Raw genomic sequence first — 57,671 nt, 5'->3', positions numbered from 1 at the left:
CAGAACAACAAACGCCATTACAAGTTCTTGATGAGTTATTTCCTAATAACCCTGTATTAATTATGGAAAGAACTTCTCATTCTATATGGGTTAATTCAAAAGCATTGGAGCTTGCTGGAATAAATAAAGAGACGAAAGATCCGCAAGGTGGAAGAATTATTCGGGATCCAGAATCAGGAGAACCTTTTGGTATTCTTTATGATACAGCTGGGGATATTGTGATGGAGAAAGCATGGAATTCCCAGTCCAATCTCTTTGAAAAAAATTATGACGGTTTGCTAGACGGTTTAGATGAGGTGGCGAAGAATGGTATTACTACAGTCGGTGATGGACGTCTTTATTGGAAACGAGGCTGGTTAGACGTTTGGAATAAAGTTAATGATGAGAAAAAGTTAACGTCACGAGTAGTACTTCGCCCGTGGGTATATCCAAATTTAAATGAAGCAGAACAAATGGAGTATTTCAAAAAAATTAAGCGTGATGATGTATCATCTCGAATGCTTATCAATCAAGTGAAAATGTATAGTGATGGAATTAGTATTAACAGCACAGCTAAAATACTAGAAAAATATAAATTTGAATGGTTTAAAGGAACACCGTATGGCTTGAACTATATTCCAGAAGAAAAGATGAAGTGGTGGTTGACGGAACTGAATAAAATTGGTTACGGTGCACTCATTCACGCAATTGGAGATGGCGGGGTAAGAGAGAGTTTAAATGCAATTGAAGCAGCGAAAAAAGAAGGGGCAAATCAGCCGTATACACTTACCCATGTGGAAATGGTAGAAGATAGTGATATAAAACGATTTGCTAAGTTAGGAATTAGCGCTGATTTCCAAGTAGGTCATGATTTTGCAGAGGATCCTAAGCAAAGCTGGGCAAGTACGTATTTTTCAAATCAACAGATGAAGCGAATTATGCCGTTAGGGGAAATTTGGAAAACAGGTGCGAATGTATCGCTTAGTAGTGATTGGGATGTAAATGAACTAAATCCACTTGTGACAATTTCAAATGCACTAAGTATTGATGAAAAGGGCTTGTCTGATGTATACGCAGCTATTGATGCTTATACAATTAAGCCCGCCAAAGCGTTAGGTCTTGATAAGATTACTGGTTCAATTGAAGTAGGTAAATCAGCTGATATGATATTACTAAATGAAGATATTACTAAAATGAGTGCCGATAAGATTCCGGATGCGAAAGTTTTAGTGACGGTTTTACAAGGAGAAGTAGTATATCACAAGGGAGAATAAAAAATTAGTTAATATATTTCTGTTGACCTTAACACGATGTCAAAGTTTAGACTGAACTTACATTCATAGAAGGGGTGAACACGTATGAGAAATATAGAAAATAGTTTGTTTTATATGCCTGCTGAGTGGGAGAAACATGAGGGGACATGGCTCCAATGGCCTCATGACAAAGCTCATAGAAGTGAAGGTTACAGAGCTAAGCTAGATGATATTTGGGTAACGATGGCAAAGGAGCTTCATTACGGAGAAATTGTGCATATTGTTGTATTTGATGAAGAAGAAAAAGTACATGTGCAATCGAAGTTAATGGAAGGGAAAGTGGATATGGATCAAATTGATTTCTTAGTTCAAGAGACGGATGATGTGTGGATAAGAGATAATGGACCGATATTTGTAAAAGACAAGGAGAGAAACCTCTGGTTAACACATTGGGTTTTTAATGGTTGGGGAGATAAATATCCGTATGAAAATGATGCTGTTATTCCGACTAAAATAAGTGAGATGTATAGTATTCCGAAAGTTAAATCTAGTGTCTGTCTAGAGGGTGGGGGAATAGAGATAAACGGAAATGGGACCTTAATGGCGGCAAAAACTTCTATTATAAATGAAAATCGAAACCCTACACTAAGTCAGGAAGAGATTGAAATGGAGTTAACGAAGTATTTGGGGGTATCGAATTTTATATGGATAACTGGCATTCATGGTGAGGATAATTATGATGAAGATACGGATTACCATATTGATGGCGCAGCCCGTTTTGTAAATGAAAATACAATTCTTTATGAATATGATCCTTTCGGGGAAGGTGAATCATACCTTTTGGAGGCATATGAAAAGCATTATCAAGAATTGCGACAAGCAAGAAATATTGATGGAGAGCCATTTCAGCTCATACCAGTACCGGTGACAAGAAAAATGGTAAAAGAAGCAGACTGTAAGGGCTCATATTTGAATTTTTATATTGGAAATGAAGTTGTATTGGTTCCTATATATGGCGATGAGCATGATAAGTTAGGGCTTCAAATTATTGAAGGGCAGTTTCCAGGAAGAAGAATTGTCGGCATTTATGTAAATGAGCTGTTTGCGTATGGTGGTATGATTCATTGCGTAACGCAGCAACATTTAGCATAAAGTAATCGAAATGAAAAAAGCATGCAGAGTATATACTCTGCATGCTTTTTATAATGCTGAAAATTCTTCAACAAGTGAGCTGAAACGGTTTAATGCACTTTCAATTGGTGCTGGCGTAGTTAAATCAACTCCAGCTTTTTTTAGTAGATTTAATGGATAGTCAGAACTTCCACCTTTAAGGAATTCAATATAATGTTTTTGAGCATTTGGATCACCGCTCAATAACTTATCAGCAATTTGGATTGCAGAAGCGAATCCAGTTGCATATTTGTACACGTAAAATGGACGATAGAAATGCGGTATTCTAGCCCATCCGTATTTTACTTCTTCGTCAAATATGAGGGAGTCGCCATTATACTCTCTAAACAAGTTTTCATAAACTTCGCTAAAGACTTGGGCATTTAATGGTTTACCTTGCTGCGCCATTGAATGTGTGATTTTTTCAAACTCAGCGAACATAATTTGTGTAAAGAAAGTGCCTTTAAATTTGTCGATGAAATGGTTTACTAAATGGCTACGTACATTAGCATCTTTTGCTTCTTTTAATAAATGATGAATTAATAGTACTTCGTTTACTGTTGAAGCGACTTCTGCGACAAAAATAGTATAGTGTGCAGAAATTCTTGGTTGGTATCCGTGCGAGTAGTGCGTATGCATACCGTGTCCACATTCATGAGTAAGAGTGAAAAGACTATTTAAATCATCGTGATGATTTAAAAGAATGAAAGGATGAACGCCGTATACGCCAAAGTTATAAGCACCGGAACGTTTTCCTGGCGTTTCTCTCACGTCGATATAACGTTTATCTTTAAAGCTTTTTAATGTTTCAATATACTCTTCACCTAATGGAGCTAGTGATTCAATCATGATGTCAAACGCTTTGTCATATGGAATATCTTGTTTTACACCTTTTACTAAATCAACGCTTAAGTCGTATTGGCGTAGTTCATCTACATTTAATTTTTCTTTTCGAAGTTCATTATAAGTATGTAGTGATTGAATATTTTTTTTCGTCGTCTCAATTAAATTTTCATATACTTCTTTCGGAACCATGTCGCCAAATAATGACTTTTCTAAAGCTGATGGATAGTTTCTTAGCTTTGAAACAGTAACATTATTTTTAATAGCAGCAGATAAAGTAGAAGCGATAGAATTTTTTAATTGAACGTATGGTTTGTAATAAGCTTTATAGGCTTCCTTGCGTTTCTCTCGATTTTCATCTTCTATTAACTTTGCATACATTCCGCGTGTAAGAGTAACTTTTTCTCCTTCATCAGTAGTCACTTCACCAAATAGTATATCTGCATTATTTAACATGCCATATGTATGCTGAGGAGAGGAAAGTGCTTCGCCCATTTGTGATAAAATCTCTTCTTGGTCCTTATTCAATACGTGTTTTTTATAACGGTATAATTCAAATAAGTCTTCTTTATAATATTGTAAACCTTCTGCTTCTTCTATGTAAGAATGTAATGTGTTTTCATCTACGCTAAGTAAGAATGGGGAAAAGAAAGATTTAGCTGCACTTACTTTTACGTGTAATTGTGATACTTTATCGACAAGAGATTGAGCGTCAGTATCGCGCGTATCAAGGTCAGATTGTAATCGTGCATAAGCGAACATTAAAGATATTATGCTAGAAACTTCTTCACTTTTTGTTAAATAAGCTAATAAGCTATTACCATCGTAAATATTTCCATTAAACGCATGTAATTCTTTCGTTAATAATTCAATTTTATGAAAATCATTTTCCCAATCTTCAATTGTATGGTAAATATCTGTTAAATCCCATTTTTCTTTATCATCTACTTGTAGTCGATCTTTAAGTTCAGTCATAATCATTTCCTTTCTAAATATGTAGTTATATTCCTATATAACTATGAAATACAACAAATTGCAAAAAATCCCTGCTGGAAAATGAAAAGCCTTGCTAAAATGGCAAGACTTAAAAAATTATAATGTAATTCCGAATTTTGAATGTAAAAGATTTTTGTATTGTACATCTGTAACGTTTTCTTTCGTTTTTTTACCGTTTTTCGCTATGGTCAGACTATCCTTTGTTAAAGATGCATGCCCATTTTCAGTTAGTTTTACAATAAGAGGTACTTTGTTAAATGGTGAGCCCTCATGTTCAACGATAATTTTTTGTGCCGCATTTACTTTTTCTTCAGTGACTTCTTCTATATAAAATGCATAGCCTAACGTCCAATCATCAGCAGAAGATTGATCCAAAAACTCATTGTTTTTACGCATCTCTAACATGTAGTTTCCCTTTTCGGTCACTTCTTTACGAATACGATAATCTCCTGTAACAGAGTGAATGACTTCTCCTGAGAAAGGGACAGGAGCAAGAGGTAAGTATGATCCGAATCCTACTTCAATTAAATAAAGTTCATTACGATGTGTTAAAACAGTTGCGATGTGTCCAGAATCAACAGCCCATATAGAATTTGCTGCATTGTACACTGTTCCTGAAACGAGATGAACATCAAATCCAGCGTCTTTAAGGAAGTAGTACATAGTAGGATTAAGTTCATAACAAAGCCCGCCACGGTTGTTTACTAAAATTTTTTCTTTTAGATTTTCTTTTGATATTTCTGTAAAGTTGTTTTCGATAATATTTAAGTTTTCAAAAGGGACAGTTTGTGCCATTGCGTACATAATGTTAGGTAAATCTTCAAATGAAACTTTGTGTTTTTCTTCTATATGTAATCTTGCAAAAAATTGTTTTTGAAAGTCTGTCATAGAAATCCCTCCGTTACGCTTTTATAGATAAATTGTAAACAATCTTGAATAAGATGTGAAATGAAAACTACTTTGAAGTATTTGTTGAATATTTGAAGTTAGACTAAAAAATAATGTGGGAGAGTGAGAGATTGCTACTTTACTAATTGTAGAACGAATATTATAATAATTTCGATAAACTATGCAAACGTTTTCTCGGGAGGGGAAGGTGTAAATATGTTGAAAAGAATAATAGTAGTCGGTTTGTCGGTTGTTTTGTTTTTACCTAGTATATATGTGGGGAGTAAAGTGTATGCAGATACGGTTAACAATGGAACGTTAATGCAGTACTTTGAGTGGTATGCTCCGAATGATGGGAATCATTGGAATCGTTTGCATTCGGATGCTGGAAATTTAGCTCAGAAAGGAATTACATCTGTCTGGATACCGCCTGCATATAAAGGAACTACGCAAAATGACGTAGGATATGGAGCGTATGATTTATATGATTTAGGAGAATTCAATCAAAAAGGAACGGTGCGGACGAAATATGGGACAAAAGCACAGTTGAAATCTGCAATTGAAGCTTTACATAAGCAAAACATCGATGTATATGGTGATGTAGTTATGAATCATAAAGGTGGAGCAGATTATACTGAAACTGTAACAGCTGTTGAGGTAGACCATAACAATCGAAATATTGAAGTATCAGGTGATTATGAAATTAATGCATGGACAGGGTTTAACTTTCCAGGGCGTGGAGATGCTTATTCTAATTTCAAATGGAAATGGTATCATTTTGACGGAACGGATTGGGATGAAGGAAGGAAATTAAATCGAATTTATAAATTTAGGGGGATAGGTAAAGCCTGGGACTGGGAAGTGTCTAGCGAGAATGGAAATTATGATTATTTGATGTATGCAGATCTTGATTTTGATCATCCAGATGTTGCTAATGAGATGAAAAATTGGGGAACGTGGTATGCGAATGAATTAAATTTAGATGGCTTTCGTTTAGATGCTGTTAAGCATATTGATCATGAATATTTACGCGATTGGGTAAATCATGTCAGACAGCAAACAGGAAAAGAAATGTTTACAGTGGCTGAATATTGGCAAAATGATATCCAGACTTTAAATAATTATTTAGCGAAAGTCAATTATAATCAATCTGTATTTGATGCACCACTGCATTACAATTTTCATTATGCTTCAAAAGGAAATGGGAATTATGATATGAGAAATATTTTAAATGGAACAGTAATGCAAAATCACCCCGCACTTGCAGTTACTCTCGTTGAGAATCATGATTCTCAGCCTGGACAATCATTGGAATCTGTAGTAAGTCCGTGGTTTAAACCGTTGGCATATGCATTTATTTTAACTCGTGCAGAGGGCTATCCTTCAGTTTTCTATGGTGATTACTATGGGACAAACGGAAATAGTAGTTATGAAATTCCAGTGTTAAAAGATAAAATTGATCCGATTTTGACGGCACGAAAAAACTTTGCATATGGTACGCAGCGTGATTATTTAGACCATCCAGATGTAATTGGATGGACAAGAGAAGGTGATGGTGTACATGCAGATTCCGGTTTAGCGACATTAATCTCAGATGGGCCAGGAGGGTCAAAGTGGATGGAAGTTGGAAAGAATAACGCAGGGGAAGTATGGTACGATATGACGGGTAATCAAACAAATACTGTAACAATTAATAAGGACGGATGGGGGCAGTTCCATGTAAGTGGAGGATCAGTTTCCATATATGTTCAGCAGTGAATTGCTGATAAAAAAGAAGAGGAAGACTGAAATATAAGTCCTCCTCTTCTTTTTATATTGTTATCATTCCTAAATTTTTATTTTCATAAATGAACTAGTCGACTTTTAAAATAACGAGAGATGCGTTGGAATAAATAATGTCACCCGTGGCTTCTCTTATTCGTACTCGAAGAACGTCTCCTTGGGTTAAAGGTAATAAATCTGTTCTGGCGGATGTAGCACTTACCCCAGGACCACCACCAACTCGTGTTTCAATTGCGAATTGAATAGAATCGTTTATTGTAAGATTTAATATACTAGACGAAATAGCTTGTATCGCAAATACGATTGAAAAGGATACAGCGTATATACCAGTGGTATTAATTGTAATGGAGTTGTCTACTGGATTTAGAGTAGCTCCACTAACAGGTCCTGGAATGGTGAAATTAACATTTGTATTAACTACTGCTGAAAAACCGATACCTATTTCAGAAGTTATTGTTCCAAATACGGGGAGTATCCCGAAACCGGTTGCTCCAGTGGGACCAGTTATTCCAATTCCAGTAGGCCCTGTACCCCCAGTGGGACCAGTTATTCCAATTCCGGTAGGTCCTGTAACTCCAGTGGGACCAGTTATTCCAATTCCGGTAGGTCCTGTAACCCCAGTGGGACCAGTTATTCCAATTCCGGTAGGTCCTGTAACCCCAGTAGGACCAGTTATTCCAATTCCGGTAGGTCCTGTAACCCCAGTAGGACCAGTTATTCCAATTCCAGTAAAACCTGTCGCGCCGGTAGGTCCTGTGATTCCAGTAGGTCCGGTCGGAAATGTAAATGGTGGAATTGGTGGTAGTGTGGGACCAATTAAACCTGGTTCAAGAGCAGGTCCATGTAAAATAATATATTGTTCGTTCATATAGTAACCTCCTATCATTGCTTGTCATAATTATTAAATGTATTAGGGAAAGTAAATGACATTCGCAATAGCGGAGGTGCTTATTTAATTTTTTGCAATGAAATTAAAGTTGGATACAATTCATGTATATGCCGCGATATTGAATTGTATAGATGCGTATTAATTAAGTGTGACACCTTTACTTCTAAAACAACATATAGTATGATGATTTCAGTAAATTAGATTTCAATGACTATAATATAAATTAATGAGAGGTGCTTTTTGTGAGTGCGGTAGGTACTAAATAGGAAAAATTTAATGAAATAAATCGGATAAGAACAGGGGATTTTTATGTATAGCATACCCCTAATTTTGTCATGGATTTATTTCGATACCTATGAAGATACCTACAATACTTTATAAAGCGTGTAATAAGGGGATTGCCAACTGTTTTTTGTGGTTTATTTCCTCATATGTTATTACTCATGCCTTGTAAATGTAAAAGCTGCGGTATCCCCGCAGCTTTTTTGTATATATTTTTAATGTATAAAAATGGTAATTGAATCATGTAGGGCTCATTGGAATCTAATGGGTAGGTATCTTCATTTATGATAAAAATCAATCATAGTGAGGAGAAACAAAATGAATACGATGACTTTTGAAAAGTTACAATATAACGAATTAAAGGATATAGTGAAATCTTATTGTGTAAGTGGATTAGGTAAGGAATTATTAAATAAATTAGAGCCGAGTACGAGTATAAAAGTAGTGAGGAATCGTTTGAATGAAACGACGGAAGCACGAGCTATATTAGATGCAGAAGGGCATGTTCCTTTCTTCGGCATTTCAAATATCGCAAGTACAATTCAAAAATTAGAAAAAGGGATGATTTTAGATCCTGAAGAGTTAGTAAGTGTTTCAGACTTTTTACGTGGATGTAGAAAGATTAAAAAATTTATGTTAGATAAAGAATTTTTTGCGCCAGTATTAGCTTCTTATGCAAATTCAATGACTGAATATAAAAGTATTGAAGAGGAAATTAACTTTTCCATTAAAGGCAATAGTATTGATGCAGCTGCGAGTAAAGAGTTAAAGCGAATTCGCAATAACATTGATTCGGTAGATGGAAAAATAAAAGAACGCTTAACGAAGTTTTTAAATAGTAGTGCAAATAAGAAGTATATTCAAGAGTTCTTTATTAGTAAGAAGGATGATAGGTATACGATTCCAATTAAATCTTCTTATAAAAATCAAGTTGCGGGAAGTATAGTTGAAGCGTCTGCTAAAGGTTCTACTGTATTTATAGAACCGCATACGGTTACAAAGTTAAATGCGGAACTCGCAAGTTTGAAAGCAGAAGAAGCGATGGAAGAGTATCAAATTTTAGCGACTTTATCAGGGATGGTAGTAGAAAATATTTATCATATAAAGATTAACATGGAGTTAATTAGCCAATATGATATGGTATTTGCGAAAGCGAAGTTTAGTAAATCAATCGATGGAATAGAGCCGAAGTTAAATGATCAGGGCTATATTCATTTAGTAAATTGTAAGCATCCGCTTTTAAGTGGAAAAGTAGTACCGTTACACTTTGAAATCGGTCAAAACTACCGTAGTTTAATTATTACAGGACCAAATGCAGGCGGGAAAACAATTGTATTAAAAACAATCGGATTGTTGACTTTAGCGACAATGTCAGGCCTTCATATCGCTGGAGATAAAGAAACAGAAATTGCTATTTTTGAAAATGTATTTGTAGATATTGGTGATAATCAAAGTATCGAAAACGCACTAAGTACATTTTCATCTCATATGAAAAATCTATCTGAAATTATGAGGATGTCAAATAATAATACGTTATTATTATTTGATGAAATAGGAAGCGGGACAGAACCGAATGAAGGGGCAGCACTTGCAATTTCTATTTTAGAGGAGTTTTATCTTGCAGGATGTATTACAGTTGCGAGTACGCATTACGGTGAAATTAAACGATTCTCAGAAATGCATGATGATTTTATGAACGCAGCGATGCAATTTAATAGTGAGACACTAGAACCGCTTTATAAATTAGTGATCGGTAAATCAGGTGAAAGTAATGCACTTTGGATTGCGAATAAAATGAACGTAAGAGAGCGTGTACTGCAAAGAGCGAGAGCGTATATGGAAAATAAAGAGTACGCTCTAGAAAAAGTGAATGAAAGTAAAATTAGAAAACCGAAATTCGTGCAAGAAAAAAGAGAAAACCATTACGAGTACAAAATCGGTGATCGTGTAAATGTATTAGATTATGATGATTTTGGTATTATCTATAAGGAAATAGATAATTTCTATAACGTCGTTGTATATTGTAACGGTGAATTTGTTGAAGTGAATGTAAAACGTATTACGTTAGAGGTAGCAGCAAAGGAATTATACCCAGAGGGATATGATTTAAATACACTATTTGTCGATTATAAAGAAAGAAAAATGCAACATGATATAGAGCGCGGATCGAAAAAAGCGCTTCGTAAAATCCAAAAAGAAATAAGAAAGAATAGAGGATAATATAGAATGGTAACGATTAGACAAGAGCAAAAAAACGATTATAGAAAAACAGAGGAAGTTGTGCAACAAGCATTTTTACATGAAGAATTTAGCGATAAAAAGGAACATGCACTTGTAAAACGTATTAGAGAATGTGACGCGTTTATTCCTGAATTATCAATCGTTGCAGTAGATGAGGAAATCGTTGGTCACATTATGTTATCCAAAATTACGATTGAACAGGATGGAATTTCTGTAGAATCGTTAGCACTTGCACCGGTTTCAGTTGATAGGGACCACCAGAAAAAAGGAATTGGTGGGAAGCTTATTGTAGCTGCTTTAGAAAAAGCGAAAGAACTTGGATACGGATCAGTTGTAGTGTTAGGACATCCAGCGTACTATCCGAAATTCGGCTTTAAGAAAGCAAGTGAGTGGAATATAAAAGCACCATTTGAAGTGCCAGATGAAGTGTTTATGGTGATTGAGCTAAGCGAGAACGCTCCACAAGGTGTAGAAGGAGTTGTGCAATATTCGAGTGCTTTTGCTGAGTAAGAGTATCGGTTGAAAATATAATCATAAAAGATGCTATCTTTTTGTAGGGATATACAGAAAGATAGCTTTTTTTATTAAGTAAATCTACTTACGTATATTTTGCTCAATGAATAATTAAGGTGGTAAAATTGATATAGAAATGTAAAGGGAGAGAATTGAATGAAGAATCGAGAAACAGATAGCAATGAGAATGTAGTTACGTTATATGTTACAAGGCACGGTAAAACAATATTAAATACGAACCATCGCGCGCAAGGTTGGGCAGACTCTCCGTTAGTAGAAAAAGGTGTGGAAGTTGCCTCTAATTTAGGAACGGGATTAAAAGATGTTCATTTTGCGAATGCATATAGTAGTGATAGCGGCCGAGCGATTGAAACTGCTAATTTAGTATTAAAATATAGTGAGCAATCAAAGTTAAAACTTAAGAAAAGAAAAAAATTACGAGAATTAAATTTTGGTATTTTTGAAGGTGAAAAACTTGAGAACATGTGGGATGTGGTTGGAAAAGCTGCGGGCGTTGCATCGCCAGAAGAACTTATGAAGTTTTCTATTCAAGAAGTGATTAATCTTATTAGAGCAGCAGACCCTACGAAACAGGCGGAAGATTGGGAATTATTTTCTACTCGTATAAAAGCAGAGATCGATAAAATTAGTGAAGACTCTGCTGCAAATGGAGGCGGTAACGTTTTAGTTGTCGTTCATGGGCTTTTAATTACTACCTTAATAGAAATGTTAGACAGTAGTAAAACAAAACTTGGAGTAGAAAATGCTAGTGTGACGAAGATTGTATATAAAGGCGGAACATACACAGTCGAGTCGGTTGGAGATATGAGCTATGTTGCAAAAGGGAAAGAAAGTGTGGAAATATAAAAATAAGAAAAGGAAGGTAGAGAAATCTAGCTTCCCTTTTATTTTTCAATATATCATTTATTAATTCAAATCGGAATATTCCGTTAAAAATGAACTATGAAAATTATCGTAATGGTATAATTAGAGAGTAGGAACAACAAATTAGTTTGCAGTGTATTGGAGGGACATTAGCCTTACATTTCATCTCGGAATCTAAAGTAAGTATACGAGAAATAAAACAAAGTAAGGAATGTGTGAATATGGGTGGTACATGGTATGTGATTTATGTTCAGTTCTAAGAAGAAAAGAATATTAACAATTATATGGAGAAGTGATTATGTTGATTAAATTCGTTCATTTGTTATTTGGAAAACCGTGTGAAAAAGGTGATTCGTTCCAAACTAAGTTTCCACGTTTTATTTATTGGAGTGCAGTTGTATTTTATTTTTTTGGAATGCTATTATTTGGGATTCTTTCTTTTATTGATACTGTATTTATTGGATCGTTGATATCAGGAGGTTTGTTCTTTCCTTTAATATTTAGATTCATTTATTATATAAACTTAAAAATGAGGGGCCTAGAAAGAGAAGCGTAGAGAAAAAATATAAATAACAGGGTTATTGAAAAGAAGCGAGATTGAACATAAATAACGTTAAAAAAGGAAGCAAAGAAATACATTCTAGCTTCCTTTTTTTATTGGAATGATTATGGGATTAATAAAATCTTCCCTGTGCTTTTTCTGTTCTCTAATAATTCATGAGCACGGGCACCATTTTGTAAAGAGAAGGTAGTAGGACTTGCGATCTTTAATTTTTCGGTCGTAATCCATTCGAATAATTGAGAGGAGCGTTCTTTTCTCTCTTCATAAGATGTAAGCACGTTCCACAGGTCTCCGCCAGTTAAAGTTTTCGAAGTATCCATAAGCATACGCGGATCAACGGGCGTAGGATTACCGCCAGCCATTCCGTAAAATACGACAGTACCACCAGTTTTAGTTGCGCTAAAACTTTCCTCTAACGTAGAACCTACTGATTCATATACAACATTTACTCCATCACCATTTGTTATTTCAAGTACTTTCGCAGGCCATGCTTCCTTATATAAAAATACGTGATCAGCACCAGCTAATGTAGCTATTTGTGCTTTTTCTTTTGATGACGTGAGGCCGATTACTTTTCCGCCTAGTAGTTTAATTATTTGGATAAGAAGTTGCCCAACACCTCCAGCAGCGGCGTGTACTAAAGCTATATCACCTTGTTTTATTTCATAGCTATCTTTCGTTAAATAATGTGCTGTTAATCCTTGTAATAAGACAGAAGCGGCTGTTTCAAAAGAAATAGAATCTGGAAGTATAATTGCTTTCTCAGATGGAACGGCAACTAGTTCTGCATTTGCAAATGGTACATCAGCAAATGCAATACGATTTCCAGGATTAATATTCGTAACGTCAGCTCCTACTTTTTCAACAATGCCAGCCCCTTCATAACCTAATATATACGGTGAATTGCCAGCGAGATTATAATCGCCGCGGCGTCTATAAATATCAGCAAAGTTTAATCCAATTGCTTTCGTACGGATAAGAATTTCATTTGGCTTTATGATTGGATCATGTATTTCTTTATATTGTAGTACATCGGGACTTCCGAACTGTTCGAAACAAAGTGCTTTCATATGGAATACCTCCATTTTTATTGTTTGTCGATGCTCTTTATCATACAATACAAATATCAATAGACAAAGAGGATTATTTCGATGAAATCAATCGAAAATATCGATTGGAAAGAGGGACGATAAATGGAGATAAAACAATTAATTACTTTTAAAGTAGCGGCAGACACTTTGAATTTTACGCAAACTGCGAAGAAATTAAACTTTGCTCAATCGAGTGTGACAGCGCAAATTAAAACGTTAGAAGCTGAGTTAGGTACGCCGTTATTTGAAAGATTAGGAAAACGTCTTTTTTTAACTGAAGCAGGCAGAAAGTTTCGATTATATGCCGACAAGATGATTGCACTCAGTAATGAAGCGAAAATGGCTGTGAAAGATGATGAGGAAATAGCAGGTACGTTAATAATCGGTGCGCAAGAGAGTCAATGTACATATAGGCTGCCATCTATATTAAAGAGGTTTAAAGCACAATTTCCTCAAATAAAGCTTATATTTAAACCAGCACATTCCAATAAAGATGCGAAGGAACAATTGATGGAGGGAAAAGTCGATCTTGCCTTTATTTTGGACGAATGTAAAACAGAAGATGCTTTACATGTGGAGCCGCTTATGAAAGAAGAATTAAAAGTAGTAGCTGCTTCAGGGCATCATTTACTCGAGCAAACTTCCGTTTCTGTAAAAGATTTAGAAAGGGAAACACTTTTGTTAACAGAGCTAGGGTGCTCGTACCGAACTTTATTTGAAGAGCTACTTCGTACAAAAGATGTGTATCCAGCAAATAAAATTGAGTTCGTTAGTGTCGAAGCAATTAAACAATGTGTTATTGCAGATTTAGGAATAGCTGTGTTACCAGCAATAGTAGTAGAAAAAGATATACGAGAAGGGACGATAAAAGAGTTACATTTAGAAAATGAAATCTCACCGATTTATACACAAATTGCTTGGCATAAAGATAAATGGATGACAGTGCCACTGCAGCAATTTATTGATGTAACGAGGGAGTTTTTTACAACGGATTAAGTGGAGAAATATTTATTTTATATAAAAGAAAAATGGCACTTTTGTATAAAGAACCGATGCTTGCATGTAACAAGTATCGGTTCTTTTATGTTTTAAATAAAGAATGCTATAAAATGTGTATTTCTCAACTTTTTTTCTTGCAAGGATAAGTAAAATTCTTCGTATATTCCAATAATCATAAGGAAATTTACAATGTTTATTCGTTTCTGTAAGATGCCTCTAGGAAGCATGAAAGGAGGGGCGTACATAGGGAGAAGATTGTCTTTATTATACGTACTTATTTTTGGGGAGGAGATTGAAAATGTTTAAAAAGCTTATGAAAGTATGTGTGTTAAGTGTAGCGAGTGTAGGGGTATTATTTAGTTTCCAAGGAAGTACATTTGCAGCTACTGATTTAAGTAGTTATTATGACGGGAAAAATCCAGCAACAACGAAAGTATACGGAGGCAGTACAACGTGTGATGCAGATGGATTTAATGCAAAGTCTACAGCGGTGTACGAAGGTAGTAAAAAAGTAGGGACAGTGTATTTACGTTACAGTAATAAATGTCATGCAGCTTGGTCTAAGTTTGTTTTAGATCAACCAGCACCAGCTGTTTCTGGAGGAGTGTATGCGTACGCTGTTGTGAATAAATATAAAAATGGTGTATTCCAAAAATCAGTCACTTCCAATCAGGGGAACGGGACAATAAAAACAGGTCAAACGAGTACGTATACAGGAATGGTATTTGATTTAACTGCTGATTTCGGATACACAGCAGATGCTGAAGCGGTTACTTTTAATAACGGTTATGGAAAAACTGGACGCTATTAAAAAGGAGTGGAATACTTTGAAACTTTTAAAAAAGCTAAGCGCATGTTTTTGTCTATCATTGCTCGTTTTAACTAGTATGTTTAGTACGACGAATAATGATAAAGCATATGCAGAAAATCATTCGTATGATGGGAAAAGTCCGTATTACAATAGCTGTGACCAATCAGCAGTAACGAAAGAAAAGAAGTGGATTGATTCCAATTCTTTTGTGGAATTAAAATTTAGCACAACGTGTAAGACAGCGTGGGCAAAAGTTACAGTGACTCGTGCAGCAATTTATAATAACGAAGCTGATGCAAGAATTGTAAGAAAAACAGATGGAAAGGCATATACTTGCGGGAGTGCTGGAGGAAATGGTGTTGTGAATAAAGGGCAAACCTCATGCTATACGCCAATGGTATATGATTTAGATCCAAGAAAGGCACAGGCGCAAGGGAAACATGCTATTCCGAATAGTGATGCATATAATTATGCGGAGACTATTTGGTATTGATCATATTATAAAAAATTTGAGATAGCATATTTTAAAGAGCATGTTTTGATTGGTTTTCAAAGCATGCTCTTTGTTTATCCAGGCTTAACGAATAATAAGACTCTAACTTCGAATCTCAACTGAAGTAAAGCAGGTAGTGGGATTGTTTGTAAAGATCTAATTAAGTATGGATGTTCCTTTCGGTTTTTGGGATTATTTAACATAAATAGTTTTCATATCTCCTTATTTATGCTCTAATTAAACCAAAGGAGGGGAGTAGATGAGTAATGAGATTAAACGATATGTAATGTGCACTTTAATATTTACATGGATACTATGGGGGTTACTAATTAACTTAATAAAATTTAACATTACGACATTTGGTACACCGCTAGCGATGATAGTATTTGTTTTTGGGGGAATCATGCCGGCAATCGTTGCAATTAGCTTAAAGAAAAAATATGGATCACAAGAGGAGTTTAGAAGTTTCATTAAAAGTATTGTAAATCCTAAGTATCATTTTTTATGGTATATTCTAATCGTTGTTTTGGCTTTTATTAGTTGTTATCTGCCAATAATATTTGGTGGAGCAACGATGCAAAAACCATTATACGTGGCATTACTTAGTTTTCCAATAATGATCGTTGGTGGTGGTCTTGAAGAAATTGGATGGAGAGGATTCTTACAGCCTGTCCTTCAGAAAAGGTTTTCGGCATTTTTTAGTACGATTATTGTGAGTTTTATATGGGCTATTTGGCACTGGCCGTTATGGTTTATTCCGGGCACGAATCAAACTCAAAGGGATTTTATAGCTTTTATAATTACGACAATTGCCATATCGTTCTTATTAACTACAATTTATAACGCAACTAAAAGTATTTTTATGTGTCTAATTTTCCATGCGCTTCTTAATTCTTTTTGGAGTGTATACGTGCCAAATGATAAAATGTTACCAGCATTTTCAACTTTTATTTTCGGAATTTTCGTGTTTATTGTGTGTAAAGTCGTAATAAAAAGAAAGAACCTTTTATTGATTAGGTAACTGAAATAATAAAAGGAAACATATTCATATATTTTTTATGGATATGAAACTAATTAATAAGAACACGACTGTTAAAACAATCGAATTAACTAAGATCTGTATCAGGAGGAGTGTACCCAAGGTGACGAGCCATTGATACAATTTGTCCTTTATGATGAAACTCATGTGTCTCTGTATGAGTTAAAAGCCATAGCGGAGTTGTACTCCAAGGTTCTTTTTGCCATTTTACTTCATTTGCTATATTTTCGAGCCAGCGGTCATTGTATTCATCTAAAAAACGTTGTACAGTCTCATCTACTAACTTAAATCTAGCACGGATTTTCCCCACATCTGCATGCTCAATTTCATCATCACTAGCAAATGAAAAATCCGCTCGCTTTTGCTTAAATGCAAATGATCCAAGCCAGTATCGATAGCAATCGGCTACATGAATATGTGTCTTTATAATGCTACCACTCCCGAAATTAGGAACAGTGCTATGTAACTTTTCTAATGGGATTTCCTCCAAAAATGAAAATAGAGTTTCTCTTGTAGAACTAATTAGATTATATTGTTGTTTTAAAATATGCAACATGTAATTGACACTCCTCTATTATTTACTAAACTAATTGTGTAGTAAGTAATTCTATATTTATTAGGGGTGAACCTTTTAAATATTTTTAGTAAGCATATTAGATGTATTTCTTCATTGTTTCTGATAGATTAAACAAGGTGAAACTTTAATAAGTTGAACATTCTTAGTTCATAATAAATGGTACATGAAGAAGGAGAACAATCAAATGAATAGACTAGTTGGCTTAAAACAATTTGAAATAACGCGCGGGGAATTGCTTAAATTTATGGAGACGCTAGACGATAAAACTGTGGATACACAGCCAGAGGGATTTAATAATACAATTCGCTGGCATATCGGTCATGTGTTAACGGCAGCAGAAGTTTTCATGTTTGGAAAAGAATTCAAACAATTACCAACTGAATATCCAGGTATGTTTGGGTATGGATCAAGACCGTCTAAATGGAAAACAGAAGGGCCGTCATTGGAAGTGTTAACGGCTCAATTAAAAGAACAAGAAAAACGTATTAACGAAATTCCAGCAGAAGTATTTGAAAATAAACTGCCAGAGCCATTCCTAGGATTGGAAACAGTAGGGGAGCTATACGGTATGATGCTTTATCATGAAGCAGATCATATTGGACAAATGAAGGCGATGGAACGTATTATTAAGGCTCTTTAGTTTGAATTGCATATAAAAAACGAAAGCACAATACAGGTGTAATGTGAAATAATATATAAACAAAAAGGGTAGATAATTTATTATCTATCTTTTTTGTTGTTGAATTTCTTGAAGGATTATGAGCGCTTACCATAGTAGGAATAGTTATTACTTTTTGTTTTACATAATAGAAAAATATTGAAGGAAATACAGAAATAAGGTTGCGAAATCTATATGAAATATAAGTATAATAGTAGAGAAGAACTAGAAATAGGGGTGAATATTATGATTACATTAGAACAAAAGTTGGAGCAATACAAACATACATATGCACAGTTAAAGGGAGAACTAAAATGGAAAACGAGTGATTCTCGAACAGGAATGATGATTGCTGCTATGTATGTAAGTAGTGATAAAGTGCTTGATCTCGGACGTTTTTTAGAAATTAGTAGTTATATTAAGAATCAAGTAGGGATGTTTTCATACTTAAAGTCTTATCATCGCTTTGTGGTGGCCGCAACATTAGATATTCACTTTACAGATTATAAGAAAGCTTTTCGGGATTTTTTAGATTTATATGAACAATTGGTCGCTGGTGGTTTTAGCCGAAGTATATTTACTTATCTCGCAGCAGCTGTACTTTTAACAGAAGAAAATGAACAGCATGGCACGCACATTCAGCGTTCGATGCAAGTATATAAACGTATGAAAGAGGATCACCTTTTTCTTACAAGTACAAATGATTACCCACTTGCAGTTTTACTAGCAGGACAATCAGAGAATGTAGAAACACTCATGGACCGAGTGGAACGTCTGTATCAGAAACTAGCGAAAGCTGGTTTGCGTAAAGGGAATGATCTTCAGTTTTTAAGTCATATCCTCTCACTAAAGAAGGATGTTCGTGAAGAAATGTTAGTTGCAACATGTACAAACATATGGAATTCGTTAAAAAAAGAAAAGGTAAAAGTGAAACAGATGCATTACCCAGCCATAGGGCTACTAGCGTTACTTGAAGATGGAGAAAAAGAGATTTATGCTATTAAAGCGTTGATTGAAAAACTGCAGGGGGGGAAATTATTCCGTTGGCATACAGATGCGAATATTCTTATTGCTATTCAACTGTTCGTAAGTCAGAAAGGTGAGGAAAGTAAAGCTACCAACACAGGTTTACAAACTATGATAGAAGTCCTCATACAAGCACAACAAGCAGCTATGATGGCAACGATTGCCGCTTCATCTGTAGCAACATCTTCTGCTAGTAGTAGTTCATAATGTATAACTGCTTATGCTCCTGTAATTTATAACTCCTTTGATAAGGAAGGTAGCCCATCACTCTCTCATGAGTGATGGGCTACCTGTTTTTACATAATCAGCATTATTTTTTCGACTCTTTCAAATGTTTGAGTTGTGTAACAATCATAATGCTAATAACAACGAGTAAAAACCATGAGCTAATTTTGCTTAAGTGAACGAGATTCCACGCTTCCCGTTGATTTGGATATTGCCATGCTCCAAAAAATGTTGCGATGTTCTCTGCAATCCAAATAAAGAAACCGATAAGGAAAAAGGAGAGAACGAGTGGCATTTTATATGTAACACCTTGTAATGAAAATTCTACAAATGTCCGAAAGAAAACGATGAATAATAGTAAAGTTAATACCCATCTAAAGTCATATAGAAAATGATGTGTGAAAAAATTAAAGTAAATCATAGCGCCTAGCGGTATGGCAAAAATAGCCCTCGGCCAATGGTGCATTTGCAAATGCAATCTTCTCCACGCTTGGCATATGTAACTTGCAACACTGGCATACATAAAGCCACTGTAAAGTGGAACTCCAAAAGCTTTTGAATACGCCTCTTCTGGATAACTCCATGAACCGAAATGTACTTTATATATTTCTAGTAAAAGCCCGATAAGGTGAAAAACAGTAATTACTTTTAATTCGTCTTTCGTCTCAAGTCCAGTCTTATACATAATCCACTGCATAAGAAAACATACGATGAGTATGAAATCATATCGGTACAACCCTGGAATCGATATGATTTTTGAAAGAGCAAGTGTTAAAAAAATAACGACAGGGAACAAACAGGATAATGCTTGTTCATAAGTAAAATAGAGTAGTTGTTTTACATAAAACATGTTTTCACCTTCTGTGATTTCTTGTTTTGATTGAATAATCTGAAGAATAATTAAGTATACTATAGTTCTAAATGATAGAGAACTATAATTAGTTTGTTTGAAAAATAAAAAAATGTAAAATAAAGTTAATTCAATGTAGAGGAGATGTGCCAATGTCAGCGCTTATTGTAAGTATCCCGTTTAAAAAACAGTTTATGGAACAAGGGGATAAATAGGCTAGAATAAGTATCCCCATTATTTAATAAAGGGGGAGTTTGAAATGACAATGAATCTATTTCAAAATAAAACGATTAAATTATCAGCTATGAGAGAAACGGATGCTACAGTAATGGCTATGTGGCAAGAAGATAGTGAATATTTAAGAAACGTAGATACAGATGTAGCATTCCCACAATCTTTACAGGAAATAGCGAGTGATGGGTTATTAAAGGGGCGAAGATCGAATAGTGTTTCTTTCATGTTAAGGACAGTTCAAGAAGATCGCTTAATTGGTTTTGTTGCAATTCATGGCATAGAGTGGAATAACAGAACGGGTTTATTAGCAATTGGTATAGGAGATGCAAATGATAGAGGGAAGGGATATGGAAGAGAAGCGATCCATCTTATCTTAAAATATGCTTTCTATGAATTGAATTTGAACCGCGTCAGTTTGGATGTTATTTCTTATAATAAAGCTGCTATTGAGTTGTATAAAAAGATGGGTTTTCAGATGGAAGGTTGTATGAGAGAAGCGGTGCAAAGAGATGGGAAGTGTTTTGATCGTATCATTATGGGGATATTAAGGGATGAATGGATGGGAAGATAGATTTTAACTATTAAAAGTGATGAAAACAAGCTAAGGATGCAATCTATTTATAATTGAATAAAAGGTTGATTGCTTTCTTTGGTTTGTAGCAAGGAAGATTATGATATGAAATTATATGTAATTTAATAGTATTAAATTATTTTTGGCATTATCCGGTTAAATGATGAATAAAGTACAAAGGCCATCCTGTGGATGACCTTTGTACTAATGAAATCTCTATATAATTACTTTTAACTATATGTAATTATAAAAAAGAGATACCTCATCTTAATATCGAATTATAAATTTTAACAAATAATAAATGTTAAAAGATTTGTATAATAAACTAGGGGAATTAATTGTTTATATTTATTGATTACCTAAAAAATCAATGATTTATTATGCTTTAATAAACCCTTTGTAGACTACAATCCACGTGTCTCCCGTTGATGCATAACTATGTCTGGTAAGGTAACCAGAATATATCATCCCATCTCGGATTTCTGAATGATAGTATCTAGCTGGAGGTAGTGCATGCTCACGTTTGCTAAAATACGCTTCTACTGTAACATACGTTTCTACTGCAACATAGGATGGACCTGGCGTTGTAGATTCTTGTTTGGTTGTTCCTTTAATGGGACTCCCTTTGATTTCTGCTGCTAGTGTATCTGTAGGCGCAAAGCATAAAAAAGAAAATGTTAAAGCAAAGAACATCTTTATTAGGTTGTTTTTTTGAAAAATATTTGTATTCATGTAATTTCTCCTCTCAAATATGTCCCCTAGTTATTAACGTAATGTAATTTTATTAATTAAAATGCTCGTTATATATCACCTCCTTTAATTACATTATTAGAAAAATATTAGTAGCTATTAATAGGGTGAAATTATTTATGATATGTTTTTATGAATAGTTTGTATCCTGCGAATAAAAGGGTATAGCCTAAGGCGAATGTCAACATTACCGCAGTTGAAAGATTAATAGAAGGACTAAAAACTAAAGCCTCCGTTTCGTTAGTTAGAATATTTTAAATATTCACTCAAGCGAAAGGATTGTAAGGAAATAAGGAACTTTTCATTGTTATAAAAGTTATAATACCTACAAAATACGCTGTAATACTTAGGCTTTTTAGTGAAAGTGATGAAGTATAGTAAAAAGAATATAGAAAGAATGTTAGTATGGCAGTTAGTAATAATACTTGTCCAAAGTAAGTTTCAAAGGGATAAAGTGAAATTTCAGAGCTGGATATCGTCCACGACGGAATAATTCAAGAAATATAAGCTATTAATGAAAAAATAGAAATTAGTACTGCAATCCATGTTGTTTGTTCTTGAAGATTTTTTGAACTCGAATTGGAAGAGTTATTTCATGTTACACACCCCGCTTTTGATTCATATATATGACACATAGTAAGAGAAATAGTGCACTTCCGATTAATATCACTGCACCTAATGGATAATATTCATTATTATCTAAAATAACGTGATCTATTTGTTGATAGGAAAGGGGAGATAGAAACGGATTAAAGCTAATTTTTGATAAAATGAAACCACTGCTCAAAATAAAAGTGAGAATTAAATATGTAACAAGATTGTTTCTTATCCAAAATCCAATGGGCACTAATAAGGAAATAGCTCCAGTGGAATAACATAGACTGTAAGTGAAAGCTGTTTTTAAGTAAGTACCTGAACTAATAATAGTTTCTGTTTTGTGAAAAATGGATAATTTAAAATATTACCGGTAGTATATAAAACAGTGAAAATATTAGTAAAATCCATAGGAGGCTAACAACAAGTAAACTGAAAAATTTTATTAAGATATAGTGACTACGAGAAATAGGTAAAGTATAGGCTAACTTAATTGTATGGTCTTTAAATTCTTTCGTAATGACTGTACCTAGTAAGAGTAGTAAAATAAGAAATCCTGGGGCATTAAGTAGTAGTGAAATTATTTTTTTCATAAATAGAGATGGTTGAATGGAAAGGTCAAGGTCTTCTTTTGGCAAAGCTTGTTGTAATAAGTTTTCATTAAGGTGAATAGTTTTTTCATCTCTACATAATTGTCCCTCCCTACATATTTTGCAACTTCATTCATGCGTTCTTTTGAAATTTTTTTGCACATCACAAATGAATGTAAGATGGTCGTAGCCATTTAAGTAGTCATAGAGTACAGAAGTAGCTTGTAAAAAAGAAACGTCTTTAAACACAGAAACATATTTGTTAGTTATTTCTATCGATTCGATATTCCTGGATGTAGTGGGCAAAAAGTTAGTAAAGTAGTTTTACCAACACCTTTAGGACCTACTAAAGCTTAAATTCCTGGGGGGTTGATTGTGAGGTTAATTCCATCTAATATTTTCTTGTGTTTGAAAATTTTCGGTAAAATTATTGATAGATAGAATTGTCAACCATAACCACACTATGTTTTGTATATTTTTGAAAAAATGTAATTATTAACCTTTATTATAACTGAAAATTCAGTTAAGTAAAGTAGGGAATTTAATTTTAGTTTATATAATAAATATTTCATCTATTAATACATAACGTTTTGTGGTGGGTAAGTATAATAGAAAGTTAGTATTTGGAGGTTAAAAAAGTAGAGTTCTGAATGTTTCTATATAAGGTATATGCGAATCAACGAACATTTAATTTAACGGTTATAGCACTCAATATGGTTTGGAAATAAATTTAATATGAGAAAAAATTAGAAATAGAGAGAGAAAGAAAGGAAAAGAGTAATTATTGGCGAAAATTTACAGTGTACTGATTGAATTTATGCCGCGTTAACGGGCAGTAAAACTCCTACTTCAAAATTCAGTTGGAGCGAAGAAATTAGGCAGGAGTCGGGCTGTCCGTAAATGCCCGATTGGTTCAACTAATAATCAGTGGGGGATGATCAAAACCCCACTGATTAAAGTTTCAATTAATAAGGAGTTATGCAAAATGAATTTAGAAAAAGCAAAACCAGTAAATGAAGAGGTCGCTGAATTAAAGGAACTAATTAAAGAATTACACGGAAGTGTACATCAACTGCAAAGTGAAGTACAGCAACTAAGGCACGAAAGACCAGTTGTTGAAGTACGAAAGGGTGTTCAACTATCACCAGCAATCGTTGGACAAATTGGTGGTATGATATTAGGTGGGTTAGCAATTATCGGTATATTTTGGTGATGAAAAAGGTTTGCAGCATAGTGCTGCAAACCTTTTGTATTTGACGATATAATTTCACGCACTACAACTTTTACATTAAATAACGCAAATATATATAAGCGTGTGATAATAGTAATGCAATGATTGTTAACGGTAACCCAATTTTTAAGAAGTCCATATAGGAGAAAGCATGTCCTTCACGTTTTGCAATACCAGCAACGACTACGTTGGCAGATGCTCCGATTAATGTTCCGTTTCCTCCTAAGCAAGCTCCAAGTGATAACGCCCACCATAGTACTTCGATTTGCGGGGAGTCGACAGATAGTCCGAGTCCTGTAGCTAAGTCTTGAATAAGTGGGATCATCGTTGCGACAAATGGGATATTGTCAATTGTTGCAGACGCGATGCCTGATACCCATAAGATAAGTATCGCAGCGAAACCGATATCGCCATTTGTTACGTCGAGTACTTCTTTTGCAAGTGAAGAAATAAGCCCGATATCAATTAACCCGCCAACGAGAACGAATAGTCCGGCGAAGAAGAAAATGGTTACCCATTCAACGTGGGCAAATACATCTTCAATATCATGTTCTTTTACTCCAATTAGCATAAGAAGTGTAGCGCCTGTCATAGCGATAACGGCAGCGTCTACATGAATAACAGAATGAAGTACAAAGCCTAAAATAGTTAGTCCTAAAATTGAAATGGATTTTAAAAGGAGGCTTTGATCTTTAATATAATCTTTTTCGTTCAATGCCATTAATATTTTAATTTGCTCAGGTGTTGTTTTTAGTTTGTTACGATACATAAAGTAAATAATACCAAGTGTAACGATAGAAATAATAATTACAATTGGAGCTAAGTTTAGTAAAAAGGCATTAAAATCTAAATGCTTATTTGCTGATCCGATCATAATGTTCGGTGGGTCACCGATTAGTGTTGCTGTTCCGCCTATATTTGAAAATAGTACTTCTGAAATCAAATAAGGGACAGGGTTTACTTTTAAAATACGTGTAATGGATAGTGTAACAGGAACGATTAATAAGACGGTCGTTACGTTGTCCAAAAATGCTGATCCGACAGCAGTTAGTAGGGATAGCAATAATAAAATGCGGATTGGTTTTCCACCAGCTGCTTTTGCCGCTTTAATGGCCACAAATTCAAATACGCCTGATTGACTCGTAATATGTACGAGAATCATCATCCCAATTAAAAGGGTGATTGTTTCCCATTGAATATGTGATGTGAAAGCGGTATGTAAATCTACAACTCCAAAAATAATCATAATAGCAGCGCCGAATAATGCAATTACAGCACGATTCAATTTCTCAGAAATAATAAATCCGTACGTGACTAAAAATACGGCAATTGCAAAATAATATTGCCAATTTGCTACTTCATGTGCTGATTGTTCCAATCATGTCACCTTCTTTAAAGTATGTATTCAATTGTCAAAACGTATCTCGCTGTATAAATACGGGATAAAATATATTGTAGCAAATTCAAAAAAGAAAGAAAACTATTTAACAAAGTGAAGGAAAAGACGATGATTTTACATATGATATAAAAAAATAAAGAAACACAGTGCAAATTATTAGGAAAAGTGGGCGCTGTCCTCTAATATAGAGATAGCAATTTACATTATTTTTGCGTAAAATGGTTTAAAGAGGTGAATTCCGATGGAAATAGTAAAAGATAGTTCTCTTATTCAAAATGAAATTGAACGTTTTGTAAATAAAGATGTATATATTCATTTAGAAACAACGAACGGAGCGTATGCGTCACACTTTAACGAAAAGATGATGACAGTTGGTGCATTCATTCGAAATGCAATTATTCGCTTTGAACGCGGAAAGATTACTGGAACGAATCCATACCGAGTTGGTCTGAAAATGGATCATGGCTGGGTATATGCAGAAGGTATTACGCACTGGGAAGTAGACGATAAAGAGCGTTTATTACTTGCAGGGCATGATAATCAAGGTCGCTTAGCAGTTGCACTTGAGTTAAGCTTAACGCCATTTAAGTAAGAAGGAGGGAAACTTATGGAGAGACATGTACTTGTTGTATTTCCGCATCCAGATGATGAAGCATTTGCTGCGGGAGGAACAATTCGCTTATTAACAGATCAAGGAGTACCTGTAACGTATGCGTGTGGTACTTTAGGACAAATGGGACGTAACATGGGGAAAAACGTATTCGCTAACCGTGAAACGATTCCAAATATCCGTGAAAAAGAATTAAAAGATGCATGTGAAGCGATGGGAATTCAAGATTTAAGAATGCTTGGTTTCCATGATAAAACGTTAGAATTTGAAGATGTTGATTTCGTTGCAGATAAAATTGAAGCAATCATTCAAGAAGTAAATCCATCTCGAATTATTACATTTTATCCAGAGCACGGCGTACATCCAGATCATGATGCATTTGGCCGCGCTGTCGTTCGCGCTGTATCACGTATGTCAAAAGAAGAACGTCCAGTTATTCATGCAGTTGCGATTACAAGAAATCGCGAAGCTGTATTAGGTGAACCGGATGTTGTAAATAATATTAGTGAAGTATTCGAGCATAAACTAGCCGCGCTAGGTGCGCATCGTTCCCAAACAGAAGCGATGTTAGAAGAAACACATGCAAAAATTAAAAACAAAGATGCAGCAACATTAAAATGGCTGCAACTTGAACAATTTTGGACTTATAAATGGGAGTAGGCTAGAAGGGAACCTTCTAGTAGCTCTTACATAGAAAAAGCATCGTCATTTGTGACGGTGCTTTTTTAGTGAACAGTTATCACGTTATCTCGTACTCCATTCTTTTACGAATTCATCATGATATGCTTCGCTCCAATGGTATGGCTGCAACTCTTTTAACGGTTTGAAAATGATATCTTGTTTAGAATTTGTAATGGCGCATAGTACTTCTGGTCCCCAATAAAATAAACGTTCTTGGCATACACCACAAGGTGATAATATTTTTAATTCAGAATGCTCATTTTCTCTTGCAAGACAAATCGAATGTGTAACTTTCTTATGAAATTTATGTGCTTCTAAAATAGCACCTGTTTCCATACAAAGTTCTGTTGAAGCATTTATTACGTCTGGGGCAACACTTGTATAAATGGATCCATCTTCTACACGAATTGCTGCAGCTCCGCCCCAACCATGTGGGTATCTTTGGTCAATTAAAGTTTTCACTGCATCATATAATTGTTGTTCAATGCTCAATTGTATTTCCTCATTTCTATGTAATTTTCGGTTTAATGACTGTTATTTTTTAGTAATACCGTTAAAAAAGAATAGACACTCAATTTCAAACTATGAATGTAAGAATTACTTTTCATCTGCATACTTTTCCTCTAAGGCAATTAATAGAGGAATTGATATAGTTACAAGAATGATTAAAGTGGTTATAAAAGATTTAGAAAGAGAAAAAGAACCTTCGATTAAAGGTGATAAAAACTTGAATGAAAGTATACTTGTTATTAAGGAAACTACTAAAAAGCTAAAAAGAGACACATTTTTATTTTTGATAGATGTTTCTATAAAATCTTTAAGACAGCTTATGACGACAAATATAGTTAATATAATAAGAGAAATAAAATAATGTGTTACATTTGTCATACTAATAGTAGAATCGTCTATTATGTAAGCAAGTAACTTAGATACTAACATACCTCCAAATAATAAAATAATAAAAGCAAGTAATCCTTCCGATGTATAAGTGCTGAAATTATCTTTCTTGTTAAAGAGTTTATAATTCAGAGTAGATTGGCTTATTTGAATTAGGAACAGGGTAATAATCCACACATAATATACAATTGGTAATTCTCCTGAGAATAGAGCAATCAGGAAATTTATTACTGTCTTTAAAATTTCAATCATTACGAAAGGCCTCCTGTTTGTAAGCTTTACGACATTAAAATATGCTAGTCCGTCGTTTAATAATTTGAACTATCAATTCAAACTATTCCTAATTATTCCATAAAAAGGTGGCGGCATCAAGTTATCTTTTTTAACAAATACTCTAAGGCCAAACACTAGAAAAAGAAATGCAATATGTAATATAATTGAAAAAGTATATATTAAAATCAATGTTAATATTACCCTCCTATAAGTATTAACATACGTAATTGAGGTGTTTTCTTTGTTGTTTTATGATCGAATTTCTATAATGGCCCCTCCTGTTCCGTAGCTTAGGAAAGTCTTTTTATTTCTGAGATTTTCAAAGTTATAGGAGGGTATGAAAAATGAAAAAAGTCTCAGTACCATCAATTTTGTTAATGATTATTCTTGTGGCATTTCCGCAAATTAGTGAAACGATTTACACACCGTCTTTACCTGACATTTCAAAGGCGTTACATGTAAGTAATAATGAGGTACAGTTAACGCTTAGTGTGTATTTTGCTGGATTTGCTTTAGGTGTATTTTTTATTGGATGGTTATCGGATATAATTGGTCGTCGCCCGGCAATGTTACTTGGAATTGTTGTATATGGCTTAGGGAGTTTCTTATGCTTTATTGCAAATTCCATTGAAGTTTTATTGCTAAGTCGTTTTATTCAAGCGTTTGGAGCAAGTGCTGGCTCTGTTGTTACACAAACGATGCTTCGTGAAAGTGTAGAAGGGCATAAGAGGCATGTTATGTTTGCTCAAATCTCGGCAGTCATTGCTTTTACACCAGCGATAGGACCATTAATTGGTGGCTTTCTTGATCAAATGTTTGGATTTAAAATCGTATTTTTGAGTTTAGTAGTTATGAGTGTCGGGATTTTTCTGTATACGTTTGTTTCTCTTCGGGAAACAAAAACGGACTCAGTAACGAATAAAATAAATGTGTTTTCTGTTTTAAAACGGTTGGTTACAAATCCGAAAGTAGTAACATATGGGCTATTAATTGGAGGCGCGAATGGTGTTTTATTTAGCTATTATGCAGAAGCGCCGTTTATCTTTATTGAATACTTTCAGTTATCGCCTAGTATGTATGGATTGTTAGGAATTGTTGTTGCTTCCGCTTCTATTATTGGAGCGAAAGTTTCGAAACGATTGCTTGCCACGTATAAACCAGAGAAGATTATATATATCGGTTGTCTTGTAATGACAGGAGGAGCTATCCTTTTATCTGTTATTACGTTTGTTGGATCAAATCCGAATGTAATATATATGATAGAATTTTTAACAGCGATGTTTATATTGCTATTAGGAATTGGGATAGCGTTACCTAACTGTTTAAGTTTAGCATTAGTAGATTTTCAAGATGTCATTGGTACAGCCGGAGCATTGTTTAGCTTAGGATACTATGTAATTGTAACAATGACAATTTGGGGAATGAGCCAGCTGCATACGGGCTCGTTACTGGTGATGCCACTTTATTTTCTGGTTATAGTAGTTATCATGATGGTGTTTACTAAAGTGTTTATTTTAGGTAAACAAACTTCAAAAATGATTTAAATATGAAATGGTAAAAGGGTCTCATTAAAAATGAGACCCTTTTATATATTATCCCGCTGTTTTGAGGTAGTAAGGTTCCTGCCTCAAAATTGGGCTGGACTAAAGAAATTAGTGGTTTATTAATATATTAAATTTCTGGTTGGTATATGAATCGGACGTGTGGGAAATTACGTTATCAACTATAAAGATTGAAGTGCATGGGATGTGAAACAGAGGAAGAAATACTCTCCTCGGTTATTTATATTGTAATAATATTCATACCGGAATCATATTGAACAGATGTATTTTATTGTTAATTTAGTTAAAAATTAATCAGACTTATGTATAATAATTTATTGAAAAAATAATTGAATTTTTCAGATTAATGAATTAATATAAGGTAAGTAATTTTAAGATTTATAGAATATTGGAAGATGAAAGGTTTTGAGAATTTTGTAAGAGGCAAAAAACGATTTTAGGATAGCTTTAAAGTTAGTCTGAAATGACGTTTGCTTCATCATTTTCAGGGCCGAAAGGAATTAGGGGAAAGCATCTTGTTTTAAAATGCGGCTATGAATCATCTAAGAGGGGGAAGTGAAGTGGCAAACAAAGAATTGAAAAGAGGCTTAGAAGCACGTCATATTCAAATGATTGCTTTAGGCGGAACGATTGGTGTTGGCTTGTTTATGGGGTCAGCCAGCACAATTAAATGGACAGGTCCGTCAGTAATGCTTGCTTATGCAATTGCAGGTATTTTTATCTTCTTCATTATGCGTGCGATGGGCGAAATGTTGTATATGGAGCCGAGTACAGGTTCATTTGCGACGTTCGGTCATAAGTATATTCATCCGTTAGCTGGTTATATGACAGCGTGGAGTAACTGGTTCCAGTGGGTTATCGTTGGGATGTCAGAGATTATCGCGGTTGGAGCATATATGAAATATTGGTTCCCTGACTTACCAGCGTGGATACCAGGTGTAATCGCAATGGTTATTCTTGGCGCAGCTAACTTAATTTCTGTTAAGTCATTTGGAGAATTTGAATTTTGGTTTGCGATGATTAAGATTGTTACGATTCTATTAATGATTATTGCTGGATTTGGACTTATTTTCTTTGGAATTGGTAACGGCGGAGAAGCGATTGGCATATCTAATCTTTGGTCAAATGGCGGTTTCTTTACAGGTGGTTTTTCAGGGTTCTTCTTTGCATTATCACTTGTAGTTGGTGCATACCAAGGTGTGGAATTAATCGGTATTACTGCTGGTGAAGCGAAGGATCCCAAGAAGACACTTACAAAAGCGATTCAAAGTACAATTTGGCGTATTTTAATTTTCTATATTGGTGCTATTTTCGTTATTGTAACTGTGTATCCGTGGGATCAATTAAGTACAATTGGTAGCCCGTTCGTAGCAACTTTTGCGAAGGTTGGTATTACGGCAGCAGCTGGACTTATTAACTTCGTTGTTATTACAGCGGCGATGTCTGGTTGTAATAGTGGTATTTATAGTGCGGGTCGTATGCTTTACACGTTAGGTGTAAATGGACAAGCACCGAAATATTTCACGAAACTTTCTGGAAATGGTGTACCTTTATTCGGTACAGTTGGCGTACTTATCGGTTTAGCGGTTGGTGTTGTATTAAGTTATATTGCTCCGAAAAACTTATTCGTATATGTATATAGTGCGAGCGTACTTCCTGGTATGGTACCATGGTTCGTCATTTTAATTAGTCAAATTAATTTTAGAAAAGAAAAAGGGGCAGAGATGAAAGATCATCCGTTCAAAATGCCATTTGCTCCTGTTACAAACTATTTAACAATTGCCTTTTTAATTATGGTATTAATCGGAATGTGGTTTAACGATGATACGCGTATTTCACTAGTTGTAGGTATTGTTTTCTTAGCTATCGTAACAATTAGTTTCTATGCTTTCGGAATAGGGAAACGACCTCCGTTAGATGTTCCAAATGATCAAGAGATTTCAAGTAAATAAAGATAGTAAAAAGTCCGATTTCTCATTTGGAAATCGGACTTTTTGTTATTAAAACTTTTCTAAAACGATTTTCCCAATTGTACTTCCGCTTTCAAGTAGTGCATGTGCTTTCTTTATGTTTTCAGCGTTAATTGGTGTGAATGTTTCATTTAGAGTAGTCTTTAAAATGCCTTCATCTAATAATTCACTTACTTTATTTAATAGTTCGTGCTGCGTAATCATATCACCAGTTTCATACATCGCTTTTGTAAACATAAACTCCCAAACGAATGTAGCGCTTTTACTTTTTAAAATCCCCATCTCAAGAGGATGTTCATTTTCTACGATAGAGCAAATTTTCCCTTGTGGTTTAATAAGCTCACATATTGCTTGCCAATGTTGATCTGCATTGTTTAAGCAGAAAATATAATCTACGTCTTTTAGCCCAAACTCTAATATTTGATCTTGTAAAGGTTGGTGATGGTTAATAATATAATCAGCACCGAATTTTTCAACCCAGTGTATCGTTTCAGTGCGGGATGCAGTTGTAATTACATTCAGTCCAGCCCATTTCGCTAGTTGAATTGCAATCGAGCCAACACCACCAGCACCGCCAATAATTAAAATGTTTTTAAATGTATTTGTATCCTTCTTATTATAATCAATGCCTAAACGTTCAAATAAACCTTCCCATGCTGTAATAGCTGTTAAAGGAAGTGCTGCAGATTCAGCATCACTTAACGTTTTTGGTTTCTTGCCAACGATTCTTTCGTCAACTAGGTGGTATTCACTATATGTACCTTGTCTCGTAATGCTCCCAGCGTAAAACACTTCGTCGCCTTCTTTAAACAACGTACAACTTTCGCCCGTTTGTACGACAACACCACTAGCATCCCAACCAAGTATTTTCGCTACATCTTCTTTTTTATCTTTCGGAGAGCGAACTTTTGTATCAACTGGATTAACGGAAATAGCGTTAATTTTAACGAGTATATCTCTTCCTGTAGCAACAGGTCTTTCAACTTCAATATCAATTAAACTGTTTTCTTCTTCAATAGGTAAGTATTCATGTAAACCAATTGCTTTCATGTGTATTCCCTCCATTAAAATAAGAGTCATTTACTCTTTTATTATAGATGGTGAAATGCCATTATGTAAAAAAGTACACCCTTTTTATTTATGCTGGTATGAAAGTGTGGAAGGAGTTTGTTTCTAAAAAGCAGAATTTTTTACTGTGTTACTTTATCTCAAATTAAATGTAAAGGTGGATACATAATGACAGTAAAGAAGCTTTATTTCATCCCAGCAGGTCGTTGTATGTTAGATCATTCTTCTGTTAATAGTACGCTCACACAGGGAAAGTTATTGAACTTACCTGTATGGTGTTATCTTTTGGAGACAGAAGAGGGGCCTATTTTAGTAGATACAGGTATGCCAGAAAGTGCGGTTAATAATGAAGGGCTTTTTAACGGTACATTTGTTGAAGGGCAGATTTTACCGAAAATGACTGAAGAAGATAGAATCATAGCTATTTTAAAACGTGCAGGGTATAAGCCAGATGATCTGCTATATATTATTAGTTCACATTTGCATTTTGATCATGCAGGAGGAAATGGTGCTTTTTCGAATACGCCAATCATTATACAGCGTGCTGAATATGAGGCGGCACAGTATAGAGAGGAATATTTGAAAGAGTGTATACTGCCGAATTTAAACTACAAAATTATTGAAGGTGATTATGAAGTGGTACCTGGTGTTCAGTTATTGTATACACCAGGACATTCTCCAGGGCATCAGTCATTATTAATTGAGACGGAAAAATCCGGTCCTGTATTATTAACGATTGATGCATCTTATACGAAAGAGAATTTTGAAGATGAGGTGCCGTTTGCTGGATTTGATCCAGAATTAGCTTTATCTTCAATTAAACGTTTAAAAGAAGTTGTGATAAAAGAGAAGCCGTTTGTTTTCTTTGGGCATGATATAGAGCAGGAAAAAGGATGTAAAGTGTTCCCAGAATATATATAGTGCAAAAAGTCATGAGCTCACTTGCTCATGACTTTTTCGTTTAGATAATTTTTTTAAATAAGTTATAAACTTTTTTTGAACTATCTTCATTTAATTGATAGTACGTAAGGTTTACATCATCAGGAGCATCTTGCTGAGCAATCATTACTTCGTTATTGTGATGGTCAACTACCCATATGAAATATTTTTTATAAGTTCCATCCTCGAAAGTGATCCACATATCACAATCTATTAAATCTGATCCTTCTTCATCTAATGTTAATTTTCCTTTTTTGGCTGTATCCATACTGTTAATGAGTGTTTTTAATTCATCGGTTTTTGTGAGAAAGATATCCTTTTTTGTTTTAATTGACTCGACATGTATATCTTTTATTTCCTGTTTTCCTAAAAAGACAGGGGGCTTATTTGGGTCTCTTTGAGTGGAAATGATAGTAGCTTTTTTCTTTGGTTTATTTGCTGTATAGAAATCTTGAATAGATTTTCCAGAGTTGAAAAACCATACGATTCCAAAAATAATTAGTGCGCTACCGAGCAGTAAAATGATTTTCTTAATAGAATATTCTCCTCTCTATCACTTCGTATGAAGAGCTTTTCTATTAATATATGATAGGGGAGCGCAAAGTATTATAGTTGAACGTGGTTATGCTTCACGGTTTTTATCGGGCGATCTATGAGTAAATTGTAAGTGAGACCAATTAGTACGAAAATGCCACCGACAATTTTGCCCATTGAGAGTTCGTGTGACAAGATGAAATCAATGATAGTCCCCGCAAATAATTGTCCGATAAAGATGAGTAACGTTAAATAAAATGCTGATATTTTAGGAGTAATGTAGTTCGATAACGAGATGACGATAACGCCTACTAATCCGCCTAAGTAAACAGCGATAGGAATAGACTGCAACGTATGAACAGGAATGTACATTGAATCAGAGCTGAAAATTAAAAATAACATAGAGAAAAATAGTCCAGTAATATAATTAAAAAACGTGCCTTCCCAATTTCCAATTTTCGCTGCTAAATTCGCGTTAATAATTCTAGCAACAACGATAGAAACACCAGCTAAAATAGCGATCGTAATATATAACATTTTTCTGCCTCCATTAATAAATTGTCATGATTATAATTCCGGAAGAGATGAAACATAATCCAATTAGTTTTTTCTTTTCAAACTTTGCAACTTTCATTCCTAATAAGCCGAAATGATCAATAACGATGGAAGCAATGGATTGACCGAATAAACTTAATGCGATCGTAATAGAGGCACCAAGGACGGAGAAACTTATATTGTTAAAAAGAACAGTGAATACTCCAATCGCTCCAGCGCTATATAGAAAAAGTGGAATACCTTTATCGAAACGAATTTTATTTTTGTTTATGATTAAAATGAAGATAACTGCAATTAAACCGACAAGGTGAATGACAACGCTCGCTGTGTACTTGCCAATTAACTCAGATAAAATCCCATTCAATGGCAGCATAACGGCGATGAGCACACCAATAAAGACAGAAAGAAAGTTATACAATGTAATATCCCCTTTAATTTTCATATTTGTAATGATTGTATCATGCTGAAATTGTGTATTACTATGACATATGTCATTATGTATTTAACGATTTAAAGAAGATATCCCTATGTATTTAGGTGTTACGAAAACAAAAAAAGAATCTTCGTTTTATAAACGAAGATTCTTCTAATTTCTATTGAAGTTTCATATCAGTCATTAATAATTGTACTTTCCCTTTTTCTGTTTCACTTTCAAAAAGGAACCCTTTCTCTTTTTCTATAGAAGTTGAGTGATAATAAACATGTAATTGTTTAACGCCGCTTACATCTACAGTAACGTCTTTCATTGGTGAATCACTTGTAACTTGTTCATGTAGTAATGGAGTTCCTGTTGGATTCCCCTCTCCTTCTGAATTAAAGTCATCACCGTAAATAAAGACTTCGTAGTTTCCGCCTTGTCCTTTGAATTTCTCTCCTGCACCTAATTTAAACTTTAACGTTTTAAATTCCTTGCCTAATGTATATTCATAAGTAGCTCGTTCAGAAGTATCTCCTATGCCGTGATTCCAGAACGTTCTATCTGATTGGATTCCATTATAATATTTTTCTCCATTCACAGCAGTAAATCCATCTAAGCCTAAATCATCAAGATAACTTTCATTATCTATGATTGGTAAATCGTCTAAATTAATTGGCCCAGAATACTTCTTGCCTTTTGCTGCATCAAAACTAAATAGGATGCCATCAAAATCAAAGTTAAAAATAGAACTTTTGTCTTTTGCAAACGGAATTTTTGATTCTAATGTCATAGTGAAGTCAACCGGTATACCTGCAAAAAGTTCAGACTGTTTCATTGAAATAGAAGGAGTACCGTATTTATGAATAAAAGGTCTCGTATAGTGGAGCTTACCATCATCAAAGGTCATGTCCTTTTTGCTTTCAATTTTACCACTAATTTTTAATTCTTCTGATTTTGTTGAATCAACATAAATTTTATCGATTGTCAGTTTAAAATCATCATTTTCTCCCTTGATGTTTAACTTATCAGCAGAATTATTAGTAATCATTTTCAAAGCAGGAATTTTTATTGTTCCCGTAGCCTCTTTGAAAGTTAAACTTTTCACATCGACTGGATTATCATTATTTTCATTTTTCTTAAAGCTGTAGTCCATTCTCATTAATTTCGTTCCGTCTACTTTACTCAGTGATTCATATACTACAATAATTGAATCTTTCACGAATCGATATCCTGAAAAGTCAGCCTTGCTCAATTCTTCGGATTTTCCAGAATCTGTTACGAATTTTAATTTAATATCAGGAAGTGTTGCATTTTTTAGTTCTCCATCTAATTGGATTGCCGCCACAATAGTTCCTTCTGGAGTAATTGTTTCACCAATAAGCGTTGCCTTTCCTTTGTTGTTTTCAAATAAAACTTCATTTCTCTTGTTTACAGAAGCTTCTTCTACGATGTTCAGTTCTTTTTCAGCTTCTTTTTTAGAATTTCCAGTTTTAGAGACTTCTACTTGTTCCTCCGAATTTTTTACCTTTTCTTCCTTACTAACTGTTTCTTCTTTAGCACACCCAGCCCCAAGTGCTAAAGACAAACTCATAACAGCAATCCCAATCTTTTTCATAATTTATTTCTCCTTTTTTTTGGATACACAGTTCTGTCTTTCCTATACAGGAAAACAATTCCTAACACATAGTATTATAGAATTATGGATTTGACAAGACCCGCCTTAAATTCTACTTTTTCGTTCTTTTAAAGTAAAAGAAGAAAATTTTGATTACAATGGGGAAGAGTGGTAAAGGAGGGGGATTATGAAAAAGGTATGTAATTCTAGTAAGTTAGCAGAGTATATGAAACAAAATAAAATTGATTCATTTTTTAGTAAAGATATGAAGCCTTATATGGAGCTATTATTTTTTAGAAAGAATGAATTTATATGTAGAGAAGATGAGGATATAGATTATTTGTATTTTTTTGTTGAAGGAAAAGCGAAAGCGTTTAATACATTAAGTAACGGGAAATCTGTATTATTATGCTTTTATGATAGTTTGCAGCTGTTAGGGGATGTGGAGTTAATTCATTCTCAAAAGACGGCTTCAAACGTACAAGTGATGGCAGATTCATATTGTGTTGCTTTACCTTTAGGAAAAGTGAGAAATCAACTATTTCATGATGCGAAATTTTTACGATGTATTTGCGGATCATTAGCACATAAATTAAATCGACTTTCAAAAAATAGTACAATTAATTTATTATATCCACTTGAGAATAGACTTGCGAGTTATATGTTAGCAGCAGGGGAACGAGCGGTGCAGCACGGAAATAGAATTGTATTTAGCGGGAATTTAACGGAAACAGCTGAATTGTTAGGAACGAGTTATCGGCACCTATTACGTACATTAAATATTTTTTGTGATAAAGAGATTATAAAGAAGAACAATGGTTGCTTTGAAGTAGTGAATGTGGATGTTTTGAGGGAATTGGCGGCAGATGTTTATAAATAGGAGGAGAGTTTAAATGATTACACCTATATTTAGAATTTTTGATGTTGAAAAAGCAAAGCGATTTTACATAGATTTTTTAGGATTTAAAATGGATTGGGAACATCGGTATGAGGAGCATATGCCATTATATATGCAAATTTCGTTACACGATGCTGTAATACATTTATCAGAACATCATGGGGATGCTTCGCCAGGCGGTGCGATTCGGGTCAAAATAGGTAATGTAGAGGATTATCATTCTATATTATTGAATAAAGAATATGCTTATTCAAAACCTGATATAGAGAGCACGCCGTGGGATACAATGGAATTAACTGTGATTGATCCGTTTTTGAATAGAATTATATTTTATGAGGAGAGGGTTTAGAAATTAAGATATCCTAAATAATTTATCAAAGTAGGTGCTATAATGAATAGGAAAATAGCAATCATTTCAGATATTCATGGAAATAGTCACGCATTAAAAGCAGTATTAGAAGATATTGAATGTCGCAAGGTCGAAATGATAATAAATTTAGGGGATAGTGTGTATGGGCCATTAGATCCTTTAAGGACAATTGAAATATTAATGAATACTGAGATGATACATATTAAGGGCAATTGTGATCGCATGCTTTGGGAACCTATACAAGAGCAGTCTGCTACACTAACTTTTGTCCGAAATCAATTAACAGAAAATCATATAGATTGGTTAAAACAACATCCTTCACAATGTATTGTAGACGATATTTTATTTTGTCATGGTACGCCAACTTCAGATGAGGTGTATTTACTAGAAGAGATGGACGAGAATGGTGCAGTATTAAAGAGTGAAAAAAATATAATGGATCAACTCCAAAATATAGAACAAAAAATAATAGTATGCGGTCATACGCATATTCCTAGAGTTGTTTATTTGGCAAACGGTAAGATAGTTATAAATCCAGGGAGTGTAGGACTTTCTGCATACAAAGATGAATTACCTGTTGTACATAAAATGGAGTCGGGAACCCCGCATGCAAAATATGTAGTGATAGAAGAGGTTTTTGGAGAATGGATAATTGAACAAATTTCAGTTCCTTATAATTGGGAAGAAGCTGCTGGGTTAGCTATTCAACAGGAAAGGCATGACTGGGCACAAGCACTAAAGACTGGGAAAGTAGAATGAAGGGGAGTATACCCCTTTTTATTTTGAGTAAATATTGAATGATGTAAAAATAAAATGTTATGATTATAAAAACGCATGAATATATGAACAAATATTCATGCGTTTAATGGAAGGAGGGATTAGAGTGAAAGACCTAATTATTATCGGAGCTGGTCAAGCTGGATTAACACTGGGATATTACTTGAAGCAAGAAGGATATAATTTTTTATTATTTGAGGCAGGACACCAAATTGGGGATTCATGGAGAAACAGATATGATTCTTTACAGCTCTTCACACCGAGGGAATATAGTAGTTTACCAGGTATGATAGTAAAAGGAGAAGGAAAGGGATTTCCATGTAAAGATGAAATGGCAACATATTTAGAAGAATATGCAAGGCGCTTTAAATTACCCGTCCAATTGCAAACCGAAGTTTTAAAAATAAAGAAAGAAAAAGATATATTCGAATTACATACTCCTACAGAAATTTTACAATCAAAAAAGGTTGTTATCGCAACAGGTGGTTTTCAGCAACCATACATCCCCTCATTTTCACAACATCTTTCATCGCATGTTTTTCAAATACATTCATCTCAATATAAATCACCATCACAAATTCCTAAAGGAAAAGTACTAGTAGTAGGTGGCGGGAATTCCGGAATGCAAATTGCAGTAGAACTTGCAAAAACTCATGAAGTTACAATGTCTATCAGTCATCCTTTAACATTTTTACCGTTACATCTTTTTAGAAAAAGCATTTTTAGTTGGTTAGAAAAATTGGGTTTATTGTACGCTGAATTAAATACAAAGAGGGGAAAGTGGTTTAAGAAGAGAAAGGATCCTATTTTGGGTTTTGAAGGTAAAGAACTTATTCGTAGTGGAGCAATTAAACTAGAGGAAAAAGTGGTTAGTGCATCAGAAAATAATATTATGTTTGAAAATGGTGGCACGTATAGTGCAGAAAGCATTATATGGTCAACTGGTTTTATTCAAAACTATAAATGGATCGAAATAGAAAAGGCAGTGAATGAGAATGGATTTCCTAATCATGTAAGAGGAATAAGTCCAGTAAAAGGATTATATTATATCGGTTTACCGTGGCAATCTCAAAGAGGCTCTGCACTTATTTGTGGTGTAGGAAAGGATGCAGCGTATTTATTTTCTGAAATCAAAAAAATAGATCAGTAGTAACAGCAACTACTGATCATCCATATGTACATGAATTAGGAGAGGTCAAACATTTATTAACTTTATTATAATAGATTTTCACAAGAATAAAAACTGAAAATTCTAATTTTATGTTGAGAAAGTTTTTTGTATCGAAATATATAAAAGAATAGGGGGCTTTTAGTAAAAAGAAATATGATATTTATATTTTAACAAATTATGATATAGTTTATTAAGAATAGATTACATAAAATGGTATTTTGTTACATAGAGATCGTGTTTTTGATTAAGGAAGGGGAAATGGTTGTGAAGTTTGATGATCAACGCTTACTAGGGGTACGATTAGGCTCTGTACTTGTAACAGAGGAAAATCAATATTTAGTAATTAAGAAAAAAGATCATTATGCATTATTAAATATACATAATTTAGAATGCACACATGTTGAAGTGCAGTTAGAACATATTGAAGAAATGTTGCAGGAAGATTTTCAAGAAAGTATAACGGAGATTATCGCACCAGAACATATAAAAATTGTTGCGAAAAATGTAATATAAATAAAGAAGTTGGAAGGAACAGCTTCTTTATTTTCTTTATAAGGATAATGTTTTTAACACGTCACCAATAATCCCTTCCATTTGATGAACACCTAAGTCAGTGTTCGTCATAATAACAGCACCGTTACCTCGGTATGGATAGCATACCATCATACATTGAAATCCCACGCCCCATCCAAGTGAATACATTTTTAAGTCTTCGTTAGAATCATCTAGAAAAACACCTAATCCAGTCCATTTTGAGCAACCTTGAGGGGAAATCACATCTTGTCCTAATTTTTGAGAAAGTTTTAGTCTACCTTTTCCTTGTAAGGAATGAATGATTTCAATTACTAAAGTTGATAAGTCTGTTGGTGTTGTCCAAATACCTGAAGAAGCTGCGAATGGATAAAATGGATACTTCTCATTTGTAACAGTACCATCTTTATTATGCCCACAAGCAAAGGCCTCCATTTTATTTATATCTTTAGTAGAGAATACGGTACTATTCTTTAGCTGCAGTGGCTGAAAGATATATTCTTCAAGTAAAAGATTGAATGGTTTTCCAGTTATATCTTTAAGTAGTAGTTCAATAATGCAAAAGTTTGCATCAGAGTAGTGAAATTCACTTTCTGGTTTATAAGTCACTTCAATAGGTATGGAGCAATATGATGTTTTACCAGCAAGTAGTTCAGCTATTTTTGGTCGCCTTTGTGCAAGTGTATAATGTTCAAAACTATTAGGAGGATCAATAATTCCAGATTGGTGGCTTAATAAATTTCGTAACGTAACTTTTTTCTGTGAGGTAAATAGATTGGTAGGTATGTTCCAAGATGTGAGTTTAACATTTACGTCTTCGTCTAAATGTACGATTTCTTGATCTGATAACGTTAATACAAGCATTGTAGTGAAGAATTTACTAATTGAGCAAGAATTGAATAGGGAATCCGTAGTGACAGTTCTAGTTGTTCCAGATTCAAGTGTTCCAAAAGTAATCGCTTCGTCTAGTTTGCCGTCACGTATAACGGCAAGACTTAAACCTGCAACGGAATATTGGTTCATTTTCTCGTATATATTGTTACTTTTTAAGTTCATAGTGACTCCTTTCTTTGAAAAGACAGAATGTTAGTTCTATTATACAGTAGTTATATAGAGAGAATGAGAGAAAAAGAAAAAACTTCATCTTTTATCGATGAAGTTTTTTTAGTTAATTCGAAGTGAATGTTTTAAAAAATTTATCTCGGTACATGTACATTAGCCATGAGGTTGTTAGTAAGGAAATAATGCTTACTTTGTTTTTAATTGGCGCATTGAAAACAAGCCAGCCAACGATATCAAATAATAAATGTAGTGCAATTGAAAGAACTACAAATTGTAGTAATGTCTTAAAAAATCTTTTCATGAAGTGCCTCCTAAAATAAAAGGTTGTATCAACAATGCTGTACATTACTATTATACATTAAATATTTTTTGTGGTAAAATTTACATAATCTAGTGAAATAAAACAAATGAAAGCTAATAGGAGGGATAGTCATGGAATTTTGGATGATCATACCGATAGCGGTCTTTGGGTTTATTTATATTGCTGAAAAATTAAATAGAATCGAAAAGAAAACGGATGCACGTTTAAAGAGGATGGAAGATAGATTACAGCTAATTTCGAAAGAAATGGGAATCGTAGATAGAGAACCTGAAATTAATAAAGAGTTGCGTCAGCTTATGGAAGAAGGAAAAACAGTTACAGCAGTTAAGAGAGTAAGAGAGGCTTTTGGGTTTTCCTTATTAGAAGCGAAGCAATATGTTGATAAATTATAAAAAAGATCATCCGATTGGATGGTCTTTTTTTACTGAACCATACGTGTATTTACATAGGCAGCGATTATAACGTGTCCAATTATAATGATAGGAAATACGATTTTTACATTAGGAGTAAGGAAGATGCTACCAATTGTAGCGATAACACCAGCAATTAAATTATAAAGACCAACTATTTTTGATAACTTTATTTTATCTGACACACGGCGTTCATTGAATCCTGATAAGAGCCAAGTGTATTGTTTAACTCCGATGAAATAGGCTAGTGCAAATGAAATGATTGCTAGTATGAATAATGATGGAGAAGCGAAGAGAGCCATTGAAAACACCTCCGTTAAAGGGCTATAAATAAATTATAGTATGAATGTTATAATTTAACAAAATAGATTTTAAGTGTAATAGAAAAACAGAGTATTTATCATGAAGGGAGATTAAGTATGAATATTGTGGAATTCCAGAGATATGTATTAAATTTCAGTAAAGAAAAAGGATTTCAAGATACAACAATTGAAGAGCGTACGATGTATGCGATGGCGGAATTAGGTGAATTAGCGGAAGTTATATTAAAGCGTGATAAAATACAAGATTCGAAAAGAGAGATTGGTTTAGAAATGTTTGATGTCATTTGGAATGTATGTGATTTAGCAAACAAGTTAGAAATTGATTTAGAGAAGGCATTTGAAGAAAAAATGAGGATTAACAATAAACGTAAATGGTAAGTGGAATATTAATGTGTAAAGATGGGTGATACGAATGAAAAAGAAGCTTATTATAGGAGGAGTCTTTACCTTAATTAGTGTAATGAGTGTTTTCGCTTACTTAGTTTTTCAAGGCATATTTATTCTGAATCAAATAAGTGCGGATAAGTATGAAATAAAAGGTGTAGATGTTGCGTCATATCAAGGTGATATAGATTGGAGGGAGTTGGAAAAGCAAAATATGAAGTTTGCGTTTATAAAGGCTACTGAAGGAAGCGCTTTTGTGGATAAGTACTTTTCGAAAAATTGGACGCATGCGAATAAGACAGGTATGCGCGTCGGAGCGTATCATTTTTTTAGTTTTGATAGTAAGGGTGAAACACAAGCAGAGCAATATATACGAACTGTTCCAAAATATAAACAAGCATTGCCACCCGTAATTGATGTTGAGTTTTATGCTAACAAAAAAGATAATCCACCTAAGCGTGAAGATGTTGTGAAAGAGTTGTCGGTCATGATTGAAATGCTAGAAAAACATTACGGTAAGAAAGTAATATTGTATGCAACTCAAGAGGCATATGATTTGTATATAAAGGATGCGTATCCCCAATGTGATATATGGATTCGTAGTGTTTTTACAAAACCGAGTTTATCGGATAAGAGAAAATGGACGTTTTGGCAATACACGAATCGCGGGAGATTAAAGGGTTATAATGGAAAAGAAAAGTATATTGATTTGAATGTATTTTATGGGAATGAGGAAGAGTTTCAGAATTATGGAATAAAAGGTTAAGTTTTAAAGCGTACAAAATTTTGTACGCTTTTTATTAATGGTATGAAAAATATGTAAAAAAGATGGAACAAACTGTTAAGGTTAATTGTCTAATATAGGTAATAACTATTTCGTTTGAAAGAAAGGGTGGAGAAAATGAAAAATACATTATTAAAATTAGGGGTATGTGTTAGTTTACTAGGAATAACTCAATTTGTTAGTACAATTTCTTCTGTGAAAGCGGAACAAAAGCTAGAGCAAAAAGTAATAAAAAATGAGACAGGAACTATTTCAATTTCTCAGTTAAACAAAAATGTATGGGTTCATACGGAGTTAGGTTACTTTAACGGAGAAGCAGTTCCTTCGAACGGCCTAGTTCTTACTACTTCTAAAGGGTTAGTACTTGTCGATTCTTCTTGGGATGATAAACTAACGAAGGAATTAATAGAGATGGTAGAAAAGAAATTTAAGAAGCGTGTAACGGATGTCATTATTACACATGCGCACGCTGATCGAATTGGCGGAATAAAAACGTTGAAAGAAAGAGGAATAAAAGCGCATAGTACGGCATTGACTGCAGAACTAGCAAAGAAAAATGGATATGAAGAACCACTTGCAGACTTACAAACCGTTACAAATTTGAAGTTTGGAAATATGAAAGTAGAAACATTTTATCCAGGGAAAGGACATACAGAAGATAATATTGTCGTATGGTTACCGCAATACAACATTTTAGCTGGAGGCTGTTTAGTGAAATCTACGGAAGCTAAAAATTTAGGAAACGTTGCTGATACTTATGTAAATAAATGGTCTACATCGATTGAGAACGTGCTGAAGCGATATGGAAATATGAATTCAGTAGTGCCTGGTCATGGAGAAGTAGGGGATAGAGGATTACTTTTACATACATTAGATTTGTTGAAATAAGAAACTGTGGGAATATAAAAACGAGGAGAAACAAATTTCTCCTCGTTTTTTTCTAACTATATTTAAATGCAAAGTCTGCATACGTTACTGAGATTTTAATTCTAAGTATACAAATACCAGTACCGTCATAATTGCTATAACAACGTAAGTAGCATCAAGCATTATAAGTGTTTTTAAAGTTTCAGTCATCCTAATTCACCCCTGGTATGAAAATATAACATAATCTCTTATCAATCAGATCAGAGATTATAAAGATAACAATGTAAATGAAATTTCTTAAGTAGATTCTATATAAATATATCATATAAATAATGTAAACATTGTAAAGATAGTGTAAATGTATTGTAAATAAAGTGATTTTTCATAAAATCTTTAATCAAAAAATTGATAGTTCTTCAAAATGAAAAAACGCTATTCTTTCAGTTGAATAATAAAAAGAAATAATAGCGTTTTTGTATGTCTATTTCTGTTAACTTTCTAGTTTATATGTGATTCAGCAATAGTTTAGATATTTGAAAACCTGAACAATATGATTATGTAATGTTTTTTGGTGTCAATAAAAATATTATGTCAACAATGTGAACTGTCACAAATTTTTATATATTATTGTGATTGATATCACATCCTTTTTTCCTAATGGGTATTATGCTTGATTTGTAAGGAATGATTGGGAGAGGGTGGGATGATCATGTTCTGTTATCAATGTGAACAAACGCCAACAGGCGGATGTAAAGTAATCGGTGTTTGCGGTAAAAATGAAACAATTGCAAGTTTACAAGATACGATTGTGTTTGGCTTAAAAGGAATTGCGGCTTATCGTACGCATGCTGCTCAGCTAGGGTATACGGATGCATTTGTAGATGCTACAACGCAAGAAGCACTGTACATGACATTAACAAATTCTAACTTTAATGAACAAGAACATATTGATATGGCTATGAAAGTAGGGAAATCGGCTTTACGAGTGATGGAGTTGTTAGATGAGGCGCATACGAATCACTTTGGTGTTCCAGAGCCTGTTCAAATTACACAAAACCATGTAGAAGGTAAAGCAATTGTAGTTACTGGTCATAATTTATTTGCGTTAGAAGAATTATTAAAGCAAACAGAAGGAAAAGAAATTAATATTTATACGCATTCTGAAATGTTACCAGCACACGGGTATCCGCAGCTGAAAAAATATAAGCATTTAAAAGGAAACATCGGTAAGGCATGGTATGATCAACGACGTCTTTTTGAAAAATTTACAGGTGCCATATTAGCGACAACGAACTGTGTGATGCCAATTAAAGGATCATACTCTGATCGATTCTTTTCATATGATATTGCAGGTTTAGAGGGTGTGCAAAAAATTGAAAGTGATGATTTCACGCCGTTGATTGAAAAAGCGCTAGAACTTCCAGAAGTACATATGGAGTCGGATGAACAGTTAGTAACAGGGTTTCATCATAATACAGTATTATCATTAGCTCCAGAAATTATTGAAGCGGTAAAAGAAGGAAAGATTAAGCGTTTCTTTGTCATCGCAGGTTGTGATGCACCAGGAAAAGGCGGAGAATATTATCGTGAATTAGCAACGTCACTTCCGCCAGAAACGGTTATTTTAACGACTTCTTGCGGGAAATTCCGCTTTAATGATGTGGATTACGGTGTTGTACCTGGTACAGAGATTCCGCGTTACATCGATTTAGGGCAATGTAATAATTCAATTTCTACAGTGAAAATAGCAGCCGCTTTAGCAGATGCTTTTCAATGCGAAGTGAACGAATTGCCAGTTAGTATTGTCCTATCATGGTTTGAACAAAAAGCGGTTGCGATTTTACTTGGACTATTTAGTCTTGGTATTCAAGATATTCGCATCGGTCCAAAGGCGCCTGAATTTATTTCACCTGGCGTGCTTGATGTATTACAAGAAACATTCGGTTTGAAACTGATTACAAATGCAGCGGAAGATATGGAAATGATGTTATCGTAACAAAAGGATAATCTGTCTTATTAAAAATAGCTAGCCTATAGCGCTCCAAAACAAAAATGTAGAATATTTGTTTTGGGGTATTTTCTTTTCTTGGCGAGATATGTGGAGAAATTTCTTCAAAAAGAAAAGCGTTGTATCTAATAGGCAATAGATGATTTAAGAAAAATATAAAAATCGAGTTGACATTTACAACTACTCAGTCATACAATGTAGAAGTAATAGGTAATACTGAGTAGTGTTGTTTTTCAAAATGTTTTCAGTAAACAATAGGTAATAGCGGATTTTAGAAAAATTTTGAAAATTAGTTGACATTCATCTCTACTTAGTCATACAATGTAGTTGTAATAAGTAATACTGAATAGTGTAGTTTTACTCAAAAGCTATTCAGTAAAAATTCGCCTTAGTACTCTGTGATACTGAATATAAGTCAGACAGAATAGGGGGTAAAGGAGGATCAGGACATGGAAAATTTAACTGAAATGCTGAAAGGTTCACTGGAAGGGTGTGTACTGGAAATCATTAGCCGCCGAGAAACGTATGGCTATGAGATTACCCGCCACCTGAATGATCTTGGGTTTACCGAAGTCGTGGAAGGGACGGTTTATACTATCCTCGTACGATTAGAAAAGAAAAAGCTTGTGAATATTGAAAAGAAACCATCAGATATGGGACCGCCACGTAAGTTTTATTCATTAAATGAGGATGGCCGTCAAGAGCTTGAACTGTTTTGGAGGAAATGGGATTTTGTATCTTCAAAAATTAACGTCTTGAAGTCAAATTAGCCTCATAATATAAAATGTTCCGGCTCATATTTGGAGAGTTTCTTGTTCTGCTTTATAAAAAAGGAGGAAAATAAGATGTTGGAAATGTTTAAAAAATTAATTGGTGATAAAAAAGAGTACAAAATGATGATGGCACGTGTTGGAGCACTGCCAGAGGACTATCAGTTTGTGTTTAAGAAAATTCAAAATTACATGTGGAATTTCTCAGCCGGTAATGGAATGGATATGCTGCACATACAGTATGAATTAATCGATTTGTTTGAAGCTGGTGCAGCGGAAGGCAGACAAGTGCTTGACATTACTGGGGAGGACGTAGCATCTTTTGCTGATGAACTAGTGACAAACGCTAAAACGTATGTCTCTAAGTATCGTGAAGATTTGAATGAAAGTATTATGAAGAAATTGAGAAAAAAATAAATGCAATTAGTAATACCGACTGATTAGCTGGTTACAAATGTGAATTGCCGCCATCGCTATTCAGTTATATTTTTAAACCACTACTAAGTAATACAGATTATAAGTGATACTAAATAGAGGGTATAGGTAACCTATTTTAATAAGGGGGAAAAAATATGAGCAACGCAGCGATTTCTATAACAGGGTTAAAAAAATCTTTTAAAGATAAAGAAGTCTTAAAGGGAGTGGATTTTGAGGTGCAGCGTGGTGAAATTTTCGCGCTGCTAGGCTCAAACGGGGCGGGAAAGACGACAACGGTCAATATCCTTTCGACGCTAATGAAGCAAGATGATGGTGAAGTGAGTATTTGCGGTTTTGACATCGAGCGACAACCAGATCATGTTCGGCAAAGCATCAGTTTGACAGGACAGTTCGCAGCTTTAGACGGCATGCTTACTGGAAGGGAAAACTTGATAATGATTGCTAAGTTACGTGGTGTTTCTAGTCCCGCCCAAGTTGCTGATAATCTACTTGCAAGATTTAGCCTGACTGATGCGGCCAACCAGAGGGCAGACCAGTATTCAGGTGGGATGAAGCGCCGACTTGATATCGCGATGAGTTTGATTGGGGCGCCAGCAGTTATTTTTCTAGACGAACCAACGACTGGACTTGATCCGGAAGCGCGGATCGAAGTGTGGGATACAGTCAAGGAACTTGCCGGCAGCGGCACAACAATTTTGCTCACGACGCAGTACTTGGAGGAAGCAGAACAACTGGCTGACCGTATCGCTATTTTGCATGGCGGGAAAATTATTACGACAGGTACTCTTACTGAACTGAAAGAGATGTTTCCGCCAGCAAAAGTAGAGTATATTGAGAAGCAGCCGACATTGGAAGAAATTTTCCTTGCGATTATCGGTAAAAAGGGGGAGATGTAAATGAAAAGCAAAACAGGGGTATTACTAGGGCGCTTAATGCGTAATATTATGCGTAGTCCGGATACAATTATTACAGTAGCGATTACACCAATTATGATGATGCTATTGTTTGTCTACGTATTTGGCGGGGCTATAAAGACAGGAACGGATAACTATGTCAATTATTTATTGCCGGGAATTTTGCTAATGGCTATCGCATCCGGTGTGGCTTACACTTCTGTGCGATTATTTACGGATGTAAAGAGTGGGCTAATGGCACGTTTTATTACGATGCCAATTAAGCGCTCATCGATATTGTGGGCTCACGTTTTAACCTCTCTTGTTGCTAATGTTCTTACTATCGTAGTGGTTATTCTTGTTGCGCTCTTAATGGGCTTCCGTTCCAGTGCTAGTATGCTAGAATGGCTTGCAGTAATTGGAATACTAGGAACGTTTACGCTAGCGCTCACATGGCTAGCTATCATTCCAGGGTTGAAAGCGAAGTCAATGGAGGGAGCGACAGCGTACTCGTACCCACTAATTTTTCTACCATTTATTAGTTCAGCATTTGTACCTACTGAAACGATGCCAAAAATTGTTCGTGCATTTGCAGAGAATCAGCCTGTAACTTCAATTGTGAATGCGATTCGTGCCCTCTTATATGAAGGGACTGTTGGTAACGATATTTGGATTGCACTTGCTTGGTGCGTAGGGATCATGATTATCTCGTACTTTTTTGCTAGTAAAGCATTTAAACGTCAGTTAGGGTAAGTGAATTAAGTCATCCGAAATTATATATATTTTTGAAAAAGCACGGGGAGATTTTCCGTGCTTTAATAATACATTCATACTTCACTTAATTGTAATAGTTTTAAAGTAAATAGGAGAATAATGAATTGAATACAAATGCCATGAAATATGGTATGTAAAGCTTAACTAAAATAACTTAAGAATAAACAGAATATTCTATATAAATATAGAGGTTATAGTTGTAATGTGTTATATTTATACTTATAAGGTATATAATGTATATATTAATTGTTTAGGGGATGGAAAAGGGAGAGATTCAAATGAAATGGTATTTATATGCTCTCAAAAACTATGCGAAATTTAGTGGGAGAGCAACGAGAAAAGAGTACTGGATTTTTACTTTAGTTAATAAGGTTACGTTTTGGTCATTAATATATTTTGCCTCATATTCTCCGTCTGTCTTCTATTTAAGAGCCAATATTACTTTGCTATATATAGCAATTTTTATCGTTCCTACTCTGGCAGTGGAAGCTCGTCGATTACATGATAGTGGAAAAACAGGATGGTGGCAGCTATTAAATTTGGTACCATTTGGAGGAGCGGTTCTACTTGTGTTTTGTATCATTGAAAGTGACGAAGGTGAGAATAAGTATGGACCAAATCCACATTTAAATCTTAAACAAGCAATTTAATGTATGTATAGTAAACTCTAATATAAAAAGGTGTGAACTAAAAGCTAGTTCACACCTTTTTATTGTATTATTCTTAGAAGCTTCGTTTAGCTTTGATAGCAAATACAATGTTTTCCCTAGGAACTTAAAAATATGGACAACTGGTAACGAATTAAATTCAATATTTTCAGGTGTAACCGATCGCTGCTTATGGTGAATATAAACATAACCTCTCTTGGAAATCGTTTAATACTTCTTCAGGCATTTCCTTGATTGTAAGATCTTTCCCTAAGAAAAGTAGCCAATTTGTCATCTCTGTCACTTCATCGGAATTGTGAACATCGATAAATGTTTTTAAAATAGCTGTAGATTGGTAAGGATTTGTATAAGATATAGAAACTTTGAAAGGATGGTATTTTTTGTACTGGGCAATTGCTTTTGGACCAAGTTCAAGTACAAGGTTAATTGCTTCGTCCTTCTTACTGAGTTTTTCTAAAATCTTTTTCTTATTTAATCTCTTTTTCGGCGTGTACGGTTCGATATTGATAAGGTCATCGACAGGAAACATCATCTTCTTTTCTGCTTTTAAGTCAAATCCTTCAATGGTCCAATTGCCTTTTTCTTTATAAAGATGAAGTAAATAAATAGGATAAGACTTGGTTTCTTTCTCTTCTTTGGTTGTAATCAATAAATGTCTATCCAAAAGAAGGATTTGGATGAGTTTTTCTAACATAGGGTGGGGGAGGTCAGAAAGCTCAAGTAAATCGGGATTATGAGGATTAGTCCCTTCAAAAAGTAAGAGTTGATTTAAAACAACAAGGTCATCTTGCTGTGTTTCTGAGATGAGTCCTAGTAGTTTTTCGGCTAAAGACTGGCGGCTCTTTAGGTAGGGAAGTTGTTGATTTCTTGTAGCCATAAAGGCAATAAAAAGTGCTTTGACTTCGTTATCAGTAAAACGAACAACGGGCAGGATAGAATTATGCATGACAAAATATCCACCAGTTCGCCCAACTTCAGCGACAAGTGGCATGCCCATAGCTTCAATTTCTCTAATGTCTCTAATAGCTGTCGATCGTGATATGTTAAATTCTCGTATGATTTCAGTAATTGTAAAGTGGGAGCGGTTGTTGATATACCGCATAATTGTATTAATCCGTTCAACTTTTTTCATTTGAGTCTCCTAAACAGTATCATTTTTTGACATGATTTAAAGATATTATAAACGTATCAGATGAAAAGATAAATCATTTGATTCATTTTAAAAGAAGGCAGGTTTTGAATATGAAAAATTATACGATTGAAGAAAAAGATAGCTTTATTGTGTTAGGTATTGGAACTGAAATTAAGAGCGAATACACAGACTTTGCGGGAATAAATAAAGAAAAGGAAGACTTTTGGTCAGCTGTTAAAGAAGATGGAAGGTTGGACACTTTAAAAGCTCTCGCTACAAATGAATACATTTTTTCTGTTAGCGAAGCGGTGAATAACAAGATGATGTATTATGCTGGTGTCATGACAGAAGCACAAATAGAAGAAGAATCTAGAGTGATCCAGTTTCCGAAGGGAGAATACTTAGTAGTAAAAGGGGAAGACAAAACGGCTGAAGAGCTAAGTAATAAGCTGACTGGCATTGCCTTCGGTCAAGCTTTACGAGAAGCAACGGAGTTTGCTTATGTTGGGGGACCAAATACAACGGTTGAGATGGGACAGAGAGACGGCTTAGTATATGGTGAAATGTGGATTCCAGTTGTTAGGAAGTAAAGTAATAAAAGGTACGAATATGGAAAGTAAAGGCTAACAATCTTGAATTGTTAGCCTTTTTGACATGATAAAATATTCATGCTGCAACACATTATGTTCTGGTAAAATGGAATAAAAGGAAATTAATGTAAGGTGGTGGCGATTTGAATAAAAAAAGGATATTTGAGCTATTCATAGTAGTGTTTGTTTTTCTATTCCTTCATGTAAGCACATATACCAATGAGAAATTTAACGATAAATTCGGTTCCTTTACTTTCGTTGTTTTATTTCTTATCGTTTATATCAACGCTATATTTATAGAACGATATTTTGATGATATACAAAAGTGGATTCGAAATATCACAATTTGTTTTGCTTTGTTAGTAGTTGCTGTAGTATCACTATGGATAGGTTATTTTTAAATCTCTGTTTAAGAGAAGAAGAGGTATATCATTACCATAAATTCGATCCGATTATATTACTTAGTTACATCGACTGATATTAATCTTTTTTCTCCTTAATCATGATAAAATGTACAATAGGAAATTTTATGTAACATGAAGGGGGAAGAGTTATGGTGAGCTTTAGTACTTTGTTAGCCTTTGCAATTGTTTCGCTTAGCATGGTTTGTTCACCAGGGCCTAATATGATTTATCTCATTTCTCGTTCCATTACGCAAGGACGTATGGCAGGATTTATTTCTCTCTTGGGCATTATGCTCGGATTTGTCATTTATATAATCGCAACAATGTTCGGACTTACAGTTCTATTCCTTGCAGTACCCGCTGTCTACGAAGCAGTCAAGTGGGCAGGTGCCGCTTACTTGCTTTGGCTCGCCTGGAATTCGATAAAACCGGGTGCTACTTCTATTATGGAACCTCGTACTATTTCTAATGAGCCACCACGGAATTTATTTCTAATGGGACTTATGACTAATCTTCTAAATCCAAAGATTGCTATTTTGTATGTGTCACTGTTACCTCAATTTGAAGATCCTGAGAAGGGATCGTTACTTCTACAAGGTGCAGTTTTAGGCCTTACGCAAATCACTGTTAGTTTTATAGTCAACCTTCTAATTGTGTTTACAGCAAGCAAAATTGCTACATGGTTTGGCACACGCCCAACGTGGCTGCGAGTGCAGCGTTGGCTTATGGCAAGTGTATTAACGGGTCTTGCTGTACGTCTTGCTTTTGAACGCCGACAGTAGGAGTATCTAAAAATTTGAAGATCTTTTTTATGTTACGGAAGGAATGCCATTTTTTATATAAATATATGAATAAACCCCTCTCATAAACAGAAGATACTTTTTATGAGAGGGGTTTATTCAATTTAAGCCTATAAAAATTGAATGCAAGCAATGCAAGTTCTCACTTATCTAGAATAAGAGAAAAGATGATGTTTTATTTGTTCAATAAAATACTGATGGTGGATATTATCGTTCGATACTCGACTTGCCATAATAGCGCCCTCCATTGAAGATGCAAGAAAAGAAGCGAGCGATCTAATGTCTATATCTTCTTTAAGTTCATGTTTCTCTATTCCTTCTTTTATGAGAGAAGCCATTAACATTACTGTATCATCATAACCTTTTGCTGCTGCTGTTTGTAATTCTGGGAATACGCCAGTACTTTCAATTGCGCTATTAAGCAATGGACAGCCTCCAGCAATAGGGGGATTATTAGCTGCATCTTGATATACAAGGAAAATTGCAAGAATTTTATCGATTGCTGTCTTTTTATTTTCCATTGCTTTATGAAAATGCCCCCACATAATCTCACCACTTTTGTCGTAGGCAGCAAGGACAATTTCTTCTTTATTTTTGAATCTACGATAAATAGACCCTTTAGGTAGTTCAGTAGCTGTCATTATATCCTGGATGGATGTGCGAGTTATCCCATTAGTATTAAATAAATATAAAGATGTTTCAATAATTTTTTCCTTTACCGTATCAACTTTAGTCATGCTTTGTAGTCCTCCTAATAAAACCGAGCTTAATATTCCAGGTAATGTTTATCCTCTATTTTTTTGTAAGTATAAATAAGTGTGAAGCAAAAATATAGTATCAATTCCTATCTTATGGAAACCTCAAATAGTACAGTTTGAACAGAGGTTAATCAAATTGTATTATTTATAATTTTTAAATGAATTTTCTGTCAAAAATAACATGATCAATTGTTTAATTTATTCATGTTAGAAAACTAATTTTACCTAAAATCGTAGAAGATGTAAAAATATATAGTTAATTTGAGTGCATAGACATATGAGTATTATATATAATCTTCATCAATATGTTTAGCTAAAGTGTTTGAACTACTCCCACTTTTACTTCTTATATAATAATATCTCTCGCAGTTCTTGTGGATAAAAGCCTGATCACTTCATTCTATAAAAGAAATAATTAATGAGTACTGGAATGTGATTGTAAATAAGAAACCGAGTTATAAATATATTTGCTTTTTTCTATTTTGTTAATCATTTGTAAAAAGGGTTTAAAAAACTAGAAACTTATAGTATCATTATATTCCGGACCGGACCGTTCGGTCTGTTAACTTGTATGAATATATTTTGGAAGGAGAACTTTATGCAGAAAGAAAAATCAAAGATTGTAGGTAATTTAATTAGGAGGATAACAAAATGAACTTTATAAAAATGAATAAAAAAGAACTTATTATGTTAGTAATCTTTACACTGTTTGTACCATTTCAAATTGGCTTGTTCATATTATTTGGCATATCACTTTTAACTAATGTCAATTTAGTTGAATCAGAATTTCTTCTTAGTGCCATCGGTTTTACTGTATCTGCTATTGTAGGAATAATTTTCTTTAGGAAAGAAATCATTCAAAGTTTTACTTATTTTAAAGAGAAAACAATTTTGAAAATAGTGAGTATTCCTATGGTGGTTTTACTTATGATGATTATTGAAAATTCTATTATGCATTTTCTAGCAACTGGTCAGCCAGAGAATCAAGAACAGCTCCTTGAAAGGGGTGGGGAGGTATCTCTTATATTTACATTGCTTGTATTTGGTATTCTGGGTCCAATACTTGAAGAAATTGTGTTTCGTTATATTTTAATAAATCGCTTTTCACATTATATTGGTACTGCTATTGCATCTATCATTTCGATTCTAATCTTTACATTCCTTCATACGAACCAGCTTTCGGATTATGCCATTTATTTACCAGGCGCGGTGATACTTACTATTGCTTATCTAATTTCTAAAAGATCCCTTGCATATGTCATAGCGATACATATGTTAAACAATTGCCTTAGTTTCATATTGTAAGAAGTTAGCCTTGCATCTGTTACAGAGTTAAAAAACTAGAAACGGATATTGATAACTCATTAGATAGTCAACTAATGAGTTATGTAATTCCTTTTGTACGTCGAAAAAACGCACTTCGTGAAGAAAATTTGATATATATGGAGACTGGGACTTACTTAAAAATCCAAAAGTAATATTAGCTTATCTAAAAGGAGATAATCAAAAATATGCAGATAAGACATATTATGATAATCAAGAAAGATAACAATAGAGAAAATCGGTAGGAAATAGTGAGAACAGTAGATATTCTTACATATAATGAAAGTCCAACTTAATTTAATAGATATTATAAGAAAACCATTGATTAGCCTTTTTTCAAATCAATGGTTTTTATTTTTTTATAAAAATATTTTTTGACCCCCATAAAACTTTGTATTCCTCCGAATATGTATAGAGAAGAAAAATGATTATGAGAGAATATTGAAGTGTTAATAAAATTGCTAGATTAATTGAGGAAGCCGAGAGAAAAGGCTGAAATTACCAGAAATATAGAGAAGAGTTATTTAAAGATTGCAGATAAAATAGAAAAAGGGCAAGCAAAAAATATAAGAAATGAAAATGCAGATTTAACTTTTATATAAACAGAACAGAATAATCATTAAGAAAACGATGAGGAAAGTCGTTTTTGAAAAATATGAGCAAGAAGACAAGCTCAAAGAAAAGTACTAACAAAATGTGGTTGAATGATCACTTGTTTAGTGACCATTTTGCTATGTGAAGGAGGCTGGGAGATTACAAGTGTTGAGTTTAGTAATGAAGATCTTAAGAAAACCAAAAATAGAAGATATCGTATATAACATACAAAATAACGAAGAAGATAAAGAAGCTTTTATCGTGCAGTATCAGCCGTTTATTAGAAAATCAATCTCGTCTGTCTGCCGCCGATATATTACAGAACAGGATGATGAATATAGTATTGGATTGTTTGCATTTAATGAAGCAATAGAAAAGTATTCATATAAAAAGGGGAAATCTTTTCTAGCGTTTGCTGATCTTCTTATAAAAAGAGATGTAATTGACTATATACGCAAGGAGTCAAAGCATAACCTTGTCTTTTTAAAAGAAGATGAGCAAGAGGAAATGTTAGAAATGCAAGTATCACTTACGGAGTATATGAAAGAGATGGAAAATAGTAACCGTAAGGAGGAAATTCTTCATTTTCAAACTGTGTTAGCTGAGTTTAAAATCACATTTTTAGAGCTTGCTAAAGAATCTCCTAAGCATCGTGATACGCGTGAACACTTAATAGAGATTGTGAAGATTATTATAAAAGAAGAGGAAATGATGGAAGATCTGTTCCGAAAGAAAAAATTACCGCTTAAACATATTGAACCGCGTGTTAGGGTAAGTCGTAAAACGTTGGAGCGACATAGAAAATACATTATTGCAATGTGTATTATCTTTGCAAACAACTATACATATATTCTTGATTACATAAGAGGGGGGAAGAATGATGAATAAAGGAATTGTAATGGATATAAAAAAACATAACGTAGTTGTATTAACTCCAAATGGAGAGTTTATTACGTTTAAAAGAAAAGCGCACTCTTACATGGTTGGGGAGGAAATCTCGTTTGATGAAGAAGAACAAAGGTCACCGCGTTTTACAATGCCTCCTTTTTTAAAGCCTGCATCAATACTTGTTACTTGTTGTCTATGTGTGTTTCTGTTTTTCTACAACCAACCGGAAGAAAAAGCTTTTGCTTATGTTTCAGTTGATATAAATCCAAGTTTAGAGGCGAGCGTAACGAAGGATCTTCGTGTTATAGATTTGCGAGCTTGTAATGATGATGGAAGGCGTATTTTAAAAGAAATGAAGCAATGGGAAAATAAACATGTGCAAGACGTAATACGTACTATTATAAAGCTGAGTCAAGAAGATAAGTACTTAACGAATGATAAGGAAGTTATGTTAACAGCTGTTGCAAAGGACAAGTTGCTTGAACCACAGTTGGAAAAGGCTATGCAGGAATTAAAGAAAGAGTATGCGATAAAACATGTTACAGTCGTATATCAAACCAGTACGATGCAAGTACGCGAGAATGCCAAGAAAGCAGGAATTGGGACAGGGGTTTATATAAAGCAAGAGAATGAGAAGAATAAACCGCTTACGCCTCCTGCCACGCCGTCTAATCCGGTGGAAAACGAAGAAGAAGTGCAATCACAGCCGGAGTCATCTCCTTATGTATCACCAGATTTGTCTTCTGTAAAAGACAAAAAATATGAGAAGCCAGAACATCAAGAACAAAAGAAAACAGAGGAACAGCCATCTAGGCAAATAAAAGAAAATAATGGACAACAGCAAGGAAATAACGGAAGAGGATCTCAGCAAGAAAATAGAGGATCCCAACAAGGAAATAATGAGAATGAGCAAGGTAACAATGGAAGAGGATCCCAACAAGGGAATAATGGAAATCAGCAAGGTAACAATGGAAGAGGATCCCAACAAGGGAATAATGGGAATGAGCAAGGTAACAATGGAAGAGGATCCCAACAGGGGAATAATGGGAATGAGCAAGGTAACAACGGAAGAGGATCCCAACAAGGGAATAATGGAAATCAGCAAGGGGACAATGGAAGAGGATCCCAACAAGGGAATAATGGGAATGAGCAAGGTAACAATGGAAGAGGATCCCAACAGGGGAATAAT

Annotated in this window: 62 protein-coding genes and 1 pseudogene (1 of these 63 cut by a window edge); 42 read left to right on the top strand and 21 right to left on the bottom strand. The window is 34.3% G+C overall.

Annotated features, from left to right (window positions below; all coding sequences use genetic code 11):
* A protein-coding gene (locus FS742_RS17825; protein ID WP_144614079.1) for an amidohydrolase crosses the window boundary here: on the top strand, positions 1 to 1,253 show its 3' portion. It extends 490 nt beyond the left edge of the window; only the last 1,253 of its 1,743 coding nucleotides appear in the window; its start codon lies beyond the left edge, outside the window; the stop codon is at positions 1,251 to 1,253.
* Between the two features lie 84 nt (positions 1,254 to 1,337).
* Positions 1,338 to 2,384 (top strand): agmatine deiminase family protein, encoded by a 1,047-nt coding sequence (locus FS742_RS17820; protein WP_144614077.1) that lies wholly within the window; start codon positions 1,338 to 1,340, stop codon positions 2,382 to 2,384.
* Between the two features lie 48 nt (positions 2,385 to 2,432).
* Here the strand turns inward: FS742_RS17820 and pepF are convergent, their stop codons facing one another.
* Both pepF and FS742_RS17810 read right to left on the bottom strand, forming a co-directional pair.
* Positions 2,433 to 4,220, bottom strand: coding sequence for an oligoendopeptidase F (gene pepF, locus FS742_RS17815; RefSeq protein WP_144614075.1), 1,788 nt, complete (start codon positions 4,218 to 4,220; stop codon positions 2,433 to 2,435).
* 117 nt (positions 4,221 to 4,337) lie between these two features.
* Positions 4,338 to 5,129, bottom strand: a complete 792-nt coding sequence (locus tag FS742_RS17810) for an arylamine N-acetyltransferase family protein (protein WP_144614073.1) — start codon at positions 5,127 to 5,129, stop codon at positions 4,338 to 4,340.
* Between the two features lie 216 nt (positions 5,130 to 5,345).
* Here FS742_RS17810 and amyS point away from each other — a divergent pair, with 216 nt between their 5' ends.
* Positions 5,346 to 6,887 carry an alpha-amylase gene (gene amyS, locus FS742_RS17805; protein ID WP_144614071.1) on the top strand — a complete coding sequence of 514 codons (1,542 nt, stop codon included), beginning with the start codon at positions 5,346 to 5,348 and terminating at the stop codon, positions 6,885 to 6,887.
* A gap of 94 nt (positions 6,888 to 6,981) precedes the next feature.
* Here the strand turns inward: amyS and FS742_RS17800 are convergent, their stop codons facing one another.
* Positions 6,982 to 7,779 (bottom strand): exosporium leader peptide-containing protein, encoded by a 798-nt coding sequence (locus tag FS742_RS17800; RefSeq protein WP_144614069.1) that lies wholly within the window; start codon positions 7,777 to 7,779, stop codon positions 6,982 to 6,984.
* A 621-nt stretch (positions 7,780 to 8,400) separates the two neighbouring features.
* Here FS742_RS17800 and FS742_RS17795 point away from each other — a divergent pair.
* From FS742_RS17795 to FS742_RS28060, 4 genes are all read left to right on the top strand, one after another.
* The gene (locus FS742_RS17795) at positions 8,401 to 10,302 is read left to right on the top strand and encodes an endonuclease MutS2 (RefSeq protein WP_144614067.1); all 1,902 of its coding nucleotides are present in this window, start codon (positions 8,401 to 8,403) and stop codon (positions 10,300 to 10,302) included.
* A gap of 6 nt (positions 10,303 to 10,308) precedes the next feature.
* On the top strand, positions 10,309 to 10,833 hold the full coding sequence (locus tag FS742_RS17790; protein WP_144614065.1) for a GNAT family N-acetyltransferase: 525 nt from the start codon (positions 10,309 to 10,311) through the stop codon (positions 10,831 to 10,833).
* Between the two features lie 159 nt (positions 10,834 to 10,992).
* Complete coding sequence (locus tag FS742_RS17785; protein ID WP_144614063.1) at positions 10,993 to 11,703, top strand: histidine phosphatase family protein; 711 nt, start codon at positions 10,993 to 10,995, stop codon at positions 11,701 to 11,703.
* Positions 11,704 to 12,019: 316 nt separating this feature from the next.
* A complete protein-coding gene (locus FS742_RS28060; RefSeq protein ID WP_000905655.1) occupies positions 12,020 to 12,277 on the top strand; it encodes a hypothetical protein in 258 nt (85 codons plus the stop codon).
* Between the two features lie 110 nt (positions 12,278 to 12,387).
* Here FS742_RS28060 and FS742_RS17775 read toward each other — a convergent pair whose 3' ends face one another.
* On the bottom strand, positions 12,388 to 13,353 hold the full coding sequence (locus FS742_RS17775) for a quinone oxidoreductase family protein (RefSeq protein ID WP_144614061.1): 966 nt from the start codon (positions 13,351 to 13,353) through the stop codon (positions 12,388 to 12,390).
* Positions 13,354 to 13,476: 123 nt separating this feature from the next.
* Here FS742_RS17775 and FS742_RS17770 point away from each other — a divergent pair, with 123 nt between their 5' ends.
* From FS742_RS17770 to FS742_RS17755, 4 genes are all read left to right on the top strand, one after another.
* Entirely contained in the window at positions 13,477 to 14,370 is an 894-nt protein-coding gene (locus FS742_RS17770; protein ID WP_144614059.1) for a LysR family transcriptional regulator, read from the top strand.
* Between the two features lie 301 nt (positions 14,371 to 14,671).
* Positions 14,672 to 15,184 carry a DUF2690 domain-containing protein gene (locus tag FS742_RS17765; protein ID WP_000473752.1) on the top strand — a complete coding sequence of 171 codons (513 nt, stop codon included), beginning with the start codon at positions 14,672 to 14,674 and terminating at the stop codon, positions 15,182 to 15,184.
* A 16-nt stretch (positions 15,185 to 15,200) separates the two neighbouring features.
* Positions 15,201 to 15,677 (top strand): DUF2690 domain-containing protein, encoded by a 477-nt coding sequence (locus tag FS742_RS17760; protein WP_144614057.1) that lies wholly within the window; start codon positions 15,201 to 15,203, stop codon positions 15,675 to 15,677.
* 259 nt (positions 15,678 to 15,936) lie between these two features.
* Positions 15,937 to 16,698, top strand: a complete 762-nt coding sequence (locus FS742_RS17755; protein WP_144614055.1) for a CPBP family intramembrane glutamic endopeptidase — start codon at positions 15,937 to 15,939, stop codon at positions 16,696 to 16,698.
* Positions 16,699 to 16,783: 85 nt separating this feature from the next.
* On the opposite strand, the gene FS742_RS17750 is transcribed toward FS742_RS17755, so the two are convergent.
* Complete coding sequence (locus FS742_RS17750) at positions 16,784 to 17,272, bottom strand: DinB family protein (RefSeq protein WP_144614053.1); 489 nt, start codon at positions 17,270 to 17,272, stop codon at positions 16,784 to 16,786.
* Positions 17,273 to 17,456: 184 nt separating this feature from the next.
* On the opposite strand from FS742_RS17750, the gene FS742_RS17745 reads away from it, so the two are divergent.
* Together FS742_RS17745 and FS742_RS17740 are read left to right on the top strand one after the other, a co-directional pair.
* On the top strand, positions 17,457 to 17,933 hold the full coding sequence (locus FS742_RS17745) for a DinB family protein (RefSeq protein WP_144614051.1): 477 nt from the start codon (positions 17,457 to 17,459) through the stop codon (positions 17,931 to 17,933).
* 213 nt (positions 17,934 to 18,146) lie between these two features.
* Entirely contained in the window at positions 18,147 to 19,184 is a 1,038-nt protein-coding gene (locus FS742_RS17740; protein WP_144614049.1) for a DUF4003 domain-containing protein, read from the top strand.
* Between the two features lie 103 nt (positions 19,185 to 19,287).
* Here FS742_RS17740 and FS742_RS17735 read toward each other — a convergent pair whose 3' ends face one another.
* Entirely contained in the window at positions 19,288 to 20,052 is a 765-nt protein-coding gene (locus FS742_RS17735; protein ID WP_144614047.1) for a DUF817 domain-containing protein, read from the bottom strand.
* Positions 20,053 to 20,311: 259 nt separating this feature from the next.
* Between FS742_RS17735 and FS742_RS17730 the strand changes: the two genes are divergently transcribed.
* A complete protein-coding gene (locus FS742_RS17730; RefSeq protein ID WP_144614045.1) occupies positions 20,312 to 20,857 on the top strand; it encodes a GNAT family N-acetyltransferase in 546 nt (181 codons plus the stop codon).
* Positions 20,858 to 21,235: 378 nt separating this feature from the next.
* On the opposite strand, the gene FS742_RS17725 is transcribed toward FS742_RS17730, so the two are convergent.
* Complete coding sequence (locus tag FS742_RS17725; protein WP_144614043.1) at positions 21,236 to 21,589, bottom strand: hypothetical protein; 354 nt, start codon at positions 21,587 to 21,589, stop codon at positions 21,236 to 21,238.
* 971 nt (positions 21,590 to 22,560) lie between these two features.
* On the bottom strand, positions 22,561 to 22,794 hold the full coding sequence (locus tag FS742_RS28055; RefSeq protein WP_260869679.1) for an ABC transporter permease: 234 nt from the start codon (positions 22,792 to 22,794) through the stop codon (positions 22,561 to 22,563).
* A 982-nt stretch (positions 22,795 to 23,776) separates the two neighbouring features.
* Here FS742_RS28055 and FS742_RS17710 point away from each other — a divergent pair.
* Complete coding sequence (locus FS742_RS17710) at positions 23,777 to 24,004, top strand: coiled-coil domain-containing protein (protein WP_001047302.1); 228 nt, start codon at positions 23,777 to 23,779, stop codon at positions 24,002 to 24,004.
* Between the two features lie 70 nt (positions 24,005 to 24,074).
* Here the strand turns inward: FS742_RS17710 and FS742_RS17705 are convergent, their stop codons facing one another.
* Positions 24,075 to 25,400, bottom strand: coding sequence for an ArsB/NhaD family transporter (locus FS742_RS17705; RefSeq protein ID WP_144614042.1), 1,326 nt, complete (start codon positions 25,398 to 25,400; stop codon positions 24,075 to 24,077).
* Between the two features lie 262 nt (positions 25,401 to 25,662).
* Here FS742_RS17705 and FS742_RS17700 point away from each other — a divergent pair, with 262 nt between their 5' ends.
* Positions 25,663 to 26,013: a YojF family protein gene (locus FS742_RS17700; RefSeq protein ID WP_000407039.1), complete on the top strand. Its 351-nt coding sequence runs from the start codon at positions 25,663 to 25,665 to the stop codon at positions 26,011 to 26,013.
* A 15-nt stretch (positions 26,014 to 26,028) separates the two neighbouring features.
* Positions 26,029 to 26,691 carry a bacillithiol biosynthesis deacetylase BshB2 gene (gene bshB2, locus FS742_RS17695; RefSeq protein WP_046957847.1) on the top strand — a complete coding sequence of 221 codons (663 nt, stop codon included), beginning with the start codon at positions 26,029 to 26,031 and terminating at the stop codon, positions 26,689 to 26,691.
* Between the two features lie 84 nt (positions 26,692 to 26,775).
* Here the strand turns inward: bshB2 and FS742_RS17690 are convergent, their stop codons facing one another.
* Positions 26,776 to 27,204 carry a cytidine deaminase gene (locus FS742_RS17690; protein ID WP_144614040.1) on the bottom strand — a complete coding sequence of 143 codons (429 nt, stop codon included), beginning with the start codon at positions 27,202 to 27,204 and terminating at the stop codon, positions 26,776 to 26,778.
* Positions 27,205 to 27,309: 105 nt separating this feature from the next.
* On the bottom strand, positions 27,310 to 27,861 hold the full coding sequence (locus tag FS742_RS17685) for a DUF5823 family protein (protein WP_087958864.1): 552 nt from the start codon (positions 27,859 to 27,861) through the stop codon (positions 27,310 to 27,312).
* Positions 27,862 to 28,226: 365 nt separating this feature from the next.
* On the opposite strand from FS742_RS17685, the gene FS742_RS17680 reads away from it, so the two are divergent.
* Both FS742_RS17680 and FS742_RS17675 read left to right on the top strand, forming a co-directional pair.
* The gene (locus tag FS742_RS17680) at positions 28,227 to 29,426 is read left to right on the top strand and encodes a multidrug effflux MFS transporter (protein ID WP_144614038.1); all 1,200 of its coding nucleotides are present in this window, start codon (positions 28,227 to 28,229) and stop codon (positions 29,424 to 29,426) included.
* 578 nt (positions 29,427 to 30,004) lie between these two features.
* A complete protein-coding gene (locus tag FS742_RS17675) occupies positions 30,005 to 31,396 on the top strand; it encodes an amino acid permease (RefSeq protein WP_144614037.1) in 1,392 nt (463 codons plus the stop codon).
* 48 nt (positions 31,397 to 31,444) lie between these two features.
* Here FS742_RS17675 and FS742_RS17670 read toward each other — a convergent pair whose 3' ends face one another.
* A complete protein-coding gene (locus tag FS742_RS17670; RefSeq protein ID WP_144614035.1) occupies positions 31,445 to 32,464 on the bottom strand; it encodes a zinc-binding alcohol dehydrogenase family protein in 1,020 nt (339 codons plus the stop codon).
* Between the two features lie 186 nt (positions 32,465 to 32,650).
* Here FS742_RS17670 and aiiA point away from each other — a divergent pair, with 186 nt between their 5' ends.
* A complete protein-coding gene (gene aiiA / locus FS742_RS17665) occupies positions 32,651 to 33,403 on the top strand; it encodes a quorum-quenching N-acyl homoserine lactonase AiiA (RefSeq protein ID WP_144614033.1) in 753 nt (250 codons plus the stop codon).
* 40 nt (positions 33,404 to 33,443) lie between these two features.
* Here aiiA and FS742_RS17660 read toward each other — a convergent pair whose 3' ends face one another.
* The 4 genes from FS742_RS17660 to FS742_RS17645 all read right to left on the bottom strand — a co-directional run bounded on the left by FS742_RS17660 (position 33,444) and on the right by FS742_RS17645 (position 36,543).
* Complete coding sequence (locus FS742_RS17660) at positions 33,444 to 33,938, bottom strand: hypothetical protein (RefSeq protein ID WP_144614032.1); 495 nt, start codon at positions 33,936 to 33,938, stop codon at positions 33,444 to 33,446.
* Between the two features lie 89 nt (positions 33,939 to 34,027).
* Positions 34,028 to 34,492, bottom strand: a complete 465-nt coding sequence (locus FS742_RS17655; protein ID WP_144614030.1) for a DMT family transporter — start codon at positions 34,490 to 34,492, stop codon at positions 34,028 to 34,030.
* Between the two features lie 13 nt (positions 34,493 to 34,505).
* Entirely contained in the window at positions 34,506 to 34,952 is a 447-nt protein-coding gene (locus FS742_RS17650) for a DMT family transporter (RefSeq protein WP_144614028.1), read from the bottom strand.
* A gap of 151 nt (positions 34,953 to 35,103) precedes the next feature.
* Positions 35,104 to 36,543: an NPCBM/NEW2 domain-containing protein gene (locus tag FS742_RS17645; protein ID WP_144614027.1), complete on the bottom strand. Its 1,440-nt coding sequence runs from the start codon at positions 36,541 to 36,543 to the stop codon at positions 35,104 to 35,106.
* Positions 36,544 to 36,730: 187 nt separating this feature from the next.
* Here FS742_RS17645 and yeiL point away from each other — a divergent pair, with 187 nt between their 5' ends.
* From yeiL to FS742_RS17620, 5 genes are all read left to right on the top strand, one after another.
* A complete protein-coding gene (yeiL, locus tag FS742_RS17640) occupies positions 36,731 to 37,423 on the top strand; it encodes a transcriptional regulator YeiL (RefSeq protein ID WP_144614025.1) in 693 nt (230 codons plus the stop codon).
* 13 nt (positions 37,424 to 37,436) lie between these two features.
* The gene (locus FS742_RS17635; protein WP_144614023.1) at positions 37,437 to 37,790 is read left to right on the top strand and encodes a glyoxalase superfamily protein; all 354 of its coding nucleotides are present in this window, start codon (positions 37,437 to 37,439) and stop codon (positions 37,788 to 37,790) included.
* Between the two features lie 42 nt (positions 37,791 to 37,832).
* A complete protein-coding gene (locus tag FS742_RS17630; protein WP_144614021.1) occupies positions 37,833 to 38,570 on the top strand; it encodes a metallophosphoesterase family protein in 738 nt (245 codons plus the stop codon).
* Positions 38,571 to 38,694: 124 nt separating this feature from the next.
* Positions 38,695 to 39,738 carry a flavin-containing monooxygenase gene (locus FS742_RS17625; protein ID WP_144614020.1) on the top strand — a complete coding sequence of 348 codons (1,044 nt, stop codon included), beginning with the start codon at positions 38,695 to 38,697 and terminating at the stop codon, positions 39,736 to 39,738.
* A gap of 285 nt (positions 39,739 to 40,023) precedes the next feature.
* The gene (locus FS742_RS17620; RefSeq protein WP_000666946.1) at positions 40,024 to 40,272 is read left to right on the top strand and encodes a hypothetical protein; all 249 of its coding nucleotides are present in this window, start codon (positions 40,024 to 40,026) and stop codon (positions 40,270 to 40,272) included.
* Between the two features lie 36 nt (positions 40,273 to 40,308).
* Here FS742_RS17620 and FS742_RS17615 read toward each other — a convergent pair whose 3' ends face one another.
* Both FS742_RS17615 and FS742_RS17610 read right to left on the bottom strand, forming a co-directional pair.
* Positions 40,309 to 41,346 carry a serine hydrolase domain-containing protein gene (locus tag FS742_RS17615; RefSeq protein ID WP_144614018.1) on the bottom strand — a complete coding sequence of 346 codons (1,038 nt, stop codon included), beginning with the start codon at positions 41,344 to 41,346 and terminating at the stop codon, positions 40,309 to 40,311.
* A gap of 112 nt (positions 41,347 to 41,458) precedes the next feature.
* On the bottom strand, positions 41,459 to 41,653 hold the full coding sequence (locus FS742_RS17610) for a hypothetical protein (protein ID WP_144614016.1): 195 nt from the start codon (positions 41,651 to 41,653) through the stop codon (positions 41,459 to 41,461).
* Between the two features lie 131 nt (positions 41,654 to 41,784).
* Between FS742_RS17610 and FS742_RS17605 the strand changes: the two genes are divergently transcribed.
* A complete protein-coding gene (locus tag FS742_RS17605) occupies positions 41,785 to 42,066 on the top strand; it encodes a hypothetical protein (RefSeq protein WP_000397706.1) in 282 nt (93 codons plus the stop codon).
* A gap of 29 nt (positions 42,067 to 42,095) precedes the next feature.
* Here the strand turns inward: FS742_RS17605 and FS742_RS17600 are convergent, their stop codons facing one another.
* A complete protein-coding gene (locus FS742_RS17600) occupies positions 42,096 to 42,386 on the bottom strand; it encodes a DUF3784 domain-containing protein (protein WP_144614014.1) in 291 nt (96 codons plus the stop codon).
* Between the two features lie 117 nt (positions 42,387 to 42,503).
* Between FS742_RS17600 and FS742_RS17595 the strand changes: the two genes are divergently transcribed.
* From FS742_RS17595 to FS742_RS17555, 9 genes are all read left to right on the top strand, one after another.
* Complete coding sequence (locus FS742_RS17595; RefSeq protein WP_144614013.1) at positions 42,504 to 42,785, top strand: MazG nucleotide pyrophosphohydrolase domain-containing protein; 282 nt, start codon at positions 42,504 to 42,506, stop codon at positions 42,783 to 42,785.
* Between the two features lie 34 nt (positions 42,786 to 42,819).
* Complete coding sequence (locus tag FS742_RS17590; protein WP_144614011.1) at positions 42,820 to 43,557, top strand: glycoside hydrolase family 25 protein; 738 nt, start codon at positions 42,820 to 42,822, stop codon at positions 43,555 to 43,557.
* A gap of 135 nt (positions 43,558 to 43,692) precedes the next feature.
* A complete protein-coding gene (gene bla2, locus FS742_RS17585) occupies positions 43,693 to 44,463 on the top strand; it encodes a BcII family subclass B1 metallo-beta-lactamase (RefSeq protein WP_144614009.1) in 771 nt (256 codons plus the stop codon).
* Positions 44,464 to 45,151: 688 nt separating this feature from the next.
* Positions 45,152 to 46,438 (top strand): hydroxylamine reductase, encoded by a 1,287-nt coding sequence (gene hcp / locus FS742_RS17580; RefSeq protein ID WP_144614007.1) that lies wholly within the window; start codon positions 45,152 to 45,154, stop codon positions 46,436 to 46,438.
* A 461-nt stretch (positions 46,439 to 46,899) separates the two neighbouring features.
* Complete coding sequence (locus FS742_RS17575; RefSeq protein WP_002087595.1) at positions 46,900 to 47,220, top strand: PadR family transcriptional regulator; 321 nt, start codon at positions 46,900 to 46,902, stop codon at positions 47,218 to 47,220.
* 75 nt (positions 47,221 to 47,295) lie between these two features.
* Positions 47,296 to 47,637 (top strand): DUF1048 domain-containing protein, encoded by a 342-nt coding sequence (locus tag FS742_RS17570; RefSeq protein ID WP_144614005.1) that lies wholly within the window; start codon positions 47,296 to 47,298, stop codon positions 47,635 to 47,637.
* 155 nt (positions 47,638 to 47,792) lie between these two features.
* On the top strand, positions 47,793 to 48,554 hold the full coding sequence (locus FS742_RS17565; protein ID WP_144614003.1) for an ABC transporter ATP-binding protein: 762 nt from the start codon (positions 47,793 to 47,795) through the stop codon (positions 48,552 to 48,554).
* On the top strand, positions 48,555 to 49,304 hold the full coding sequence (locus FS742_RS17560) for an ABC transporter permease (protein WP_144614001.1): 750 nt from the start codon (positions 48,555 to 48,557) through the stop codon (positions 49,302 to 49,304).
* 299 nt (positions 49,305 to 49,603) lie between these two features.
* Complete coding sequence (locus FS742_RS17555) at positions 49,604 to 49,975, top strand: DUF805 domain-containing protein (RefSeq protein ID WP_087984099.1); 372 nt, start codon at positions 49,604 to 49,606, stop codon at positions 49,973 to 49,975.
* A 187-nt stretch (positions 49,976 to 50,162) separates the two neighbouring features.
* Here the strand turns inward: FS742_RS17555 and FS742_RS17550 are convergent, their stop codons facing one another.
* Positions 50,163 to 51,125: a helix-turn-helix transcriptional regulator gene (locus FS742_RS17550; protein WP_144613999.1), complete on the bottom strand. Its 963-nt coding sequence runs from the start codon at positions 51,123 to 51,125 to the stop codon at positions 50,163 to 50,165.
* Positions 51,126 to 51,235: 110 nt separating this feature from the next.
* Here FS742_RS17550 and FS742_RS17545 point away from each other — a divergent pair, with 110 nt between their 5' ends.
* From FS742_RS17545 to FS742_RS17535, 3 genes are all read left to right on the top strand, one after another.
* Positions 51,236 to 51,715 carry a GyrI-like domain-containing protein gene (locus FS742_RS17545; protein ID WP_144613997.1) on the top strand — a complete coding sequence of 160 codons (480 nt, stop codon included), beginning with the start codon at positions 51,236 to 51,238 and terminating at the stop codon, positions 51,713 to 51,715.
* Positions 51,716 to 51,858: 143 nt separating this feature from the next.
* Complete coding sequence (locus FS742_RS17540) at positions 51,859 to 52,116, top strand: DUF3963 domain-containing protein (RefSeq protein WP_144613995.1); 258 nt, start codon at positions 51,859 to 51,861, stop codon at positions 52,114 to 52,116.
* 152 nt (positions 52,117 to 52,268) lie between these two features.
* Positions 52,269 to 52,901: a LysE family translocator gene (locus FS742_RS17535; RefSeq protein ID WP_144613993.1), complete on the top strand. Its 633-nt coding sequence runs from the start codon at positions 52,269 to 52,271 to the stop codon at positions 52,899 to 52,901.
* Positions 52,902 to 53,065: 164 nt separating this feature from the next.
* Here FS742_RS17535 and FS742_RS17530 read toward each other — a convergent pair whose 3' ends face one another.
* Positions 53,066 to 53,656, bottom strand: coding sequence for a TetR/AcrR family transcriptional regulator (locus FS742_RS17530; protein WP_144613991.1), 591 nt, complete (start codon positions 53,654 to 53,656; stop codon positions 53,066 to 53,068).
* A gap of 672 nt (positions 53,657 to 54,328) precedes the next feature.
* On the opposite strand from FS742_RS17530, the gene FS742_RS17525 reads away from it, so the two are divergent.
* The 4 genes and pseudogenes from FS742_RS17525 to FS742_RS17510 form a co-directional block, all read left to right on the top strand.
* A complete protein-coding gene (locus FS742_RS17525) occupies positions 54,329 to 54,982 on the top strand; it encodes a CPBP family intramembrane glutamic endopeptidase (RefSeq protein WP_144613989.1) in 654 nt (217 codons plus the stop codon).
* 121 nt (positions 54,983 to 55,103) lie between these two features.
* A pseudogene (locus FS742_RS17520) lies at positions 55,104 to 55,226 on the top strand (glycosyl transferase family 2); the annotation flags it as partial.
* Positions 55,227 to 55,759: 533 nt separating this feature from the next.
* A complete protein-coding gene (gene sigI, locus FS742_RS17515; protein ID WP_144613987.1) occupies positions 55,760 to 56,482 on the top strand; it encodes an RNA polymerase sigma factor SigI in 723 nt (240 codons plus the stop codon).
* Positions 56,475 to 57,671 (top strand): anti-sigma factor domain-containing protein (locus FS742_RS17510; protein ID WP_313956676.1); only part of this gene is annotated, 1,197 nt, incomplete at its 3' end. The genes sigI and FS742_RS17510, both read left to right, overlap by 8 nt.

The sequence above is a fragment of the Bacillus cereus genome (genome assembly GCF_007678085.1).
Taxonomy (GTDB): domain Bacteria; phylum Bacillota; class Bacilli; order Bacillales; family Bacillaceae_G; genus Bacillus_A; species Bacillus_A cereus_BE.
Note: the sequence above shows the minus strand (reverse complement) of the source record. Positions and strands in the feature narration are given on the sequence as shown.

Excerpts from the sequence above, each read along its gene's own strand:
- FS742_RS17790 (WP_144614065.1), top strand. The coding sequence starts at position 10,309 with ATGGTAACGATTAGACAAGAGCAAAAAAACGATTATAGAAAAACAGAG.
- FS742_RS17595 (WP_144614013.1), top strand. The coding sequence starts at position 42,504 with ATGAATATTGTGGAATTCCAGAGATATGTATTAAATTTCAGTAAAGAA.
- FS742_RS17745 (WP_144614051.1), top strand. The coding sequence starts at position 17,457 with ATGAAGAAGGAGAACAATCAAATGAATAGACTAGTTGGCTTAAAACAA.
- FS742_RS28060 (WP_000905655.1), top strand. The coding sequence starts at position 12,020 with ATGTTGATTAAATTCGTTCATTTGTTATTTGGAAAACCGTGTGAAAAA.
- FS742_RS17555 (WP_087984099.1), top strand. The coding sequence starts at position 49,604 with ATGAAATGGTATTTATATGCTCTCAAAAACTATGCGAAATTTAGTGGG.
- FS742_RS17610 (WP_144614016.1), bottom strand. The coding sequence starts at position 41,653 with ATGAAAAGATTTTTTAAGACATTACTACAATTTGTAGTTCTTTCAATT.
- FS742_RS17655 (WP_144614030.1), bottom strand. The coding sequence starts at position 34,492 with ATGTTATATATTACGATCGCTATTTTAGCTGGTGTTTCTATCGTTGTT.
- aiiA (WP_144614033.1), top strand. The coding sequence starts at position 32,651 with ATGACAGTAAAGAAGCTTTATTTCATCCCAGCAGGTCGTTGTATGTTA.
- FS742_RS17685 (WP_087958864.1), bottom strand. The coding sequence starts at position 27,861 with ATGATTGAAATTTTAAAGACAGTAATAAATTTCCTGATTGCTCTATTC.
- FS742_RS17795 (WP_144614067.1), top strand. The coding sequence starts at position 8,401 with ATGAATACGATGACTTTTGAAAAGTTACAATATAACGAATTAAAGGAT.
- FS742_RS28055 (WP_260869679.1), bottom strand. The coding sequence starts at position 22,794 with ATGAAAAAAATAATTTCACTACTACTTAATGCCCCAGGATTTCTTATT.
- FS742_RS17565 (WP_144614003.1), top strand. The coding sequence starts at position 47,793 with ATGAGCAACGCAGCGATTTCTATAACAGGGTTAAAAAAATCTTTTAAA.
- FS742_RS17725 (WP_144614043.1), bottom strand. The coding sequence starts at position 21,589 with ATGAATACAAATATTTTTCAAAAAAACAACCTAATAAAGATGTTCTTT.
- FS742_RS17750 (WP_144614053.1), bottom strand. The coding sequence starts at position 17,272 with ATGTTGCATATTTTAAAACAACAATATAATCTAATTAGTTCTACAAGA.
- FS742_RS17545 (WP_144613997.1), top strand. The coding sequence starts at position 51,236 with ATGAAAAATTATACGATTGAAGAAAAAGATAGCTTTATTGTGTTAGGT.
- FS742_RS17560 (WP_144614001.1), top strand. The coding sequence starts at position 48,555 with ATGAAAAGCAAAACAGGGGTATTACTAGGGCGCTTAATGCGTAATATT.
- FS742_RS17630 (WP_144614021.1), top strand. The coding sequence starts at position 37,833 with ATGAATAGGAAAATAGCAATCATTTCAGATATTCATGGAAATAGTCAC.
- FS742_RS17530 (WP_144613991.1), bottom strand. The coding sequence starts at position 53,656 with ATGACTAAAGTTGATACGGTAAAGGAAAAAATTATTGAAACATCTTTA.
- FS742_RS17740 (WP_144614049.1), top strand. The coding sequence starts at position 18,147 with ATGAAATATAAGTATAATAGTAGAGAAGAACTAGAAATAGGGGTGAAT.
- bla2 (WP_144614009.1), top strand. The coding sequence starts at position 43,693 with ATGAAAAATACATTATTAAAATTAGGGGTATGTGTTAGTTTACTAGGA.
- FS742_RS17550 (WP_144613999.1), bottom strand. The coding sequence starts at position 51,125 with ATGAAAAAAGTTGAACGGATTAATACAATTATGCGGTATATCAACAAC.
- FS742_RS17820 (WP_144614077.1), top strand. The coding sequence starts at position 1,338 with ATGAGAAATATAGAAAATAGTTTGTTTTATATGCCTGCTGAGTGGGAG.
- FS742_RS17700 (WP_000407039.1), top strand. The coding sequence starts at position 25,663 with ATGGAAATAGTAAAAGATAGTTCTCTTATTCAAAATGAAATTGAACGT.
- FS742_RS17670 (WP_144614035.1), bottom strand. The coding sequence starts at position 32,464 with ATGAAAGCAATTGGTTTACATGAATACTTACCTATTGAAGAAGAAAAC.
- yeiL (WP_144614025.1), top strand. The coding sequence starts at position 36,731 with ATGAAAAAGGTATGTAATTCTAGTAAGTTAGCAGAGTATATGAAACAA.
- FS742_RS17650 (WP_144614028.1), bottom strand. The coding sequence starts at position 34,952 with ATGAAAATTAAAGGGGATATTACATTGTATAACTTTCTTTCTGTCTTT.
- FS742_RS17765 (WP_000473752.1), top strand. The coding sequence starts at position 14,672 with ATGTTTAAAAAGCTTATGAAAGTATGTGTGTTAAGTGTAGCGAGTGTA.
- FS742_RS17570 (WP_144614005.1), top strand. The coding sequence starts at position 47,296 with ATGTTGGAAATGTTTAAAAAATTAATTGGTGATAAAAAAGAGTACAAA.
- FS742_RS17785 (WP_144614063.1), top strand. The coding sequence starts at position 10,993 with ATGAAGAATCGAGAAACAGATAGCAATGAGAATGTAGTTACGTTATAT.
- FS742_RS17800 (WP_144614069.1), bottom strand. The coding sequence starts at position 7,779 with ATGAACGAACAATATATTATTTTACATGGACCTGCTCTTGAACCAGGT.
- FS742_RS17645 (WP_144614027.1), bottom strand. The coding sequence starts at position 36,543 with ATGAAAAAGATTGGGATTGCTGTTATGAGTTTGTCTTTAGCACTTGGG.
- FS742_RS17575 (WP_002087595.1), top strand. The coding sequence starts at position 46,900 with ATGGAAAATTTAACTGAAATGCTGAAAGGTTCACTGGAAGGGTGTGTA.
- FS742_RS17735 (WP_144614047.1), bottom strand. The coding sequence starts at position 20,052 with ATGTTTTATGTAAAACAACTACTCTATTTTACTTATGAACAAGCATTA.
- FS742_RS17680 (WP_144614038.1), top strand. The coding sequence starts at position 28,227 with ATGAAAAAAGTCTCAGTACCATCAATTTTGTTAATGATTATTCTTGTG.
- FS742_RS17590 (WP_144614011.1), top strand. The coding sequence starts at position 42,820 with ATGAAAAAGAAGCTTATTATAGGAGGAGTCTTTACCTTAATTAGTGTA.
- FS742_RS17810 (WP_144614073.1), bottom strand. The coding sequence starts at position 5,129 with ATGACAGACTTTCAAAAACAATTTTTTGCAAGATTACATATAGAAGAA.
- FS742_RS17755 (WP_144614055.1), top strand. The coding sequence starts at position 15,937 with ATGAGTAATGAGATTAAACGATATGTAATGTGCACTTTAATATTTACA.
- bshB2 (WP_046957847.1), top strand. The coding sequence starts at position 26,029 with ATGGAGAGACATGTACTTGTTGTATTTCCGCATCCAGATGATGAAGCA.
- FS742_RS17605 (WP_000397706.1), top strand. The coding sequence starts at position 41,785 with ATGGAATTTTGGATGATCATACCGATAGCGGTCTTTGGGTTTATTTAT.
- FS742_RS17535 (WP_144613993.1), top strand. The coding sequence starts at position 52,269 with ATGGTGAGCTTTAGTACTTTGTTAGCCTTTGCAATTGTTTCGCTTAGC.
- FS742_RS17525 (WP_144613989.1), top strand. The coding sequence starts at position 54,329 with ATGAACTTTATAAAAATGAATAAAAAAGAACTTATTATGTTAGTAATC.
- FS742_RS17770 (WP_144614059.1), top strand. The coding sequence starts at position 13,477 with ATGGAGATAAAACAATTAATTACTTTTAAAGTAGCGGCAGACACTTTG.
- FS742_RS17730 (WP_144614045.1), top strand. The coding sequence starts at position 20,312 with ATGACAATGAATCTATTTCAAAATAAAACGATTAAATTATCAGCTATG.
- pepF (WP_144614075.1), bottom strand. The coding sequence starts at position 4,220 with ATGACTGAACTTAAAGATCGACTACAAGTAGATGATAAAGAAAAATGG.
- FS742_RS17710 (WP_001047302.1), top strand. The coding sequence starts at position 23,777 with ATGAATTTAGAAAAAGCAAAACCAGTAAATGAAGAGGTCGCTGAATTA.
- FS742_RS17615 (WP_144614018.1), bottom strand. The coding sequence starts at position 41,346 with ATGAACTTAAAAAGTAACAATATATACGAGAAAATGAACCAATATTCC.
- amyS (WP_144614071.1), top strand. The coding sequence starts at position 5,346 with ATGTTGAAAAGAATAATAGTAGTCGGTTTGTCGGTTGTTTTGTTTTTA.
- FS742_RS17635 (WP_144614023.1), top strand. The coding sequence starts at position 37,437 with ATGATTACACCTATATTTAGAATTTTTGATGTTGAAAAAGCAAAGCGA.
- FS742_RS17600 (WP_144614014.1), bottom strand. The coding sequence starts at position 42,386 with ATGGCTCTCTTCGCTTCTCCATCATTATTCATACTAGCAATCATTTCA.
- FS742_RS17775 (WP_144614061.1), bottom strand. The coding sequence starts at position 13,353 with ATGAAAGCACTTTGTTTCGAACAGTTCGGAAGTCCCGATGTACTACAA.
- hcp (WP_144614007.1), top strand. The coding sequence starts at position 45,152 with ATGTTCTGTTATCAATGTGAACAAACGCCAACAGGCGGATGTAAAGTA.